Raw genomic sequence first — 57,671 nt, 5'->3', positions numbered from 1 at the left:
ATCTCTTCGCTCGTTACGCTGACTTCGACGCTGTGGTCTTCGAGCAGTTCGATCGGCGGGCGCTGGTACGACGATAGGTCGAGCGTCGGGTCGTACAGCGCGCTTTCGATCTCCTCGTCGCTGAGGCTTTCGTCTCCCGGCAGCCGTTCGACCGTCAGATCGCGTCGTTCCTCGATATCGAGCCCGTCCGGAACGGCCGCGACGAACGCGTCGTCTTTCGCCTCGGCGCCGGAAGTCTCGGGGGTCTCGGCGGTATATGCGGGAGCGGATTGGAACTGCTGCGTTTCCTGAGCCGGCGGGCAGGCGGTCTCCGTTGCCGAAACCGGCGGTTCGGGATACGTATAGGTATCCGTTCCGATGTCCGTTTTGCCGGTCGCGGGAGCGGGCGTTTCTTCGGCTTCATCCCCGCTGGCATACTGGATAACGAATCCGTCTTCGTCTTTTTCCGGCGGCGGTGGCGCCGTTTTGGCGTTCATGTCCGTGATGACGAACCCTGCGTCGTCCACTTCGACTTTCCCGGTGCGCGCCGGTCGGGGTTCTTCTTCCGGCAGAGCCGGCGCTCCGGAACGGTCGACGATCGTAAATCCGTTGTCGTCGATCAACTCGCCCGGATAGAGCGGGGGATCGTCGTCGGCCGAACGCACGATGAACGGATCGTCGTCGTCGATCTCTTTTTTCCCTTTTTTGCTTTTGGTTTCCGGTTTCGCGTCGTCGGTCTGTTTGGCTTCGTGGCTGAGGATGCCGGCCGCGGTCGTTGATACGGCTTCGCCGACTTTACGCCCGTTGTCGACGATCCCTTTGCCGACGCGGTTGATCATCGAGATGGTGTTGCGGTTGATGTAGATGGCATACAGAACGATCGACAACAACAACAACAACCCGGTTCCGATCGTTCCGATCACCGATACCAGCCATTCGGCGATCGAAATGCCGTGCCGTCCGCCCAGTCCGGTGCCGAACACTTCCCAATTGCCCCGGAAAAGGAATCCGAGCGTCAGCGACCCGAGGATCATCAGGATCAGCGTCAGCCGCACCGATTTACGCAGCATCGCCGGTCGGAACCGCATGATCCGCAGCGAAAAGATGATCAGCACGGCCGGAATGCACAGCCCGAACAGCCCGAATCCGTCCGCTACGACGGTTTTGGCCAGGACGGCTCCGAGTTTCCCGCCCCAGTTTTGCACCCGAGCTTCGTTGACGGTTTCTTTGGAAGACATGAATACATGGGTCCAGTCCGTTACCGACTGGTCGTCCTTCCAGAAAAAGAAGAACGACAGCACCGATACCGCCAGGAACAGCGCGAAAAACAGCAAGGCGAATCCGTAGATCCACCGCTTCGTGTCGCTCATGCCCTTGACTTCCGGTTGTTTTGCCGCGTTTTTTTTAACTGCCATAGTTGCAACCCGTTTTCAGGTTTTTATTATCCGCGCCGGATGCTCCGGCGTTTTTTAATCGATGTCCATCGTCCGTACCTGCTCGCTTTTGGCGATCAACCGCTGCCGGTACGTTTCGTCGGCGCTGGTCATAAAATCGTACTGCGGGGTATGCTCCGGCTCCGCCTGCAGGTCGAATCGCCGCAGCAGGGCCTCGGCCTGCCGTTCGATCGCCGCCGCCGGATTCACCAGGTCGACCCGCCGTTCCCCGATTACCCGGCGCATGGCCGCCGCCAGGAAAGGGTAGTGCGTGCAGCCGAGTACGATTTGGTCGGCTCCGGCATCGAGCATCGGGCGGAGCAGTTTGTCGACCCGTGCCAGCGCTTCGGGCGTTTGCTCGCGGTTGCTTTCGACCAGTTCGACGAAACCTTCCCCGACCTGCGTCAGGATTTTCACCCGGTCGGCATAGCGTTGCGACGTTTCGCGGAACAGACGGCCGTTCAGCGTCGCCGCCGTCGCCAGAATTCCGATCACTCCGCTGCGCGATGCCATCGCCGCCGGCTTTACGGCCGGTTCGAGCCCGACCAGCGGCAGCGCGTAGTTCCGCCTCAGGTGATCGATCGCCATCGCCGTCGCGGCGTTGCAGGCGACGACGATCAGTTTGACGCCTCGGTCGATCAGCCGCCTGACGGCCAGATCGACGTAAGCGGTCACCTCTTCGCGGTTTTTGTCTCCGTACGGACAGTTTTTCCCGTCGCCGTAGTAGATCAGCGATTCGTGCGGCAGTTTCCGGTAAAGCTCCCTCCACACGGTCAATCCGCCCAATCCCGAGTCGAAAACCCCGATCGGTGCGTTATTCATTGCGCGTCTCTCCTTTTTTACGTTCGATCCACCGGCGTGCGTTGACGAATGCCTCGATCCACGGCGTCACTTCGTCTTCGGTGCGCTCTTCCGGATAGTATGCCCAGTTCCACGGGCGTATCGCCCGTTCCAGGTGCGGCATGATCGCCAGGTGACGGCCGTCGACCGAACAGATGGCGGCCGCGTTGTAATCGCTGCCGTTCGGGTTGGCCGGATACTCGGGATAAAGGTAGCGCACCGGGATGTTGTAGCAGCTCTCTTCGTACGGCAGCCGGAATTTTCCTTCGCCGTGCGCTACCCAGATACCCAGCCGGCTACCCGACAGCGATTTCAGCATTACCGAGTCGTTCGGTTCGATCTGTACGCCGAGGAAGGCCGACTCGAACTTGTGCGAGTCGTTGTGCAGCATTTGGGGTTTTTCCTCGTGCGCCGGCGTGATCAGCCCCAGTTCGACCATCAACTGGCAGCCGTTGCAGACGCCGAGCGACAGTGTGTCGGGACGCGCGAAGAACTTGTCCAGCGCTTTTTTCGCCTTTTCGTTGTACAGGAACGCTCCGGCCCAGCCTTTGGCCGATCCGAGTACGTCCGAGTTCGAGAATCCGCCGGTAAATACGATCAGGTTCACGTCTTCGAGCGTTTCGCGCCCTGCGATCAAGTCGGTCATATGCACGTCTTTTACGTCCATACCGGCCAGGTGCATGCACCATGCCATTTCGCGGTCGCCGTTGATCCCTTTTTCGCGGATGATGGCGGCCCGGATGCCCGACGGTTTGCGGCGGCTCGCTTCGAGTTCCCACTGCGACAGTTTCCCGGTGAAGTTTTCCGGGAATTTATAGACGAGTTCCTGGTTCTTGTAGTTTGCAAAACGCTGCGCCGCTTTCTGCGGGCCGCTCTGACGGCGGTCGAGCAGGTACGAGGTCTTGAACCATGTGTCGCGCAGATCATTCACCAGCAGCGACATTTCCAGTCCGTCGTGCATGAACGCGAACCGGCGCTCCTGGTTGACGTCCCCGATTACATAGGCGTCGACGCCGGCGAATTTCAAGTCTTCGCAGACCTCCACGCCGTTTTCGACCTGCAGCACCAGCGCCGGTTTTTCGCTGAACAACAACCGTACGATGTCGCGTTCGCCGAGCGCCGCGAAACTCAGATCCATGCCGCTCGTGTTATCCGCAAAGGTCATTTCGAGCAGCGCCGTGATCAGACCGCCGGCCGATACGTCGTGTCCGGCCAGCACCTTGTCTTCGGCGATCAGACCTTGTACCGCCGCGAACGCTTTCGAGAAATAATCGGCGGACTGTACGGTCGGCACTTCCATGCCGACGCTGCCGAGCGTTTGCGCCAGGCTGCTGCCGCCCAGACCAAAAGCCGAGCGGCTCATATCGACATATACCAATTGGCTGCGTCGGTGTTTCAGCGCCGGCGATACCGCTTTTTTGACATCGGATACTTCGGCCGCCGACGTGATGATCACCGTACCGGGCGCGTATACCAGTTCGCCGTCGCGGTATTTCTGCGTCATCGACAGCGAATCCTTGCCGGTCGGAATGTTGATTCCGAGCGCCAGCGCGTAGTCGCTGGCCGCTTGTACGGCCGAATAGAGCCGCGCGTCCTCGCCCGGATTCTTGCACGGCCACATCCAGTTTGCGCTCAGCGATACCGACGACAGCCCGCCGTCGATCGGCGCGAACACGATGTTGGTCAGCGCTTCGGTGATCGCCAGCACCGATCCTTTCGGCGCATTGGCCAGCGCCGCCGCCGGAGCGTGCCCGAGCGCCGTGGCGATGCCGTGCGTTCCCTGGTAGTCGAGCGCTACTACCGCGCAGTCGTTCAGCGGAAGCTGGATGCTGCCGGCGGTCTGCTGCATCGCGATCCGGCCGGTCACCGACCGGTCGACCTTGTTGGTCAGCCAGTCCTTGCAGGCTACGGCTTCGAGCTGCAGCACGTTTTCGAGGTATTTCACCAGGTTGCCGGCCCGGTATGCCGGCTCTTCGAACGTTTCTTCGACCGTGCGGTCGTTCAGCACCGTGCGCGGCGCCTTGCCGAACATGTCTTCCAACTTCAGGTCGATCGGTTTTTCGCCGGTTTTATGGTTGACGAACGTGAACTGCATGTCGCCGGTCGCTTCGCCGATTACGTAGAACGGGGCGCGTTCGCGTTCCGCGATGCGGCGCAGTTTCCCGATGTGTTCTTCCTTCATCACGAGTCCCATGCGTTCCTGCGATTCGTTGCCGACGATCTCTTTGGCGCTGAGCGTGGGGTCGCCGATCGGCAGTTGATCCATGTCGATTCGGCCGCCGGTCGCTTCGACCAATTCGCTCAGGCAGTTCAGGTGGCCGCCCGCGCCGTGGTCGTGGATCGAGATGACCGGGTTCATCTCCTCTTCCGATACGGCCCGGATCGCATTGTAAACCCGTTTCTGCATCTCCGGGTTCGAACGCTGCACGGCGTTCAGCTCGATCGCTCCGGCGTATTCGCCGGTTGCCACCGACGAAACGGCTCCGCCGCCCATGCCGATGCGGTAGTTGTCGCCGCCGAGCAGCACGACCTTGTCGCCCGCGTGCGGTTCGTCCTTGATGCTGTCCTGTTTGCGGCCGTAGCCTACGCCGCCGGCCTGCATGATGACTTTGTCGAATCCGTATTTCTTGCCGTTCTCGAAGTGTTCGAATGTTTGCAGGCTGCCGCAGATCAGCGGCTGCCCGAATTTATTGCCGAAATCCGACGCGCCGTTCGACGCTTTGATCAGGATGTCTTCGGGGGTCTGGTACAGCCACTCGCGGGCTTCGGTCTGCTTTTCCCATTCGCGTCCGCCGTCCAGCCGCGGGTAAGCCGTCATGTAAACGGCCGTTCCGGCTACCGGGAACGCCCCCTTGCCGCCGGCGATCCGGTCGCGGATCTCGCCGCCGGTTCCGGTCGCCGCGCCGTTGAACGGCTCGACGGTCGTCGGGAAGTTGTGCGTTTCGGCCTTGATCGAAATGACGCTCTCGAACTCCTTGATCTCGAAATAGTCCGACGTGTCGTGGGTCGCAGGGGCGAACTGTTCGGCCTTCGGGCCTTGTAGGAAGGCGCAGTTGTCTTTGTAGGCCGAAACGACGCGGCCGGGGTGCTCGTTCGTGGTTTTGCGGATCAGCCCGAAAAGGGTCGTGTCCTTCTCCTCGCCGTCGATGACGAATTGTCCGTTGAAAATCTTGTGGCGACAGTGTTCCGAGTTGACCTGCGAGAAACCGAATACCTCGCTATCGGTCAGCTTACGCCCTACGCGCCGGCTGACGTCCTCCAGGTAGGCGATCTCTTCTTCGCTGAGCGCCAGCCCTTCCTGTTTGTTGTAAGCGGCGATGTCGTCGATGTAAACTACCGGATCGGGCTGCTTGCTGATCGTGAATACCTGCTGGTCGATCGTATGGTATTTCCGCTTCAGCATCGGGTCGAACGCGGCGTTTTCGTCCTGCGCTTCGTCGAATTCCTCAATCCGCAGGATGCCGTGCAGGCCCATGTTCTGCGTGATTTCGACGGCGTTGGTACTCCACGGCGTAATCATTTCGCGGCGCGGGCCGATGAAAATACCTTCGAGGCTTTCGGCCCCGAGGTGTTCGGCTCCGCCGAAAAGCCATTGCAGCCGGGATATCTCTTCCGCAGAAAATTCCGTCGTCGCCTGAACGGCATATACGGTATCGTCTTTCTTGAAAAACAGGATCATCGTTATAGGGTTTAATGTTTATTCGTTTTTATGTCGTCCGGCCGCGCGGTCGCTACCGGCGGGCGATCCGTTTCAACAGCGGCTCGGCCTGTTCGTACGGAATCCGGTATTCGATCGTTCCGATCGCGTAAGGAGCCACCTCGTACGGATTGTACAGCATGGTCACGCCGCTGCTGTCGATGCCCACATTTTCCGGCAAAGGTAATTGATCCGTTCCAACAAACAAAGCGTCTTCGCTCAGAGCTGCGTCCGAAAGGTGCTTCGCGAAATATTGCCGGTTCAGCCGTTGCAGTCCGGCGGTATCGGAAAACAGATCGGCTTTATCCAGCGGCTTTCCGCTTTCCGTATCGAAATTGAAAAACAGGTTGGTCAGCAAACCGTGCGCCCCGCCGGTCAGGGTATAGACGGTGCACCGCAACGACGTTACCTTACCGCATTGACGGATCTCTCCGTGGAAACGCAAGTCGTAAGGAAGACGGGCGGTCTGCGGATCGCGGTTTTTGCGCGCCAATAGCGAGTCGGTCGCCTGCTGCGGCGTCATTCGGGCGTATTCTTCGTCCGTCAGGCCGAAACCGGTTTTAATTCGGTCGGCGATTTTCCGATTGATCGAATCGGCGCTTCGCCCTCCCGCCGCAACCGGATAGCTCACTTCGACATAATCGCTGTCTGCGGTGAAAGTGCTGTGTCCGAAAGTCTCTTGTCGCCACGAAAGCTGCGAACCCGACGGGGAGCATCCCGTCACGGCGGCCAGAATCAGGAGGTAAAACAGGTTTTTCATCGGATTTACTGCTCTTTTTTCGTTTCGATGTATTCGGCGATGTGATGTGCGATGTAGTCGTCCCGGACTCCGTCGCAGTCGATGATCAGCTTTGCCTGCATGTAGTACTTTTCGCGTTTTGCGACATTTTCGCGGATAAAACCGATCAATTCTTCTTCGCTTTTGTCGCGCAGCAGCGGCCGTTTCGCCTTGCCGTGTTCGAGGCGCCCGGCCAGTTTCTCGGGACTCATTTTGAAATAGACCGTCAGTCCCGCGCGGTTCATCGTTTCCATGTTGTCGAAGAAACACGGCGCGCCGCCGCCGGTCGCCACGATGGCCTCCCGTTCGGAGGTCAGCTCGGCCAGCACTTCGCGTTCGGACTGCCGGAATCCGGTTTCGCCTGTTTCTGTGAAGATTTCGGCAACGCTTTTGCCGCAGCGCTGTTCGAGCAGCGTATCCATATCCAGAAACCGGACGCCGAGTTGTTTTGCCAGTGTCCGGCCGATCGTGCTTTTGCCGCAGCCCATGTATCCCACTAAAAATATCAGCATCTTTCGGATCGGTTTTACATTATTCTTCCCCGAACAGGTTCATCTGTTTGGTGTTCTGCTGCTGTTCTTCTTCGGCGGCGATGTCGAACTCGACGGTATCCCCCGCGACGTAATTTTTCGGGGGAGCGGTTTTGCCGGCACCGCCGGCGTCGGGCGCGCTGCTGCGTTCCGGCGCGGTCTTCCCGGTCTTTCCGGAAGTCTCTTCCGCTCCGTTTTCGTCGTCCGGACGTCCGGGCGTCTCCTCCGGCCGCGGTTCCTTGTCGAGCGGTTCGGCGAATACGATTTTATCCACGTCGAGCGTCGTGACTCGTTTCCCTTTCGCCCGGTGGCTCTTCACTCCGATGAACTCGTCGACGTCGATCGTGTCGTCGGGCCGCCCGGCGTTGTGTCCGCCGTAAACGACCTGCAACTGCGGATAGGTGTCGCTGTTGATCGCCACCATGTACGATCCGGCGGTGTCTTCGACGAAATTCTGCATTTTGTTGTCGCTCGATTCGGCATTGAACCGCTTGACGTAGTAGTAGTTCTGTTCTCCGTCGAAATAGACGACCGAATAGATCCGGTCGCTGTCGTATTTTTCGACGCGGATCGTGTCCTCCGGGAAATGCAGGCCCAGGTCGTAGTTCGCCGTGTAATAAAGCCCTTTGCCGGTCATTACGATCAACTTGTCGTCGCCGACGAATTCGCCGAGCAATTCGCCGCGCCCGTCGGTGTTCAGCCGACGGATTTCGTCGTCGTACCATACGTCCACGCCGCCGAGGGTCGATGCGCCGCGCTCCTTCAATACGATCTTATGGATCGCGTAGCGCGAGAACAGGTTGCCCTGCGATTGCCGCCCTTTGATCGCCAGTTCGCTGAAGTTCAGGTCGACGATCAGCTTTTTGAGCCTCGGCCTCGGTTTGAAGTAAACCTTCAGGATTTCGGCTTCGCCGTTCGGGTTGACGCTCATGTACAAGATATCGCTTTTCGGCGTTCCTTTGGTGATGTCGTATTCGCGGTCGCGCGTGATTCCTTTGATCGCGCAACGTTTCATCATCACCGGCCCGTTGCGCCCGTCGCGGTACAGCACGTTGTAGATCGTCCGTTCGTCGTTGCGCTTGAAGATACCTATATAATAAATGTTCTTCGCGAAGAACGCCTTGTCCGACACTTTCGTGATGATGTATTTGCCTTCCTTCGTGATGACGATCACGTCGTCGATGTCCGAGCAGTCGCAGACGAACTCGTCCTTACGCATCGCCGCTCCGATCCCGAAAAATCCCTCTTCGCGGTTGACATACAGCTTGGCGTTCGCCACGACCACTTTCGTCGCTTCGATCGAGTCGAAACTGCGCAGTTCGGTTTTCCGCTCGCAGTTTTTACCGTATTTATCGCGTATCCGCGTAAAGTAGGCGACCGCGTAGTCGATCAGGTGTGCCAGGTCGTGCTTCACCTGCTTGATCTCGTCCTCTACGTTGCGGATGTGTTCGTCGGCTTTGAACGCATCGTAGCGCGAAATGCGGATCATTCGCAGTTCGGTCAGTTTGACGATGTCGTCGAGCGTGATTTCGCGCCGTAGCAGGCGGGCGAACGGTTCGAGTCCCTTGCCGACGGCGGCGTAGGCCGCTTCCCGCGAGGTGCACTCTTCCATCAACTGGTAAATCCGGTTCTCGATGAAGATCTTTTCGAGCGACGACATGTGCCAATCTTGTTCGAGTTCTTCCATCCGGATCTCCAGCTCGCGTTTGAGCAGTTCTTTGGTATGGTCGGCGCAGCGTCGCAGGATTTCGCGGACGCCCATGAAGTGAGGTTTCTCGTCCATGATGACGCAGGCGTTCGGCGAGATCGACACTTCGCAGTCGGTGAACGCGTACAGCGCGTCGATCGTCCGGTCGGACGACTCGTCGTTGCTGACGTGAATTACGATCTCGACCTTGTCGGACGTATTGTCGTCGACCTTCTTGATTTTGATCTTGCCTTTGTCGTTCGCGCGGATGATCGAATCCTTGATCGACTCGGTGGTCGTGCCGAACGGAATTTCGGTGATCGCCAGCGTCCGTTTGTCGATCTTGTTGATCCGGGCGCGCACTTTGACCGCTCCGCCGCGCAGTCCGTCGTTATAGCGCGATACGTCGGCCAGCCCCCCGGTCGGAAAATCCGGGTAAATTTCGAAGTCGCCGCCCCGGAGGTAGGCGATGCTCGCGTCGATCAGTTCGTTGAAGTTATGTGGCAGGATTTTCGATGCCAGTCCGACCGCGATGCCCTCGACTCCCTGGGCCAACAACAGCGGGAATTTGACAGGCAGCGTTACCGGTTCCTGATTCCGCCCGTCGTACGACAGCATCCATTCGGTGACTTTCGGGTTGAACACCACGTCCAGCGCGAATTTCGACAGCCGCGCCTCGATGTAACGCGGGGCGGCGGCTCCGTCGCCGGTCAGCACGTTGCCCCAGTTTCCCTGGCAGTCGATCAGCAGGTCTTTCTGCCCGAGTTGCACCAGCGCGTCACCGATCGAGGCGTCGCCGTGCGGGTGGTATTGCATCGTCGACCCGATGATGTTCGCCACTTTGTTGTACCGGCCGTCGTCCAGTTTCTTCATCGCGTGCAGGATGCGCCGCTGCACCGGCTTCAGCCCGTCTTCGACATGCGGCACGGCGCGTTCGAGGATCACGTACGATGCGTAATCCAGAAACCAGTCCTGGTACATGCCGGTCAGTTTGCGCCGGTCGGGTTTGTCGTCGGTCAGACGTCCGTATTTTCCGGCGCGGGCGTTATTTCCTCCGTCCGTTTCCGCGCCGGCCGGGAGGTCGTCCCGGCGGTTGTTGATATTTTGTTCTTCGTTCATGTCTGGTGTTGTGTTCCTTGCCTGAAAATAGTCCGGATCGCGTTTAAATCAGGTTGTCCACGTAATCGGCCTCGATCCGCAGGTTGCCGATGATGAAGCCCTGGCGTTCCATGCTGTTCTTGCCCATGTAGAATTCGAGCAGATCGGCGACCGGGTCTTCCTTGGTCAGCCGCACTTTGTCGAGCCGCATGTTTTCGCCGATGAACTCTTTGAACTCGTCGGCCGAGATTTCGCCCAATCCTTTGAATCGCGTGATTTCGGGGTTCGGGCCCAGTTGGTCGACCGCCCGTTGCCGCTCTTCCTCGCTGTAACAGTAGCGCGTTTCCCGTCGGTTGCGGACGCGGAACAGCGGCGTCTGCAAAATGTACAGGTGTCCCGAACGGATCACTTCCGGAAAGAACTGTAGGAAGAAAGTCATCAGCAGCAAACGGATGTGCATCCCGTCGACGTCGGCATCGGTCGCCACGACGATCTTGTTGTAGCGCAGGTTGTCCATGTCCTCCTCGATGTTCAGCGCCGCCTGCAGCAGGTTGAATTCCTCGTTCTCGTAAACGATTTTTTTTGTTAGCCCGAAGCAGTTCAGCGGCTTGCCCCGGAGGCTGAACACGGCCTGCGTATTCACGTCGCGCGATTTGGTGATCGAGCCGCTGGCCGAATTACCCTCGGTGATGAAGATCATCGACTCTTCGGCGCGGTCGTTCTTGTCGGTCAGGTGGATGCGGCAGTCGCGCAGTTTCTTGTTGTTCAGGCTCACTTTTTTGGCCATCTCTCGGGCCTTTTTCTGAATGCCCGAGATCGCCTTGCGCTCTTTTTCGTTTTCCTGTATTTTTTTTTGCAGGATATCGGCCGTTTCCGGGTGTTTGTGCAGGAAATTGTCGAGTTCCGTTTTCAGAAAATCGACGATGAAGTTCCGCACCGTAGGCCCGTTCGGGCCCATCTCTTTCGAACCGAGTTTCGTTTTGGTCTGCGATTCGAACATCGGCTCCTCGACTTTGACGCTGATCGCCGCGATCACCGACGTGCGGACGTCTGCCGCATCGTAGTCCTTTTTGTAAAATTCCTTGATCGTCTTGGCGATCCCTTCGCGGAAAGCGGTCTGATGCGTTCCGCCCTGCGTCGTATGCTGACCGTTGACGAACGAGTAGTAGGTTTCGCCGTAGCCGTGCCCGTGCGTGATGACCACTTCGATGTCCTCCCCGCTGAGGTGAACGGGCGGGTAGAGCGGCTCTTCGCCGAGGTTTTCCTGCAGCAGGTCGAGCAGCCCGTTTTTCGAGACGAACGCCTGCCCGTTGACCCTGATCGTCAGCCCGGCGTTCAGGTAAGTGTAGTTGCGTACCATCGACTCCACGTATTCCATGTGAAAGTCGTAGCTGCCGAAAACGCTTTCGTCGGCATGGAACGACACCATCGTCCCGTTCTTTTCGCCGACGCCGCTTTCGGACACGTCCGCGATTTCGTTCCCCTTCTCGAACCGCACGCTGCGGGCTTCGCCGTCGCGCACGCTGCGGATCAGGAAAGCGTCCGACAGCGCGTTGACCGCCTTGATGCCGACGCCGTTCAGTCCGACCGATTTTTTAAACGCTTTCGAGTCGTATTTCGCGCCGGTGTTCATCTTCGACGCCACGTCCACCAGTTTGCCGAGCGGCACGCCGCGTCCGTAGTCGCGTACGGTGACGGTCTTGTCGTCCGCGATCGTGATGTCGATGCTCTTGCCGAAGCCCATCATGTATTCGTCTACGGAGTTGTCCAGCACCTCTTTGATCAGGATGTAGATCCCGTCGTCGGCGGACGTTCCGTCGCCGAGTTTCCCGATATACATACCCGGCCGCCGCCGGATGTGCTCTTTCCAATCCAGTGTCCGGATGTGTTCGTCCCCGTAATCTGCAACCATACCCATAGTCGATTCTCGTGCTCCTATCTCTTTTATTTTTCGTTTATTGTTGTTTTCCGGTCATTTGCAGGTGCGCCGTCCGCATCCGGTTTTCCATTTCGACGGCCAGTTCGCGGGCTTCCTTCGACGCTACGTATTCCGCAGGCAGCGCGTCGAGCACCTTTACCCGGAACGTATGCGGCATCCGCAGCCGCCAGCCGTCGTTCAGGCTCCACGTGCCGTCGATCACGACCGGTTGGATGCCCACGCCGGCATGCTTGGCCACCAAGAAAGCCCCGTCTTTGAACCGTCCGATCTCTCCCGTCTTGGTGCGCGTCCCTTCCGGGAAGACGATCACCGACGTTCCGCGCGACAACCGCTGCCGGCAGCGTTCGAGCATCTGTTTGGCGCTGCCCCGCGAGCCGCGTTCGACCGGAATGTCGCCGTGCATCCACAGCACCCAACCGAAAACGGGCATTTTCTGCACCTCTTTTTTCGATACCCATTTGAACGTCGTGGGCAGTACGTACATCAGCGGGATGTCGAGCATCGACTGATGGTTCGTGACGATCACCCACGGCCGACTGCGGTCGATTTTTTCGGCGCCTTCTATCCGTATGCGCCAACAGGGGCACAACCTGAAAATCCCGTACGACCACATCCGCGAGGCCCAGTGCAGCACCACCCGTTCCCGGTCGAAAAGCACCGTCAGCAAGAACAGGACTGCGAACGGGATGAAACAGAGTAACGTGAACACAACCAAAAGGATGTAGTACAATATAGATCTTACCATAAACGCAGATTTCCCCAAATTTTAGAACCATGCAAGTTTAGCATAAATTTTCGGTTTTTCCGCCGGATTTCCGGATCATTTATCAACAATTAATCACAACCGGTCCCTACGCAAAAGCCTGTCGGGACGCTTACGGGCTTCTCTTCTAATCTGTAAAACGGACTCGGGGCGGTTCGTGTTGTCTGCGCCGCGCCGCATCCGGTTTGTGTCGCATACGGTAAAAACTCCGATTAAATTTTGACGATTCGGAAAAATCTCGGATATTTGTAGTTCGATGAAAGAGACTCGGAAAATTACGCTCGAAGAGATACAGCTTCCCATAGCCGGAAAAATCCGCAGCTATGAGGAGTATATAGCTTCCATCCTTCACAGCGACAACCGCTACGTCGCTTCCATCACCGATTACATCCTGAGTAACCGGGGCAAGCAACTGCGTCCGTTGCTGGTGTTGCTGTCGGCGGCGTTGCACGGCGAAGTGGCCGATCGCAGCTACATGGGAGCCTCGCTCGTCGAGATGATCCATACGGCTTCGCTGATCCACGACGATGTGGTGGACGAGGCTTACGTGCGTCGCAGCGCTCCGTCGGTCAATGCGCTGTGGCATTCGCGCACGGCTGTGCTGATCGGCGATTATATTTTCGCCCGCACGTATCACGTGAGCTTGCAAAACGGGGGGTGGGACATGCTGACCGAGGTGACCCGTTCGATCCACGAAGTTTGCGAGGGGGAGCTGATCCAGACCGAACAGACCGAGAAACTGGCGATGACCGAAGCGATCTATTACGATATCATCTATAAGAAGACCGCTTCGCTGCTGGGAGCTTGCGCTGCGGTCGGGGCGATTTCGGTAGGTGCGCCTGCCGACCGCGTGGCGGCTCTCAGGCAGTTCGGCGATCACCTGGGCATCGCGTTTCAGATCAAGGACGATATTCTGGACTATTCGCCGATGGAGGTGACCGGCAAACCGGCCGGAGGCGATATGCGCGAACGCAAGATCACGCTGCCGCTGCTCCGTTTGCTGGACCAGAGTGCGCCCGAACGCCGCCGGAAGCTGGTCGCCAAACTCAGCGACGTGCGTAATTCGCCTAAAAACGTCGATTATCTGTGCAAGGCGGTGCTCGACAGCGACGGCATCGCGTATGCGCGGCAGTGCATGACCGAATACCGGAATCGGGCGCTGGCCTTCCTGGAAGGCTATCCGGAGTCCGACGTACTTCGTTCGCTGCATTTGTTCGCCGATTTCGTTCTTTCGCGCGATAAGTGATTTTGAAATCTTTTACGGGATCGAACGCTCGCCTTTTTTCCGAAAGGCCGCCTGTCCGACGGAACGGTTTGCGCGGCCGACTTGCCGCCGGATCGGGCAACGGGCGGAATTCATGACAAACAGAACATGGAACTCATTCTGAAATATTTTCCGGAACTTACGGCCGTACAGCGGGAACGGTTCGCCGCTCTCGGGGCGTTGTACCGCGAATGGAACGACCGGATCAACGTCGTTTCGCGTAAGGACATCGACCAGCTTTACCTGCGGCATGTGCTGCACGGGCTGGCCATCGCGAAGGTGTGTGCGTTCCACCCCGGTGCGCGGGTGCTGGACGTGGGGTGCGGAGGCGGTTTCCCGGGGATTCCGCTGGCCATCCTTTTCCCGGAGGTTCGTTTCACGCTGGTCGATTCGATCGGCAAGAAGATCCGGGTCGTGCGGGAGATTTCCCGTGCGGCGGGAATTTTGAACGTAGAAGGCGTTCACAGCCGCGTCGAGCAGATGCCCGGAAAATTCGATTTCGTCGTCAGCCGGGCCGTCACCGAAATGAAACCGTTCGTCGGTTGGGTGTGGAACAAGCTGGAACCGGTCGCCGAGGCCGGATCGCTGGCAGGGGGCATACTGTACCTCAAGGGCGGCGACCTGGACGCCGAATTGGATGCGGTGGGCAAACCGTACACGGTGTTCGATATTCCGGATTTCTTCGGCGAGCCGTTTTTCGAAACCAAAAAGGTGGTTTACTTTCCGAAATAGGGGACGGACGGCGCATTTCCCGTATCGGCTATTTCGCTGGTATGCTTATTTTTCTCAAAAAGTTTTTGTATAAATCAAAAATGTTTTACCTTTGCACTCCGTTGCGTGCGAATCGGACGCAGGACAAGAGAAACAAAAATAGATAAAAACATAAAACGCGATGAAAAGGACTTTTCAACCCTCTCAGAGAAAAAAGATCAACAAGCACGGTTTCCGTGAAAGAATGTCTACTGCCAACGGTCGCAAGGTGCTTGCCGCCCGTCGCGCGAAAGGACGCAAGAAGTTGACCGTTTCCGACGACACCCGTTGGAAATAATCGTTCCTGACAGAGAAATGAAGGGGCTGCTAAGCATTTGGCAGCCTTTTTTCGTACCGTAAATATTTTAGGAATCATGTTTGGGTTATCCGGAAAGTATGAGTCGCTGGTCGAAAAGGTCGACCGTTCGCAGCGCCTGAGCCGCGACGAAGCGTCGGTGTTGGCCGGTGCGCCGCTGGCGCTGCTGGGGTTGCTGGCCTCGCGGGTCAAGGAGCGTAAAAGCGGCCGCGAGGTCTATTATAACCGCAATTTCCACATTGAGCCGACCAATATCTGCGTTTTCAACTGCCGGTTCTGTTCGTACCGGCGACCGGCGGGAGCTTCCGACGCGTGGGATTATTCGGAAGAGGAGATCCTCGCGCAGGTGGAAGCGCACCGCGATAGCGGGGCTACCGAGATTCACATCGTCGGCGGAGTGCATCCGCAACACGACATCTATTATTATGCCGATCTGATCCGGAAGGTAAAGCGGATTCTGCCGCAGGCTTCGGTCAAGGCGTTCACGGCGATCGAACTGGCCTATATGATCGACAAGGCGGGACTGACCCCGCACGACGGCCTCGCATTGCTCAAGGAAGCCGGCATGGAGGCGATTCCCGGCGGCGGCGCCGAGATTTTCGACGAAGCGATCCGTGCGCGGATCTGCCCGGAGAAAGGGAGTTCCGAAACGTGGCTTGCGATGCACCGCGAAGCGCACCGGATCGGGATTTCGACCAATGCGACGATCCTGTACGGGCATGTCGAAAACTGGGAACACCGCATCGACCACCTCGACCGGCTCCGCACGCTGCAAGACGAAACGGGTGGCTTCAACGCGTTCATTCCGCTGAAGTACCGCAGCCGGCACAACTCCATGTCCGAAGTAGGCGAAGTGAGTGTCGTCGAAGATATGCGGATGACGGCCCTGGCGCGTGTTTACCTCGATAATTTTCCGCATATCAAAGCCTACTGGCCGATGTTCGGCAAGACGACGGCGCAGATCGCGCTGGCGTTCGGGGCCGACGATATGGACGGTACGATCGACGACAGCACGAAAATCTACTCGATGGCGGGAGCCGAGGACCAGTCTCCGGCCATGACCGCCGCCGATATGGAGCGGCTGATCCGCGATGCGGGATATCTGCCCGTCGAACGCGATACGTTTTACAATCCGGTTAAAAAGTAGTATATTTAACCCGGAATTGACCGGCCGAACCGGTCGTCTTAACCGTACGATATGGACTTTCTGAGAAAACTGGCCCGGAAGATCAACGGCAATCCGATTTCGCGCAATCTGGTGCTGGCTGCCTGTGCGATCATCGTGTTTATGTGCGTTGTGAATTTGCTGCTGAATCTTTTTACTCGCCACGGGCAAGTGCGCGACGTTCCCGATTTCAGCGGGATGACCGTCGAGGAGGCCGTCAAGGCCGGAAAGGGGGCTTCGCTGAAGATCGAGGTCAACGATTCGTTGTATGTCCCGGCCTATCCGGGCGGCGTGATCCTGGAACAGAACCCGTCGGCCGGGGCCCGGGTGAAATCCGGCCGTCATATTTTCGTGACGATCAATTCGTTCCATCAGAAGATGGTGACCGTTCCCTATGTGACCGGATTCTCGTTGCGTCAGGCGAAAAACAACCTGGAGATGGCCGGTCTGGAAATCAAGGAGCTGATCTATAAGAGCGACATTGCGACCAATTATGTGCTGGAAGAGCGTTGCGCCGGTAAGGTGGTGCAGCCGGGCAGCAAGTTGCAGACCGAAATGGGGTCGGGCGTTACGCTGGTCGTCGGCATGGGCGAAGGAGGAAACGTGCAGCAGATCCCGCAGCTAGTCGGGTTTACGGCACGGGAGGCGAAAAGCCGACTTTGGGAAGCCGGTTTCAACGTAGGCAAGATCACTCGCGACGAAGGGATTACGGCCCTGAACGAAGTGGACGCCCGGGTTCATGCGCAGTCGCCCGCCACGGGCAGCCGCCGGACGCTGGGTACGAAGGTGAATTTCTCGCTGACTCTCGACGATAAGAAGCTCGATGCAGGGCGCAAGCAGTCCGACCGGGATGCTCGAAAGGCCGTTCGGGAATTGGCCGACAGCCTGGCTGCGACGGAAAGCGAAGTCGAAGAATAAATATTCCAGTCCGGATGAACGAAGAGGATTTGCTGGGGGACGATCCCGAACTGACCGACGGGGCGGACCCGACGGAGGAGATGTACGAACACTACAGCGTGACGGTCGACAAAGGCCAGAACCTGTTGCGAATCGACAAGTTCCTGACCAACCGGATGGAAGGCGCTTCGCGGAACCGGATTCAGACGGCGGCGGACGCCGGCAATATCCTGGTGAACGGCGTGCCCGTCAAGTCGAGTTATAAAGTCAAACCGCTGGATCGGGTATCGATCGTGATGCCCTATCCGTTGCGGGAAGTGGAGATCATTCCTGAAAACATACCGTTGGACATCCGTTACGAAGACGACGACCTGATTATCGTCAACAAGCCGGCCGGCATGGTGGTGCATCCCGGTCACGGGAACTATTCGGGAACGCTGGTCAACGCGTTGACCTATCATCTGAAAGATCTGCCGCTGTTCCGCGACGGCGATATGCGGGCCGGTTTGGTGCACCGAATCGACAAGAATACGTCCGGTATCCTCGTCGTTGCCAAAAACGAACGGGCGCACGCGCGCCTGGCCAAACAGTTTTTCGATCATTCGATCCATCGGGTCTATCATGCGCTGGTGTGGGGCAATATGGAGGCCGACGAGGGCACGGTCGTCGGAAATATCGGCCGCAGCGTGCGCGACCGGCTGAAAATGGCTGTCTTCCCGGACGGCGACGGCGGCAAACACGCCGTAACCCATTACCGGGTGCTCGAACGGCTCGGTTACGTCAATCTGATCGAATGCCGGCTCGAAACCGGGCGTACGCACCAGATCCGGGTGCACATGGAATACATCGGTCATCCGTTGTTCAACGACGAACGTTACGGCGGCGATCGGATACTGAAAGGAACGACTTTCTCGAAATACAAACAGTTCGTCGAAAATTGTTTCCGGACGATGCCGCGCCACGGATTGCATGCCCGTAGTCTCGGGTTCATCCATCCGGCGACCGGGAAGGATGTTTTTTTCGAGAGCGAGATGCCGGACGATATGCGGACGGTGCTCGACCGGTGGCGGAATTACGTTTCGGCCCGCCCGGAGGAGGGCGGTTGTTGACGGCCGGTGAACAGGGCGAAATGAAACGGGCGGATTTTCTTAATCCGCCCGTTTCGTTTTTTATTCCGTGACGATCACCGGTATCTTGATGTTGGCCGCAATCGTAGGTTGCGGATCTAATGTTCTTGAATATAGCGTATTCAGGCTGATGTAGTACGATCCGATATCCTCCGTGTCCAGCGGCGCGAAAAAGATCAGTTGAAGGTACATGGCTTCCGGGGAGGTCGTACCTTTGTCGTCCTTGTATTTGAGACTCTGCCTGAAAAGGGTTCTGGCCGACGTTCCGTTTTCGTGCATGAACTGCTTGGTCAGGGTAAATCCGAGCGGCGGACGAACCTGCTGGAACAATTCCGAGGTGACGCCTACGGCGGCCATGATCTCGCCCATTTCGATGTCGAGGGTTTTGTTGGCTTCGGTAATCTCGGCGTAATCGGAAACCTTCAGGGTAATGGCAGGCGCGATGCACCGTGTCTGGTAAACTTTCACGAGAGCCGTTTTCAACACGTGGTTGGTCGTATCGTTCCGGTCCGTTAGGTAGATGTTTATATCGACCGGTACGAAGGCTTCGTCGGGTTTCGGGAAGTCGAGTCCGATCGGTTCCATCGTCCAGGTCGCGTTGTCTTTGTCGGTCAGGAAAAAATATCCGGCGAATTCGCCTCCGAGCTTGCAACTGTCGACGATCGCGTCCTCCATGTCGAATTTCGTAGCGCTGCCTTCCGAAATGGCGCACGGCAGCAATCGTACGGAAGTGGCGATCGGCGTGTTGTTCAGTTCGACGTAGGATACGGCCGGCGAAACGTCGATGTCTACCATGTCCCCGGTCAGTTTGATCCGCGTGTTCAGATTTCCGAAAGTCGCGGACGTCAGCGCCACGCGCCGGTTGTCCGCATCGGTATAATTTAGCACCAGCGTGAAGTCGATGTCGCCGTAGTAGGCGCCGTCGAGAATTTCGATCTCGGCGATCCACTGTCCTTCGCAGGTCTCTCCGGCCTGGTTTTTATAAGGCGTTACGCCGACCAGCGAACATTCGGGAATGGTCGTGACGTACGAGGCTTTGGTGATCTGCGAACGGATGGCGTCCAGTCGGAGGTCTTCCGCCTGGACGATATAATTCGATGGGTTGACCCGGAAGGGCACTTTCAGCGTCGATCCGTTCAGGACGGTGATTTCGGACTGTAGCAGCGTGATGCCGGTCGGGTAGGGCCGTTTCAGCGTATCGATGTCGTCTTTCATCTCCTTGCATCCCGGAAGAACGGCGGTCAGCAGGGCTATTCCGCAATATAACAAAGCTTTTTTCATAGTGGTCAAATGAATTACCTGATGCGATCCAGGGATCGTACCAGTTTGTCGTCTTTAACGATTCCCCGGCGAGCGAGCAGGGTCAGGATCGCAGCGACGAGGGGAAAGGCCGCGGTCACCGACAGCGCTACGGGGCCGAAGCCTTCTTCGCCGAACGACTTCAGGTAGAGCGCCGTCACGCCGGCCGTCAGCAACAACAGTACGATTTGCGCCGTGCACAAGCGCTTTTGGAGCCTGCGTTTTTTGTAGCGGAAAACGGTGATTATCTCCAGCACGATCGTTGCGCCCAGCAGCGTCGTGGCTGCGAGAGTCAGCGAGTTGACGATCGGACTGCTGCTGGCCGTCGGGTCGTCGTATCCCCAGACCATGATCCGGAAAACCGAGTTTTCCGGGCCGATCGCATGGGCCAGCGGCAGGAAGAACATCAGCCCCAGCAGCAGCGCCGACAGGAGCAGGTATACGGTTTGAATGCGTTGTATCATTGTGAAACGGATTTGTTTTGAAGTTTTTCATCGATCAGGTAGCGGTTCCTGTCCCCGGAATTCCGGCTGATCAGTTCCCCGATGAAACCCGCCAGGAACAGTTGTACGCCGATGACGACGGCCCCCATCGCTATATAGAACAGCGGTTGATCGGTCGCGCCGCGCACCGGAATCAGGTGCGCCTGTTTATACAGTTTTTCGGCGATGACCCATACGGTCGTCGCGCCGCCGACCAGGAACATCAGCGTGCCCAATCCGCCGAAGAAGTACATCGGACTTTTGCCGAAGCGGGTCATGAACAGGACGGTGATCAGGTCGAGATATCCCTTGATCATCCGTTCCCATCCGAATTTCGACACCCCGTACTTCCGGGCCCGGTGATGCACGACCTTTTCGCCGATTCGTTTGAAACCGGCTTGCTTGGCCAGGAACGGGATGAACCGGTGCATTTCGCCGTAAACCTCGATGCTTTTGACCACCTGGTTGCGGTAGGCTTTCAGGCCGCAGTTGAAGTCGTGCAGCTTGATTCCGGAAGCCAGTCGCGCCGTGCCGTTGAAGAATTTACTCGGCAGCGTCTTCCCGACCGGATCGAACCGGCGCTTTTTCCATCCGCTGACCAGGTCGTATCCCTCTTCGGTAACCATCCGGTACAGTTCCGGGATTTCGTCCGGCGAGTCCTGCAGATCGGCGTCCATCGTGATCACGACGTCGCCCCGGGCCGCTTCGAAGCCGCAGTAGAGTCCGGCCGATTTCCCGTAATTGCGCCTGAACCGGATGGCCCGGACGCACGGATTGGCGTCGTGCAGCGAGCGGATCACTTCCCACGAGCGGTCGTTGCTGCCGTCGTCCACGAAGATGACTTCGTACGAGAAGCGGTTCTCCGCCATCACCCGCTCGATCCATGCGAGCAATTCGGGCAACGATTCCTCCTCGTTGTACAGCGGGACGACTATCGAGATGTTCGGATTGTTTTCTAACATCGTGCTGTTGTTTTTATTCGGATTGCGGGGGCGTCGTGCCGTTTTGTCCGTTGTTCGCACCGGCGAACGGGTCGCCGTGGCGTTTGACGAACAACGATACGATCAGGCCGAGCAGTCCGCCGTAAATAATCATCGTACCCACGCCGCTGAACACGACGAAGAGCGGGTTCCCCATCATTCTCGCCGCGATCGTACCGGCCGACTCGACCGCTTTCTCGTCCCATCCGTTTTCCACGTAGGTCGCGATCGCCAGGTCCATCTGTTGCCGGAAAAATTCCGGGTCGATCCATTTGTAAAGCACGAACATGCCCAGTCCGCCGAGAATCCCGGCGAACAGCGACATCCGCAGGACGAAGGCCATGCTTTGGCCGAACGAAAAGCCGGCGGCTCCGCGCAGGGCCGCCATCCGGCTCGAATAGAAATAGAGAAATCCGGCGATCGAAAAGAAGCCCAGCGCGCCCGCCAGCGATGCGACGCCCGTATGCGAGCGCATCAGGTGACCGGCGATCGCAAGGATCGCATAGGTCAGGCCCATGTAGAACCCGCCGGTCGCCGCCTCCCTCCATGCAATGCTATTGAATGATTTTTCCATCGTAACGATTTTCTGATTGTCGGTTTAAACGAGGTTGCCGATGCCTTCGCGCAGGATCGAGATGTCGTCCGGGTCGGTGCAGTCGACCACCGTCGTCGGGACGTGGTTGCCGTATCCGCCGTCGATCACCGCATCCACCAGTGTTCCGTAACGCTCGTAGATCAGCGACGGGTCGGTCGTGTACTCCTCTTCCCGGCTGTCTTTGACCGAGGCCGTGACCATCGGATTGCCCAGCGCTTCGACCAGCGCGATCGGAATGCCGTTATCCGGAATACGTATCCCCACCGTTTTTTTCTTTTCCAGGAATTTGTCCGGAATTTTTCCCGATGCGTTGAGGATGAAGGTAAACGGGCCGGGCAGGTTGCGTTTCAGCAGTTTGAAGACCGTGTTGTCCACCTTGGCGTATGCCGCGACTACGCTCAGGTCGGGGCAGATGATCGAAAAGTCGGGGCCCGTTTTACCGGTGATCGCGCGGATCCGCTCGATGGCCTTGGTGCTTTTCAGCGAGCAGCCGAACGCGTAGACGCTGTCGGTCGGATAGATGATCACGCCGTCGCGCGCGAGGATGTCCGCCGCCTGCGCGACGGATTTCTCATTCGGGTTTTGCGGATAGATTTTGATGATCATAACCCTGTGTCGTTTTGTCGTGACGGTCGAAATAAAAAATGGGTAAGCTACTTATATCGCACCGCTACAACCGCCTACCCTTGCTGTCTTCCGACCCTGGGGGATTCAGCAGGAGCTGGTCGTATAAGACTTACCCAGGGACAAAATTAAACAATTTCGCTATATTTGCAAAAATATTTTTCCGGATGAAGCGAAAAGGAAAGTATTACCTGCTAGCCGCGTTTGCGACGCTTGCGGTAACGATTTGTGTCGGTGGTTATTCCGCATGGCAATACTTTTGGGGCGGAGCGGTGGCCCGCGACGCGGTCGTGTTGGTTCCTACCGGCAGCGATTTCGACCGGCTGACCGATTCGCTTCGGCGAAGCGGCGCGTTGCGCAATGTGCGCAAATTCGTGCGGATAGCGCGTATACGCGGTTTGGACGAGGGCGTGCGTCCGGGACGTTATAAGCTCGACGCGGGGATGACCTACGCTGCGCTGATCGACCGACTGAAACAGGGACTTCAGGCTCCGGTGCGGGTTACTTTCAACAATGTCCGGACGCTCGATCGGTTGGCCGGTAGCGTCGGCCGGAGGCTGGAAACCGATTCGGCGGCCCTTGCGCGGGCGCTGCTGAGCGATTCCATGGCCCGCGCATACGGATACGCTCCGCAGACCTTCATCGGGATGTTCATTCCGAATACTTACGAAATGTACTGGAACAGTTCGGCGGATGATTTTATTCGACGAATGAAGAAAGAGTCCGACCGGTTTTGGAAAAGCCGCGATGCGAAACTCGCCCGCACGGGTCTTTCCCGCGACGAGGCGACGACCCTCGCTTCGATCGTTTACGAAGAAACCAAACGTAAGGACGAAATGCCCGTCGTGGCGGGGGTTTACATCAACCGGCTGAAACGCGGCATGCCGTTGCAGGCCGATCCGACGGTTAAGTTCGCCGTCGGAGACTTCTCGATCAAGCGCGTCCTGTACGCTCACCTGGACGTCGATTCCCCGTACAATACCTATAAATATTCGGGCCTGCCGCCGGGGCCGATTTGTATGCCGTCGATCGCAGCGATTGACGCCGTGCTCGATTATGCCGATCACGACTATCTCTACTTCTGCGCTAAGGACGATCTTTCGGGTGCCCATAATTTTGCGAAAACCCTTGCCGATCACAACCGCAACGCGGCGGCCTATGCTCGGGCGCTGAACCGGTTGAAAATCAAATAGCGCGTTTCGTGGCCTCCGTCTTTCGGTGCGGGGCTAACGGAATTGCAGACTGCTGCGGCCCATGTCCCGCGACGTCGCTACGGCAATGCCGCGCCGATCGTGGCCGTTGACCGCGCAGTAGAAATGGTATACCACTCCTTTATATTTCACTACGAACGATTTGTGTGCGAAAAGGTTGTCGTAAGGTTCGGACGGAACGATCAGATCGTCGCCCGTCCAGTCCGTCCAGTGGACCAGATCGTACGAACAGGCGAAACGGTTGAAAGCCGCATACGGTTTTCCTTTCCAGAAAGCGCCGAAGTAGAACATGACGTACAGGTCGCCCATCTTCTGGATCTGCGCGTCGCCGGTGATCCCTTCGGGGTGCTCCAGCACCGGCCGGTCGGAGTAACGCCGCCAGGTTTTCAGGTCGTCCGACAGCGCGATCCCGATGCTTTCCTTGCCGTCCGCGCTTCCCTTGGCATTGTAATACATGACGAACGGGGCTCCGAGTAGTCGTTTCGGGGCCCGAATCACCGAACTTTTGTACAGCGTGTAGCACTCCCACGATCCGGCGTCCGGGTCTGCGGGCGTCATGACCGGAGCGTCGAAACCTTCCCATTCGTGAGGCCGAGCGATCTCTCCGCCGGTGCGGGCCATGCCTACGTTCAACATGCCGGCTTCGTATCCCTGCGAGGATCCGCCGATGTAGGACAGCCAGTAGCGGCCGTCGTATTTTCCGGCACGGTAGCTGCCTCCCCAGCGGTAATCCTGCAACGCGAGGTATCCTCCGCGCTGGGCCGAATCCCAGCTCCCCCCGGCAAACGACAGAATCGGTCCGAGCGTGTTCCATTTCAGTAGGTCGTCGCTTTCGGCCAGCCAAGTCTCGTACCCCGTGCTGTCGAACAACACGTAGGTCATGTACCACTTGCCTTTTTCACGGAACACGGTCGGGGAGTCCACCATGTCTTCGTCCCGTTCCGGAACCAGGACGAGTCCGTATTTGTAAGGCGTCTTTACCGTTTCGTAAACTTTTTTCATCGTTTCCTGCGGAACGCTTTGCTGCGCCGTCGCGGGTTGCAGGAACGACAGGGCGGCCGCTAATGCCAGCCCGGCGGGGATACGTCGTTTCATAGGTCGTAATATGGATGGATTTGCCGGTTTATCAAGTGCGGTACGGGGCAAGCCGTGTTCCGGTTCCGTAAAGTTAGCATAATTTTTATACCCTAGATTAAATAAAAAGGACAGCTCGGCGCCGTTCTTTTATTTTTTCTTTGAAGTCTTATCGGGAATATCCTGATTGGCTATATTGTCAAAAAAATCCGGGATGTTTTGCTGCCTATCTGTCAGCGTTTTATGGGCAAAAATTATTGTCATTCGAATGTCGGACTTTATTTTGATGAAAATCAAAGTATTAATCGCGCGTCGAAAGTCGTCGGACAATAAAAATGTTTGGCCATTACATGAATAATTGTTATGTTTGCGCTGATAAAATACCGTTTCGTACGTTGAAAGCGGGTTTTTCGGGGTTTACGGCATTCGCACCTGGGTCAGGCGCAGAGCCGCGTTCCGGAATATCAAATCGATATTAAGCGGACAAAACTTATCTGACTGCGTGTAAAGACGATTTTCTGGCACGGGGGAATGGAAGGAATGTCCTTTTGTGAAACGGATGACAAGCGAAACCGCTTCGGAGCATTGGTACGCGCTCAAAGTTTTCTACAATAAAGTATTCGAGATCGAAGCTTATCTGAAAGATAAGGCTTTCGAAAGTTATATCCCCCTCAAAACGGTCGAGATGATGTGGCGCGGAGAGAAAAAAATCTGCCGCAAACCGGCCGTTTCTTCCCTGATGTTCGTTCGCGCGACGGAACATGCCGCGATCGGATTGCAGCGGCAGTTGAATAACCGCATTATCGTATACTGCGACCGGGATACGAAGCGCCCTGCCGCGATTCCGGAACGCGAAATGAATATCTTTAGGTTGGTGACCTCTTCGGGCGATCGGGAACTGGAGTATTTCGGCGGCGAAGATACGGTTTACCATACCGGCGACCGGGTACGCGTAACCGAAGGCATCTTCAAGGGCGCGGAAGGTTATATCCGGAGAATCAAAGGGAACAGGCGGCTGGTGGTCTCGATAGAGGGCATCGTAGCCGTTGCCACCTCCTATATTCCGGGGTGTTTTTTAGAAAAGATCTAACGCCGGATCGCCTTTTGCCGTATATTTTATCGCGTTCACTCATCGCATCACAGGTGCGGAACCATTGTTTTAACCGCACAAAAGAACCTTCCGGCCTGAATAAGAATTCGGCGGAGAACTTCTCTCTTTTTGGTAAAATACGTTTTACGGATGCAGCCTGGCAATAGAGTCATTTTAAATACAGCTATTTTATACGCTAAAATGGTTGTTTCCATTTTAGTGGGGTTGATTTCGACCCGGTTGGTTCTTAAGGCGTTAGGAGTAGAAAATTATGGTATTTATAATCTGGTGGCAGGCGTAGTGTCTATGCTGGCGTTTTTAAATACTTCATTGGCGGCGTCTACTCAACGTTTTTTATCTTTTTCTTTGGGAAAACAGGATGTTCGGCATCTTAAAAAAATATTTTACTATAGTTTAATTCTCCATATCGGCATCGGCGTATGTGTTATTTTATTAATAGAGACTGTCGGCATATACGGGATTAAACATGTCCTGACAATCGCGCCGGATAAAATAAGCAATACGCTGTCTATATTGCATTTACTGAGTTGTAGCGTTTTTTTTTCCATCGTAGCCGTTCCGTATATAGCCGTTCTCATCAGCCGGGAGAACATGCTGTTGTTATCTCTGATCGAAATTGCGGAAACCGTTCTCAAATTGCTGGGAGCGGTATATCTATTGACATATCCGGGCAACAGGCTGATCATGTACTCTGCCATCATCGTTGCCGTCATGATCATTTCGCTATTGTTGAAAATGATTATCTGTAGGATGAAATACCCCGAAACTCGTATCGTATTTCAATCATTGAACGACAGAACGCTGTTGCGCGAGTTGACTTCGTTTGCCGGCTGGTATACTTTTGCATCGGTCGGCAGTATGGGGCGGGGGCAGGGAATCCCGATGATATTGAATGTGTTTTTCGGAGTGGTTGTGAATGCTGCGTACGGAATTGCCAATCAGGTCAACGGGTTGATGCAGTTTTTTGCTACGGCCATTCTGCAATCCATCAGACCGCAGATCATCAAAAGCGAAGGGGCTCAGGATCGGATCAGGGTAAAGAAATTATCGCTTGTCGCATGTCGTTACATGTTTTTTCTCTGCGCCTTGTTTTCCATTCCGCTAATTATAGAAATGCCTTACGTTCTCCACTTGTGGCTCGGAAACCCGCCTGAGTACACGGTCGGTTTCTGTCGGTTGGTATTGCTGTCCACTTTGCTGTTTATGATTACATGCGGCTTGGGAACTGCCATCGACGCTACCGGCAACATTAAATGGATGTATATTTGGATGGGAAGTTTGCATTTTCTGAATTTGCCGGTAGGTTATTTCTTGCTTAAGGCCGGGATGTCCGCTTACAGCGTATTATGGGTCGTCGTCGGCGAAGAACTCATCTGTATGTGGGTGCGGATCTACTTGGCGAACCGTATTGTCGGGATATCCGTGCGCAAATTCGTCCGACGGGTTATCGTTCCGATTACGATCGTTACGGGGGCGACGGTTCTGGCCGGCATCGTAGCTATTTTTTATATGCATACCGGATTTTTGAGATTGGTCGTCACGTCGATGCTCTGTACCTGTACTTTTTTGATAACGGGTTGGTTTTGCGGAATCGAAAACGAAGAAAAAAGCCGGTTTAAAAATATCATGCACAATATCACCGCACAATTTAAATTGGTCAAACGATGAATGCAGCCCGTCTTGTTAACGGCATTTTATGGCGCATGGAAAAATTCTTTTCCCGTACGCGTATCCGGTGGTTCAAAACTTTGTATATCAATTTTAGAACTCTTCCGTTCAGTCAGGCAATCCGATTGCCTATATACATTTACGGACATGTAAAATTCTATTGTTTATCCGGTAAAATCGTAATTTTCGGACCCATTTCAAGAGGGATGATTAAATTCGGATACCAACAAGGTTCGTTTTCCGCACCGACGAGAAGTGCTATGATTTTGTTGGATCAGGGAACCGAATTGATTTTTAACGGGCCTTGTATGTTCGATTTCGACTATGCTGTCAGATTGACGGGGAAAAGCAATGTAAATATCGGGGCTCATGTAGTATTCGGTCATGATGTGAAAATTTACAGTGAAGAATCGATCACCATAGGGGATTATTGCCGGGTCGCTTTTGGAAGTTGTTTTATAGATACCAATTATCACTATTCTATCGAATTGTCTAATGGCGCTGTCCGTAAAAAGAGCGCTCCTATCGAGATCGGTCGTTATAACTGGATCGGAAACACGTCTACGATCATGAAAGGTACAAGAACCCCGGAGGGAACTATTATCGCATCAAAAGGTTTCTTGAATAAAAATTATGTAAAGCTCGGAGAGGGTGGGACAAATATCGTTTTAGCGGGAAGTCCGGCTAATATTGTACAAAAAGGGTATGCTAGGATACTGTGTCTGGAAATGGAAAAAAATATTAATGAATGGTTTGCGACTCATCCCGGCGAGAAAGAATGTTTGGCGGGCGACTTATCGCATGATTATCGGGTCAATGACGCGTATCGCGATTTATTCAACCGAATATAATGAATAAAAAGATTCGAATCATATTGAGTCGTATCAAATGGGGGCTCGTCAAATGGTATATCGGTCGGAAATACCATGTCTCTTTCGGCCGAAGAGTTGAGGCGTACGATTGCATCTATGAAGGATATCATTCCATCGGAACCGCCAGCTTCATTAGCAGGTCGTATTTAGGATCAGGAACTTACGTTTCGGGGCATTGTGTAATTGGAGATTCGTATATCGGACGGTACTGCAGCATTGCCGACGATGTCGCGATTGGACTTGCGAGTCATCCCTCTGCCGTTTGGGTGACTACTTATCCCGCCTTTTATATGAATTTTAATCGTTGCGTGAATTTTACCTTCCATGCCGGGCCGGAGAAGTATCATCCGTTCAAAAAAGCGTCCGGGCGGTACAACTGCAAGATCGGACACGACGTCTGGATTGGCCGGGGGGCAACAATCGTATCGGGAGTGACGGTCGGCGACGGCGCTATTATCGGAGCGGGCGCTGTCGTATTGAAAGATGTGGCTCCGTATGAAATCGTCGCAGGCGTGCCCGCGCGACATATTCGCTATCGATTTACGGATACTCAGATCAAGGCGCTGTTGCGGATCGAATGGTGGAATAAAGATATGGAATGGCTCAGGGAGCACTATGCGGATTTTGAAAACATAGATATATTTATTGAAAGTTATGCGGACGGCACGTTCTCTCAGAGGTAAAAGACGCTGTCGATTGAAATCTTTTTTACGATTTTTCCCGGAAAAAGTGGCGTCGAACGAACGCCGCAGGGGATTTTATCGAATCGCACGGATGATTCATCGTGTCGCTTAACGATCTGGATAAACAGGCGGATCCCGAGCATACGGACGGCCTGATACGCTGCCGGCAGGAGGCGTAAGGTCGTTGCATATTTTCCGACAATAATCCATACATCATGAAAAACATACTTATTACCGGAGGCGCAGGCTTTATCGGTTCGAATCTCGCGCTCAAACTTTTAAAACGCGGCTATCAAGTCACGGTGCTCGATAGCCTCGCTGCTCAGATTCACGGGGACGATCCGGACAGATCTCCCCTTTACGGCAGTATTAAAAATAAGGTCAGATTCGTTCACGGGGACGTGACCGTCAGGGAAGATTGGGAAAAAGCCTTGAAGGATCAGGATGCGATCGTCCATTTGGCGGCGGAAACCGGGACGGGACAAAGTATGTACGAAATTCAGAAATATACCGAGACCAATATCGGCGGGACCTCGTTGATGTTGGATATATTGACCAATTCGAAACATCGGGTACGAAAAGTGGTCGTCGCTTCGTCGCGCGCCATTTACGGGGAGGGCAGATACCTCAGCCGAACCTACGGTTATGTTTACCCGCTGTCCCGTACGGAGGAATACATGTCGCAGGGCGATTTCGAATGTAAATATCCCGGTGAACCGGCCCCGTTGACCTTGGTCGGAACTACCGAAGATTCGCTGATACATCCGACGTCCGTGTACGGAATCACCAAACATGTCCAGGAACAACTGGTAATGACCGTATGTCCGACGCTCGGCATCGCGCCCGTCGCTTTCCGGTATCAGAACGTTTATGGGCCGGGGCAGTCGCTCAGCAACCCGTACACGGGGATTCTCTCTATTTTTTCGACCCGGATTAAAAACAAAAACGGAATCAATGTTTTCGAGGACGGAAAAGAGAGCCGGGACTTCGTGTACATAGAAGATGTCGTAGACGCAACGATAGCGGGACTCGAAAAGGAACAGGCCGACGGAGAATCCTTCAACGTAGGTACGGGCGTCGCGACGGACGTGCTGACCGTCGCCGAGACGCTGATCGAAAAATACGGGATCGAAGTCCCTGTGACGGTCAGCGGGAACTATCGTCTCGGGGATATCCGCCACAATTACGCCGATCTGACGAAAATCAAAACGAAACTCGGTTTCGAACCCCGGTGGAGTTTCGACAGGGGGATTCGGCAATTTACCGATTGGGTGAATACCCAGGATATCCAGAAAGACCGGTACGAAGACTCCATCGAAGAGATGAAAACGAAAGGACTTTATAAATAGGCGGAACGATGACTCCCAGAATTGGCATAGTGACTGTTTTGTACAACAGCGCCGGCGTATTGCCCGAGTTTTTCGAGACGCTGGGGACGCAGAGATACACCAATTTTATCCTGTATATCGTCGATAATAAATCCCCGGACGATTCGCTTGCCGTCGCGCGGAAACTTTGTGCCTCCGCCCGGTTCGAAACCGTCGTGATCGAGAATGAAGAGAATTACGGAGTAGCCAAAGGAAACAATATCGGCATTAAAGCCGCATTGAGGGACGGCTGCGATAGGGTGTTGTTGTCCAACAACGATATCGTGTTGGTTCCGGATACCATAGAGTGTCTGGTGCGTGCGATGGAGAGCGGGAAGGCATGGATGGCGGTACCCAAAATTCATTTTCACGGGACGAATAAAATTTGGTATGCCGGAGGGTGTTACACTTATTTCGCCTGTTCGTCGCTTCATTACGGCATTTACCAGGAAGATAAAGGACAGTTCGACAAAAGCAGGTTCGTAGACTATGCGCCTACCTGTTTTATGCTTATCCGCAAAGAATTATTCGAAGAGATCGGATATATGGACGAGGCTTACTTCGTTTACTACGACGATACGGATTTCGTGTATAGGGCCCTTCGGCGCGGACACAACGTATTGTATGTGCCGGAGTCTTTCCTTCAACATAAGGAAAGCACTTCTACGGGCGGAAAGAAAAGCGATTTTACGCTCTATTACGACACGCGTAACAGGATCTACTTCACGCTTAAGCATTATACCGGGATACATTTTTTTCTGAGTAAATTGTATTATTTACTCATACCTTGCATCAAATCCGTTTACCGTTCCACGCCCCACGAAAAAGAAATAAAACGAAAAGCGATCAGAGACGGTTATCGACTGTACGATGCGGTCCGGCCCGAAAGATCATAGAACGACCGTCCGGCTTACTCCCCGAGAATGCTTTACAGCTATACTTATTCCGTTCCGTACCTTCTCTTGTTGTCGTTGTTTATTCTACTGACAGTCGTAGAGTATAACTATGACAATAACCGGAAGATTCGACAATGTGTTCGGATCTGTTGTTGCGCGCTGTTCGTTCTGTTTTTCGGTTTCAGGGGATTCGTCGGTTGGGATTGGGTGAATTATTATCCGGCGTACCAGGAAATCGTTCCTCTTTTTAGCAGGGGCTATCTGAATAATTACGATATCGGGACATTCGAGGGCGGGTTTGTAACGTTCATGTCCGTCGTAAAACTCATATCGTCGAATTATCATTTTTTTATACTCGTATGCGTTGTCATAGACGTCTCCATTTTACATGTTTTTTTCAAACGGCATTCCTCGAATTACGCATTCAGTTTCTTGATTTTTATTGCTTTGTATTTAGGGGCGGAGTTGGATATTTTGAGAAATATGAAAAGTATCGGGCTTTTCCTGCTTTCCGTAAAGTACATTCAGCAAAGGCGGTTTCTCCCTTATTTGCTTTTAATGACGCTGGCTTTCATGTTCCATTCCAGCACCCTGTTCTTGTTCCCGCTGTATTTTGTGCCCCGGACATTGCCCCGGCAGTGTTTCATCGTCGTATTTGTCGTCGGCAATCTCCTTTACCTTTCGCAGATCGCTTACATGGCCCCTTTGATTTCGGAAGGCGGGAGGTTTCTCGGGGGAAAATACGCGGCGTTGACCGGGGCTTATCTCAATTCGGATTTGTACGCGCAGGCAAGAGGCATTTCGATCGGTTACCTCGAGAGGACGCTGACCTTCGTACTGGTCGTTCTTTTTTATAAAAAACTCAATACCCGCGAACATGCCGTTTTCTTGAACATGTTCCTGGTTTATTTGTTTATAAACTTATGGATGAGCGAAATAACGATCCTCGTGGATCGGATAGGTCTCTTGTTTTTACTCTCCTACCTGGTGCTGTGGCCGGCCGTTGCGCGGTGTTTTACATTAAAATCGAACAGGATGCTGTTCGTCGGAGGAATCATGATCTACTCTTTGATCCGGGTATCGATCTGTTCGAACAATATTTTGTATCGATACGACAATGTCCTTCTGACGGGAAGCAATTATCCGGAACGCATGTATATAATGGATAGATACAAAGACCAACTCCTAAATTCAAATTGATGAACGGGAAAAAATGCTTATTGATCAGTCCGGTGGCAGAAAATAACTTCGGAGGCGGAATCGGTTTGAATAAGAGCCGGATTCTTTTGACCGAATTATTCCGGGATAACTTGTACTGTGTAGATTTCCGAATGGGTGTCCTGTCCAATGTGCAGAAATTGCGCTGGACATTGCAAGGTTATACCGTAGGGTTGACCCGGTCCGTGAAAACGGAAGCTTTGGCCGTAATGGCACGCGAAGCCCCCGATTACGTTTTTATAAATAGCTCGAATTACGGATTGCTGGCCAAAGCTATTAAAAAGCGTTATCCCGGTTGCAAAATCGTTACTTTTTTTCATAACGTCGAAATCAAATACAGTTACGACGTGGTGCGCCGGCTGAAAAAAATAGGAAACGTACTCTCTTTTTTCGCATTTGCCTACAACGAATGGATGGCGATTCGATACAGCGATACGATTATCGCCCTGAGCGAAAGGGACAGCGCCCTGTTGCATAAGATATATAAACGATCCGCCGATTTTTTGGTGCCGGTGACATTCGATGACAAGCTGGATTACAACAAACTTACCGAACGCCGGGATCAAAAGCCTCGCGGAATTTTTGCCGGCAGTCTTTTTTTCCCGAATGAGTACGGTGTCCGGTGGTTCGTTCAGCATGTCGCTCCTCATGTAAACGCAGAGATCTTGATTATAGGCAAAGGGTTCGAAACGCTGAAAAACGATTTGGAATGCGATAACGTCAAAGTGATAGGAACCGTGGAAGATGTTTCCGAATATTTTTATCGCGCGGATTTCGTAATCGCCCCCATTTTCGAAGGTTCGGGGATGAAACTCAAAACGGCGGAGGCGCTGATGTACGGGAAAACGATCTTCGGCACCACCGAAGCCTTTTCCGGATACGCGTTGGATTTCGATCGGGTGGGAGGGCTGTGCAATACGGCTCGGGAATTCATCGATAAGATCAACGGTTATCCGTATCCGCAGAGGCGGTTCAACGAGGAAAGCCGAAAAATCTACGAACAAAATTACAGCATGGAACATTCGAGGCATTTATTCAGAATGATCTTTGAGAAAATATGAAAAAAATCTTGCTGATTTCCGCATTTGTTCCCAGCCGCAAGACCGCGGGCCAGAATTATACGCGGCAATTAATCGAGGATTTGAGTGGTCGGTACGAGGTCGATCTGATCTGTTTCAAGAACAGAAGCGAGGCGGAGGGGATAGCCGTTCCCGATACGAATATGCTGAAGTGTATCGTTGTCGACAAAAAGGATAAGTTGTTCAATGCTTTAAAATTACCATTTCTGCATCCGATCTTTACGGCTCGTTTTCAATGGTCGGTCGTCCGTTACATCCGTAAAAACAAGCATCGGTACGACGCGTTGATTTTCAATTTCGGACAGGTATTCGCCTATGCGCTATTTGCCGGACACTCTCGAAAAATAGTCATTACGCACGACGTGATGATCCAGAAATTTTCCAGGCAGAAAAACATATTCGGTTATCTTGAGAATAGGTTCGTAAAATTCAGCGAGAGACTATTATACAAAACCGCGACGCTGATATTTTGCCATAGCCCCAAGGACGAAACGCTCATTCGGAATATTTACAGCGTGAAGGCGCATCACATATCGTTGTATTTCGACGAATTGTTGCTGCGCACCGATTACAAGACGATCGTTCCCAAGGACTATTTTGTAATGTACGGCGCCTGGGGCCGAAAAGAAAACACAGAGGGGCTGACGTGGTTTCTCGACGAGGTGTTTCCCCGTACGCCCCGCCTGAATATAAAAATTATCGGCGGCAACATGCCTTCCGACGTCAGGCGAAAAATAGACGAAACCGACCGGGTCGAATATTTGGGGTTCGTAGAGAATCCGTACGGATATATCGCTGAAGCGCAAGGGCTGATCGCGCCTTTGTTTCACGGAGCCGGCATCAAAGTCAAAGTGGTCGAAGCGTTGGCGCTCGGCACTCCCGTATTGGGAAGCGCGGTCGCATGGGAGGGGATCGATCTCTACCTGCCGCTCGGGGAACATACCCGCATCGTCGACACGCCGGAAGGGTACGTGCGGATTTTAGAAAACCGGCGTCCGGTGACGATTGCCGACAAAATACGTTTAGCACAATCGTTTCGTGCCAAATATCAGACGAAATCCATTTTAAATTATCTGTAACCTAATTAAGGTTTCCTATGATCATTCGAAGTAAAGCGCCTCTGCGGTTGGGTTTAGCCGGCGGCGGCAGCGACGTATCGCCGTATAGCGATCTCTACGGAGGATTGATTCTTAACGCGACGATCAATCTTTATGCTCATTGTACGATCGAAGAGACGCAGAACGGCAAAATCGAGATTATTGCAACCGACATCGGGCAGGCGGCAATTTTCGAATCTTTGCCGGTACTTCCCGTCGACGGAACGCTGAACCTGCATAAGGGGGTCTATAACCGAATTGTGAAAGATTTCCGCGTTCCGGCGCCGTCGTGCCGTATCACTACTTATTCGGATGCGCCTCCCGGAAGCGGACTCGGTTCTTCGTCCACAATGGTAGTCGCCATTGTCAAAGCTTTTGTCGAGTGGCTCAATCTACCCCTGGGCGATTATGAAATAGCCCGGTTGGCCTATGAGATCGAACGGAAAGATCTTGCATTGAGCGGAGGAAAACAGGATCAATATGCTGCTACCTTCGGAGGTTTTAACTTTATGGAGTTTCTCAAAGACGACCACGTTATCGTGAATCCGTTACGCATCAAGAAATGGATCGTCGATGAACTGGAAGCCAGTATATTGCTCTATTATACCGGAGCTTCCCGCAGTTCCGCGGAGATTATCGACGAACAGAAAAAAAACACGTCGCAAGGTAATAATCGGGCTGTCGAAGCCATGCACCGCATTAAACAAAATGCCATAAACATGAAGGAAGCATTGCTTAAGGGGGACATCTCTTCCTTCGCCAGAATCCTCGGACAAGGCTGGGAAGACAAAAAAGCAATGGCGTCGGCCATCAGTAATCCGGTCATCGAAGAGGCGATGGAGCGGGCCGTTCAAGCGGGAGCCATTACCGGTAAAGTCTCGGGCGCCGGCGGCGGCGGATTTATAATCTTTGCGGTGGAACCTACAAAAAGGTTGCAGGTGAAACGGGCATTGAATCAGCTCGATGGCAATATCGTCGAGTTTCAATTCAGCGAAGGGGGAACGCACGGGTGGAAAATTTTTCATTGATAAATAGCGGATTATGAATGTTGAACAGTGTATTGCGGATCAGATTCGGGCGTCGATATCGACCAAGCAGGCCATTTTATCGGACAAGGGGCTGATGCGGAACATTGCGGCCGCTGCCCAAATGATCGTGGATGCGTACGAACAAGGGAAAAAAACGCTCTTGGCCGGTAACGGCGGAAGCGCCGCCGATGCACAGCATATCGCAGGAGAGTTTGTCAGCAAATTCTATTTTGACCGGCCCGGTATTGCTTCCATTGCGTTGACGACCGACACGTCGATCATCACCGCCATCGGGAACGATTACGGCTACGATAAATTATTCTCCCGTCAAATACAGGCCCAGGGATCTGCCGGAGACGTGTTCATCGGCATTTCGACATCCGGAAATTCGGCAAATCTCGTGGAGGCTCTGCGCATGTGCGGGCAAAAAGGAATAAAAACGATAGGACTTACGGGATTTACGGGCGGCGAAATGGATTCGATGTGCGATTTATGTATAAAAGTGCCGTCCGGCGAGACTCCCCGGATACAGGAATCGCATATTCTTATCGGACATATCATCTGTTGTATCGTCGAAGAAAAACTTTTCGGCGACTTAAAGCCGAATCAATGATGCTTACCGCTTCGGTTGTCACATACCATACCTCGCTTCCGGAGGCGGGAGCCGTGCTGGATTGCGTCCTTCGTAGTTCTATCGATAAACTTTACATTATCGACAACTCCCGCAACGATGCCCTGCGCATTTTGGAAAAACGGTCTTCGAAAATCCGGTATATCCACAACGCCAATATCGGTTACGGCGGAGCTCACAATCTCGCTATCCGGGAAGCGATGGAACTCGGTGCGAAATACCACGTCGTTCTGAATCCGGACATTCGGTTTGCGCCGGAAACAATCGAATCCCTCGCCTGCTATATGGATGCTCACGAAGACGTGGGACAAATCATGCCCAAGGTTTTCTATCCGGACGGACGGTTGCAATATCTTTGCAAACTGTTGCCTACCCCGGCCGATCTGATATTCCGCAGATTTTTGCCGACCGGTTGGGCTAAAAAGAGTCGGGAACGTTTCGAATTACGTTTCTCCGATTACGATAAAGAGAAGAATATTCCTTTTCTGTCCGGTTGTTTTATGTTTTTGCGCGTAGAAGCGCTCTGCAAAGTCGGGTTGTTCGATGAACGTTTTTTTATGTATGGCGAGGATATCGATTTGTCGCGCAGGATGCACCTTCAGTACCGTACGATGTATTACCCCGGAGCATCCATCGTGCATCTGCATGAAGCGGCTTCGTATAAAAACCGGAGAATGCTGCTCATTCACATACGTAATATAATCCGGTATTTCAACAAATGGGGGTGGTTTTTCGATGCCCAGCGTAGAAAGATCAATAGACGGTTGTTGAAAGATCTGAATTATAATCGCTGATATTATATCGGTTGACGGTACGTACCTTGTAATACCCGATTGCCGGAACTGTTTTCAGAACGTGCGATTCATAGCGAGGACGAACGGTCCGGTCGTTCTTTTCGGTGATACGGAAGGCGCTGGCATATTCGCTGCCGATGTCCTTTCTTTTATCGCGATGCGGGCGTCGGCGGTGTAATTGGCTCGAAGCGAGGGGGCAGGAGGCGGTGCGATCGCTCTTACCGGCCTTGTCGTTGTTTATAGGTTGAATAACAAAAAATCCGGATGGAAACCATCCGGATTTTTTATTGGCATTGCCGGAGAAGCAAATGACTGGCGGAGCAGACCCTTCGACGGGGGAATAACGTATGCTGGCAGAAATAGCAATATCCCGCGTCTATCATGTGATTCCTCGGGGATGAGTGTCTGATAATTAGGGTTTGATGTCTGTATAACAGCAAGGGTAATAGTTGTTTAAAAGCCGTTCCTGATTTGGGACGGATAGGGTCGTAGGAAGGTTATGCGCCCCTGCTTTTTACCGTTTTTCCTTTCAGGGCCTAAAAAGAAAAAATCCTTACATATCATGGATGCATAAGGATTTTTCTATCTTTTTCAGCCTCTTTATCAGGGCTTTAAGAGCGGAAAACGAGACTCGAACTCGCGACCCCAACCTTGGCAAGGTTGTGCTCTACCAACTGAGCTATTTCCGCAAAATAATAAAACGAACTCTTCTCCTTTCTATCTCTGCAAATCTCTTTCTTCGTGCTCCCTCTTCCCCTTTCTCTGCTGGTGAAGCGCTTCGTTTTGGTGATGCAAAAGTACGATTAAAATTTAATTTTACAAATTATTACGAAAAAAAAATTGCGGTTTTTACCGATTTTATGCCGAAAATTTTTGAGGGATGAAATGAAAGGCAGGGTTTTGTGCCCTGCCTTCGCGCATTCGGTCGTCGTGCGGAAATCCGCCGGCGTTCGTCTTCGGTTCGAAAATTATTTTTTCTCTCCGCAGCCGCAGTTTTTCAACGGAATCTTATCGATACGAGCCTGATGGCGGCCTCCTTCGAATTCGGTGTTCAGGAAAATATCGACGATTTCGCGGGCCGTGTCGGTGCTGATGAACCGCGCCGGCATGGTGCAGACGTTGGCGTTGTTGTGGCGGCGTGCCAACGATGCGATTTCGGGTTCCCAGCAAAGGGCGGCTCGGATTCCCTGATGTTTGTTCAGCGTCATCGTGATGCCGTTGGCGCTACCGCACATCGCGATACCGCGCGGCAGTTCCCCTTTTTCGATGGCCTCGGCCAGCGGGTGGGCATAGTCCGGATAATCGCAGCTCTCTTCCGAGTTGGTGCCGAAATCGTACACGTCGTAGCCTTTCGAGTCGAGGTAACCGATTACGAATTCTTTGAGTTGGTAGCCGGCATGGTCGCTGGCTATTCCGATTTTTTTATTGTCCATAGTTTTAGTTTTAGCGTTTCGGTTTGTAAAGATAATGAAAAGCCCCGCATTTTCTATGCCTACTTGTGTCGTTCGGCCAGTTCTTCTTCCAGGTCGGCGATCGACAGGCCTTGGTTTTCGAGCAGTACGAGCAGGTGGTAGATCAGGTCGGATGCTTCGTAAACCACGTCCGTATTGTTGTTCGCTACTGCCTCGATGACGGTTTCGACCGCTTCTTCGCCTACTTTCTGTGCGATCTTCTTAACGCCTTTGGTGAACAGTTTCGTGGTGTACGAACCTTCCGGCATTTCGCGGTGGCGCTGCTGGATTACGCTTTGCAGCTCGCCGATGAATCCTTCGTTTTCGCGTCCGCCGAAACAGGTTTTCGTTCCCTTGTGACAAACCGGGCCGACCGGTACGACGCGGATCAACAGCGTGTCGTCGTCGCAGTCTTTGACGATGCTTTTGACGTTCAGGAAGTTACCGCTGGTTTCGCCTTTCGTCCACAGACGGTTTTTCGCGCGACTGAAAAAGGTCACGCGACCTTCGGCCACGGTTTTGTCGTAGGCTTCCTCATTCATGTAGCCCAGCATCAGGACTTGGCGCGTATTGTCGTCCTGGATGATTGCGGGAACCAGTCCCTCACAACGCTTGGTTGTGTTCAATTCACTGAATTTTATCATAATCTGACAGGTATATGCAATTTGTTCAACTCCTGTTTCAGGCGGGGGATCGGGATCTCCCCATAATGGAAAATACTGGCGGCAAGGGCGGCGTCGGCACGCCCTTCGGTCAATACGTCGGCGATGTGCTGCGCGGTTCCGGCTCCGCCCGAAGCGATCACCGGGATCGACAGCATTTGTGATAGCCGAGCGTAGGTTTCGCACGGGTAGCCGTTTTTCGTGCCGTCGTGATCCATTGACGTGAATAAAATCTCGCCGGCTCCGCGCCGCTGCGCTTCGGCGGCCCACGAAAACAGTTCCTTGTCCGACAGCCGGTGTCCGCCGTGCGTGGTCACGCGCCACCGGCCGTCGATCTGTTTGGCGTCGATCGCCACGACGACGAACTGGTTGCCGTACTTCGACGCGATATCGCTGATCAGGTCGGGGTTATTGACGGCCGCGCTGTTGACGGTCACTTTGTCGGCCCCGGCGGTCAGCAGCCGTCCGGCGTCTTCGACCGATGCGATGCCGCCGCCGACCGTGAACGGGATGTTGATGTTCGCGGCGATGCGCGTCACCAGTTCGGCAAAAGTCCTGCGCCCTTCCATCGACGCGCTGATGTCGAGGTAAACCAGTTCGTCGGCTCCCTCTTCGGCATACCTGCGTCCCAGTTCGACCGGGTCGCCGACGCCGCGCAGTTCGAGGAAATTGATTCCCTTGACCGTCTGCCCGTCCTTGATATCCAAGCAGGGGATGATTCTCTTCGCTAACACCGTTGTTGGTTTTTGTCGGTTCGTACTGTAAGCATGTATTTTTCGAGCTGTTCGAAACGGATCCGTCCTTCATAGATCGCCTTGCCGACGACGACGCTGCGCAGTCCGTTTCGATCGAGTTCCTCGATGTCTTCCCATGAGCTGATGCCGCCGCTGACCGTAATGTCGATCTCCGGAAACGTTTTTTGGAGTTGCAGATACAGCGGGACGGACGGGCCCGAAAGCATCCCGTCTTTGGCGATATCGGTGCAGATCACCTGCGACAGTCCTGCGCCGCGGAACGATCCGATCAGTTCTTCGACTCCCACCGTAGCGGCTTCGAGCCAGCCGTTGATCGCGATCCGTCCGTCGCGGGTATCTGCGCCGAGGATCATTTTCGCGGAGCCGAATTCGGCCAGCCACTCGCGGAACGCATCGGGCTGCGTGACGGCGATGCTGCCGCAGATCGCGCGACTCGCTCCGCTGCCGAACACATCGCGCAGGGCTTCGGCATTTTTGATGCCGCCGCCGTACTGCACTTGCAGCGAGGTCGAAGCGGTGATCCGTTCGAGCACGTTCAGGTTGACCGGGTGCGCGGCCTTGGCTCCGTCCAGATCGACCAGGTGCAGCCGCCGGATGCCGCAGTCCTCGTAACGTCGCGCCGCGTCGAGCGGGTCTTTGTAATAGGTGGTACGGCGGTCGTAGTCGCCCTGCGTCAGCCGGACGCACTGGCCGCCGATCAGGTCTATTGCCGGGATAATCTCAATCATAGCGTTAAAAAGTTTTGTAGGATGCGTTCGCCGACCGAGGCGCTTTTTTCCGGATGAAACTGCGTCCCGAAGAAGTTGCCGCGGTTGATCGCGCCGCTGAACGTTTCGCCGTAAACGGTCGTGGCGATCGTGTCGCCGTTGACGGTCGGGGCGTACGAGTGCACGTAGTAGACGTACGAACCTTCGGCGATACCGTCCAGCAGCGGCGAACGCAGGTTCCCGATGCTGTTCCATCCCATGTGCGGTACTTTGAGCCCTTCGGCCGTGAATTTACGCACTTCGTTGTCGAAAATTCCGATGCACTCGGCGTCGCCCTCCTCGCTGTGGCGGCACAGCAACTGTACGCCGATGCAGATACCCAGTACGGGCTGCGTGAGCGAACGGATCGTTTCGACCAGTCCGCGTTCGCGCAGTTTTTCCATCGCGGTCGAAGCTTCGCCGACGCCGGGCAGCAATACCCGTTCGGCCGAACGGATCTCGTCCGGCGACGCGGTGATCCGGTATTCGGCTCCCAGTCGTCCGAGCGCGTTGGCGACGGAACGCAGGTTGCCGGTGTCGTAGTCGATTACTGCTATCATAATACTCCTTTACTGCTTGGCAATTCAAATTTGAAGCCGTTGCGGGCGATGGCCATCCGCAGCGCGCGAGAGAAGGCCTTGAACACGCCCTCGATTTTGTGGTGCTCGTTTTCGCCTTCGGCCGCGATGTGCAGGTTGCAGCGCGCGGCGTCGGCGAAGCTCTTGAAGAAATGGCGGAACATTTCGGTCGGCACGTCGCCGATGCGCTCGCGGCGGAACGGGACGTTCCAGTCGAAGTCGATCCGGCCACCGAAGTCGATCAGCACGCTGGCCCGGCATTCGTCCATCGGCAGGCAGAAACCGTAGCGTTCGATGCCGAGTTTCGATCCGAGCGCCTGGTAAACCGCTTCGCCGAGCACGATGGCCGTATCTTCGATCGTATGGTGTTCGTCCACTTCAAGGTCGCCTTTGACCTCGACGATCAGCGATACTCCGGCATGGTGCACGATCTGTTCGAGCATGTGGTCGAAAAATTTCAGTCCGGTGTCGATGTGCGACGACCCGCTGCCGTCCAGGTCGATCGCCACGCGGATATCCGTCTCGCGCGTCTTACGGGCGATTTCGGCGGTGCGTTCGCCGGCGCGCAGGAATTGCCAGACGCGGTTCCAGTCGTCGGTGATCAGCACGCAGTGTTCCGCAAGGCCCCTTTCGGCCAATATCGCGCGTCCCGCTTCGACGGGCTGCAACAAGATTCCCTTTGCGCCGAGATTTCGGGCCAATTCGATGTCGGTCGTGCGGTCGCCGATGACCAGCGAATTTTTCAGGTCGTAGTCTCCGCCGAGATATTTGCCGAACATCCCGGTCAGCGGTTTGCGCGTCGGGGCGTTGTCGGCGGGCATCGAACGGTCGATCAGGATGTCGTCGAAGCGAACGCCCTCGCCTTCGAACGTTTTGAGCATCAGGTTGTGCGCCGGCCAGAACGTCGCTTCGGGGAAACTCGCCGTTCCCAATCCGTCTTGGTTCGTGGCCATCGCCAGCTCGTAACCGAGCGTAGCGATGCGGCTCATGGCCGTGATCGCCCCGGGCATAAATTCCAGTTTTTCGAACGAATCGACCTGGTAATCGACCGGCGGTTCCTTGATCAGGGTTCCGTCGCGGTCTATGAAAAGTACGCGTTTCATCGTTACAGTTTTTTCAGGGTTTCGAGCAGCCGGTCGTTCTCTTCCGGCGTGCCGATCGTGATCCGCAGGCAGCCTTCGCATCCTTTGATCCGCGAGCGGTCGCGAACGATGATGCCCGCTCCGATCAGGCGGTCGTATATTGTGCGCGGTTCGTCCACTTCGACCAGTACGAAGTTGGCGTCCGTCGGGTGGATTTTCCGGATGACGGGGTTTTTCGCGAGTCCTTCCAGCACGCGTCCGCGTTCCGAAACGATTTCGGCGATCTGCGCGTCGGGGGATCTTCGCAACTGTTCGAGGACGATTTTTTGCGTCACGACGTTGATGTTGTACGGATATTTCACGCGGCTCAGCGTATCGACGATCAGCGGTTGTGCGAAAGCCAACCCGAGCCGGAGGCCCGCCATGCCCCATGCTTTCGACAGCGTTTGCAGGATGACGAGGTTCGGGTATTCGTCCAGTTCGGACAGGAAGCCCGGCTGGCCGGCGAAGTCGATATACGCTTCGTCGAGGATCACGATGCCGTTGAAACGGCGGATGACCTTTTCGATCTCTTTTTTCGGAAAACAGTTGCCCGACGGGTTGTTCGGCGAGCAGAGGAACAGCAGCCGGGTGTTCTCGTCGGTCGCCGCCAACAGCTTTTCCGCATCCAGCGTGAAACCGGGCTCCAACTGCACCTCGCGCATCTGCACGTCGTTGATCGCCGCCGCCACCTTGTACATGCCGTAAGTCGGGGCGATCGACACCGCATTGTGCCGCCGGGGTTCGCAGAACAACCGGAACACCAGGTCGATCGGTTCGTCCGAACCGTTGCCGATGAAGATCTTTTCGACCGGCACGCCCTTGATTTCCGCCAGCCTCCGTTTCAGGTTTTTCTGATGCGGGTCGGGGTAGCGGTTGTAGTTGTTGTCGTACGGGTTTTCGTTGGCGTCGAGGTAGATGCCCAATTCGCCCTGGTATTCGTCCCGCGCGGTCGAGTAGGGGGCCAGCGTGCGTATGTTTTCTCTGAGTAGTTCGCGGATATCCATCGTTTGTGTCTTTGTCTTGTTTTCGCTACTGTATTTCGGCAGGCGTTTCCGCAACCGGTCGCGGCCTGCCGGGCGTTTTTCGCGGCGTCGTTTACCCGAGGCTTTTCAGCCGGATCGTCACCGCATTTTTGTGCGCGTCGAGCCCTTCGGCCCCCGCCATCGTTTCGATGACGTTCCCTATGCCGCGGAGTCCGTCGGTCGTGATCTCCTGGTAGGTGATCTTGCGTAGGAAGCTGTCGAGGTTCACGCCGCTGTAAGCGTGCGCCCAGCCGTAGGTCGGCAGCGTATGGTTTGTGCCCGATGCGTAGTCGCCCGCGCTTTCGGGAGTATAGTTTCCGATGAAGACGCTTCCGGCTGCGGTGATTCTTTCGGCGATTTCCCACGGATTTTCCATCGAGATGATCAGGTGTTCCGGGCCGTAGGCGTTGCTGAATGCGATCAGGTCGTCCTCGCTGTCCATCACGACGATGCGGCTGTTGTCCAGCGCCCGGGTCGCGATGTCGCGGCGCGGCAGTTCGGCCAGTTGTCGTTCCACTTCGCGGACCACCTGTTCGGCAAAACCGCGCGACGGCGTCAGTAGAATCGCCTGCGAGTCGCTCCCGTGCTCGGCCTGCGACAGCAGATCGGAAGCCACGAAAGCGGGCACGGCGCCCGAATCGGCCATTACCAGCACTTCGGACGGGCCGGCCGGCATGTCGATCGCCACGGTCGAGGTGCTGACCTGCTGTTTGGCGACGGTGACGTACTGGTTGCCCGGGCCGAAGATCTTATCCGTTTTCGGGATGCTTTCGGTGCCGTAAGCCATCGCCGCGATCGCCTGCGCCCCCCCCGCTTTGAAAATACGGTCTACGCCGGCCAGCGAGGCGGCATAGAGGATCGCCGGGGCGATGTCGCCGTTTTTATCGGGCGGGGTGCAGAGAACGATTTCTTTGCAGCCGGCTACGCGCGCCGGGATCGCCAGCATCAATACGGTCGAGAATAACGGGGCGGAACCTCCGGGGATATAGAGCCCGACGCGCTGGATCGGCACGGCGCGCTGTATGCACTTGACGCCCGGCATCGTTTCCAGTTCGACCGGTTGCGGACGCTGCGCCGCGTGGAACGCTTCGATGTTGCGGGCGGCAGTCGCGATGGCGGCTTTCAGTTCCGGAGAAACGTTCTCCGTTGCCTGTCCGATCTCGTCCGGCGTGACGATGACCGATTTCAGTTCGATCCCGTCGATCTGCCGCGTCAGTTCGAACAGCGCTTTGTCGCCTCCGGCTTTCACCGAGGCGAGGATATCGGCTACCCGCTGTCCGATCACCGAACGGTCGATCTGCGGGCGGCTGAGCAGCGGCCCCCATTCGCGCGGGTCGGGATTTACCAGGATTTCCATTACAAGATCATTTTTTCGAGTGAGAGAACGAGGATGTCTTCTGCGCCGATCGTCTTGAGCTGTTCGATTTTGCTCCACAACTCGCGTTCGTTAATCACGACATGGATCGAACTCCAGCCCTCCTGAGCCAGCGGAAGGATCGTCGGACTCTTCATGCCCGGCAGGATGCGGATCGCCTCGTCGATTTTTTCGTGCGGCAGGTTCAGCAGCACGTACTTCATGCCGCGGCTGCGCTCGACCGATTCGATGCGGAACAGCAATTGCGACAGGATTTGACGTTTCTCTTCCGACAACGATTGGTTGGAGATCATCACCGCTTCCGAGAAGAGCACTTTTTCGACCTCCTTCAGCCCGTTGGTTACCAGCGTGCCGCCGGAGCTGACGATATCGAAGATGGCGTCGGCCATCCCGACCGACGGAGCGATCTCGACCGAGCCGGCGATCTCGTGGATCTCCGCGTTGATCCCGTTTCCCTTGAAAAAACGCGACAGGATGACGGGGTAGGACGTCGCCACCCGTTTGCCGTTGAAATAGCCGATCCCGTCGTACGCGTCGGCTTTCGGGATGGCGAGCGAAATGCGGCATTTGCCGAATCCGAGCTTGTGGGCGATTTTTACGTCGAACCCTTTCTCTTCCACTTCGTTGAGACCGACGATCCCGACGTCGGCGACGCCCATCGAAACGGCCTGCGGAATGTCGTCGTCGCGCAGGTACAGCACTTCGAGCGGAAAATCGTCGCAGCGCGTCAGCAGCTTGCGTTTGCTTTCTTCGATCGATACGCCCGCTTCGGCGAGCAGTTCCACGCTCTCTTCGTTGAGTCGGCCTTTGGCCTGAATGGCAATTCGTAACATATTTTCGTTTTTTAGTTGTTTCGTACCGGATTGAACGATATAAAAAAGAGGCTTCCGTAATCGGGTAAGCCTCTTTCGTGTGATTGAATATCGGTTTCAGTTCATACAAACACGCTGCTGCCTACCGTGACGGACGTAGGTGATGATGATGCACGTGAATGTGGTTAAACTGTGACATATTCCGTTCTTTTATGCCGCAAAGTTAGCTTAAAATTTTAAGAAACAAAACATTTTTCGAAGATTTCGCTGTCGGCAAAGCTCTATTTTTCCGCAGGGCCGTATTTCAGCAGCAGCGATCCCGGCGCTTCGCCGATTTCGAGCGTCAGTCCGTCGGCGAGTTCCTTTCCTGTTTTTTCGGCGATTTTGCCGTCGTTGCCGTTCTGCACGCTGTAAACCTGTTGCGGATCGAGTCCCCTCAGTTTCACGACAGTCGAATCTTGCGGGTTGTCTTTGCGCCGGAACGCAACGACGATGCCCGTGCCGTCCGACGGTTTGTTCAGTTGATAGGCCAGCCATACGTCGTCGCCGGTCAGGTCGCCGAGTCCGGTCAGCGGATAATAATCTTCGTAGAAGTAGGGACGCAGTTCCTTGTATTCGGCGATCACCCGCTGCATGTCGGGAATCGAACCGCGGATGCTGGTGATCTCCCAGTTGATCACCATCGTGCTGCTGAGGCTCGACCGGAAATTGTAGTCGTCGGTGCCGTAAATGCCGGTGCCGTGCAGCGGCAGGAAGAAGTTCAGCCCGTAAGTGTGGCACTGGTAGCCGTTTACCTCGCCGTACCGGTAGTCGGTGCGCCACAGCGGCGCGCTGCGGCTCATCGTTTCGAGGTCGAGCCGCCGGCCGCCGGCCGCGCAGTTGTCGATCATCAGGCGGGGGAAGCGGTCAAGCAGGTAATCCCAGAATTTATAAAGCCCTTCGACGTGACGGATCTCCTTCATACCGGTGCGGCCCGGTTCGTCGTTGGCTTCCCAGTATGGGCTGATGCCCATGTTGAAGTCCTGCCGGTAGTAGTCGATCCCGTTCTGTTCGAGCAGGTCGCCGATGTATTTGCTCAGCCAGGCGCAGGCTTCCGCATTGCCGAGGTCGAACAATTGCACCGGATTTTTATCGGAGGACGAGAGCATCCATTCGGGGTGCGTCTTTGCGAGCCAACTGTTGACGATCGCGCGTTCCGGTTCGAACCAGACCATGAACTTCGCCCCGACCCGGTGCGCCGCGTCGGACAGCGGTTTGAGTCCGCGCGGGAAACGGGTGCTGTCGATAATCCAGTTGCCGACGCAGGTCGACCAGTTGCCGCCGGAGAAATCCGGCCCGCCGGAACCTTCGTACCAGCCCGCATCGAGCCAGAACACTTCCGGCACGATGCCGAACTGTTTGTAGCGGTTGATCAGCGCGACGGCGAACTCTTCGGTCAGGCAGCCGTACTCGTTGCACGGGGCCGGATCGCCCCAATCGAATCCCGCCGAAAGCGGGTATTCGGCGAATTTGCCGTCGATTTTGCGGGTGTGGTGCGCCAGCATGAAGCGGCGGAAGCGGTTGTTGCCGTCCATCGGGTCGTTTCCTTGCCAGAACAGCATACAGATCCGCGGCGTGCGGATCGATTCGCCGGGGCGGAGGTATAGCTTCATTTTTTCCATACCGGAGTTCAGCGTGGCGGCTTTGCCGCTTCGCGACAGGGTAGCGTACCAGCCGCCCGTCCAGCCGATGCCGACGACCACCCCTTTTTTATCCGGCGATTCGAGGTTGAAGAACGGAAAGGCGGTGCGGTCGGAAGACCGGCCGTTTTCCGGAGCCATTCGAATCGAATCTCCTGCGCCGAGTTCGGTCAGGATCGGGCGGAAGTCGGCCCGCGATCCGTAGCTTCCTTCTGCATACAGCAGTTTGAAGTCGCCTTCGTCGGCCGTTTCCATCGTGTAGTCCGCGACGCGTACCAGCTCCAGCGTATCGCTGTTTTCGGAGGACGTATTCGTGAAATTCATCACCCATTCCACGGTATTGAATTCCCGGAATCCGGTCGCATGGCAGTCGGCACGCAGTCCGGTCGCCGGGTCGAGGTACGAGATCCGGTATTTGACCACCTGCGGATCGTCGCTTTGCTCTTTTTGCATCGTATGCTTCCATTTGCGGATGAATTCGGCCGACGGTTTTCCTCCGTAAACGAACGAGAACGGCGGAACTTTTCCTTTGGCAAACGCAGTCGTAATCCACCGGCCGGCGTCTTCCGGAACGGCGATCCGTTGTTTGACCTGCGCCTGTATGCAAGGAGGCGTTGCCAGTAGTACGGCTGTCAAAGCCGGTAGCAGGACGGCGGTCCTAATCAGCGTAGAGATAGTCATGTTTTATCGTTTGAAGTTAGAGTGCGGCGTTCGCAGCGCAAAAATAGGAAAAAACGGCGGTTTTTACCTGTTTTCTCTTTCCGGAATGCGGTTTCCGAAACAATAGATCATAAAAAGGGTTTCATTCGAACAGTCTTGCAATGTGACGCCGTATTCCCGGATCGTTCCCCGCAGCGTACCGTAGACCGGATCGACAGCGTCGATCCGGATGTCCCGTAAGAAGTCGGTTTCGGGGATTCGGGCCCATTTGTAAAGCGTTTCTTTGGCGCACCAGATTTTACCCGGCAGGTCGCCCTCCGTGCCGAACCGTTGCCGTTCGTCCGGGGAAAGGTATTTCGGAGCGGCTTTCAAAAAGTTCCGGTTACGCAGTTCGATGTCTACCGCGCAGGGAGTCTTTGCGATGATGACCGCAGCGTAACCTTTCGTGTGACTTACGCCGATGTATTCTCCGCTTTTCAGCACCGGCGCTCCGTTCGGATCGTAGCCGGTTTCGGCCTGAGGCGTCGTTTCGTGCAGCAGCGCGTGCCATGCCAGCCACTCTTTGCGACGGTTCCCGGTCGTGAGGCGCTCGGAGGCGTAAATGCGCTCTTGCGGGGTGCACAGCGATCTCAATTCGGTTTCGCTTTCGTCGATTTTCCACAGCACGATCAGCCCGTTCGGCAATTCGGATCGGTAAATCAGAGGCATGGGCGGACGGTTATTCGGGTTCGACGGTGAACAGGTCGCAAAAACCGGCCGGAACGGAAATTTCCCTGCCGCCCTCGATCTCCAGTCCGGAGAACAGGCCGTGCGCGCGGCCTTCGAAGCCGAGCGAAACGGGGCGGGCTTCCGCGCCGGGATTGCGTAGGGCGATGAAATTCAGACGATCCCGTTCGTATAGCGCATCGGCGCGAACGCCTCCCCGGGCGCCCAGCGTCGGCGCGGCATTTCCGGTGCGCAGCACTTCGCCGAGCAGCGCGTCGAAAGCCGCCTTGTTTTTGAAACTGCCTTCGCCGACGTTGGTTCCGCAGTAATACAGGGTTCCGTCGCCGATCTTTTTGCGGACGATGCAGGCCGTTCCGGGGCGGAAAGCCCCGAGCGTGTCGGCATCCGGAGCGTCCAGTTCGGCATAGCGCAGCGCGCCCCAGAGGATGTCCCCGTTTCGCATCGCGACGGGGACGTAGGGCCCTCCCGATACGCCGAAGTCGCGCAATGCTTTGGCGGCGTCTTCGCTCAGGCGGACGTTGACCCCTTCCTGCGTGTCGAGCTTGAGCCGGAACGTGGAGGTGGTATTTTTTTCGCGCAGGTTCCATTTGTCGTCCAGCCCCAGGCCGGGCAGCGTGCGGCTGTGTCGGCCCGTGTCGTCGTTATAGCCTCCTGCGTGCGCTTCGACCAGTAGCGTGCCCCCTTTTCGCACCCAGGCGTCGATGGCTTCGGCTTCGCGTTGGGAAAGGTAGTAGCAGTCGGGGAGGATCAGCACGCGGATGCCGTCCAGTCGTTCCAGTCCTTCCGAATTGACGAAGCGGTAACCGTAACTGTTGCGATAGCAGTATTCCGCATAGGCGTTTACGCCGGCGGCCAGCCCGTCGAAATTGCGGAACATGCAGTAGTGGAAAATTTCGTTGCCGGCGCTTTTCCAGATGCCTATTTGCGGGGCTTGCGGGAAAGAGCGCATCAGTTTATCGGAGACGGGGGCCAGTGTCCGGACGAACCGCGAAGCGGCTCGGGTGATCTCGCGGTCGGTTCCGTCGAGCTGCGTGAGACCCCACGCCGGCGCTTCGATGCCCAGCACCTCGGGTCGGTACTGCCAGAAGAGGAATCCTTTGATGCCCAGTCCGATTTGCGGAATGAAGTCGTGCAGCAAATCGTCCATGCCCAGCATGGCCTGATGCGTCGTAATTCCCCCGCCGTTGATATGGCTTTCGACGTTGTAACAGATCTTACCCCGGCCGGCCGACAGCACCTGCGGCGTGAAAAACGGCCCGTTGTTCATCGTGGCGGCGAAAACGTCGCACATTTCGGCTACTGCGAAATCGTCCGTGCAGGTGCTTACCGCATTAAACGGTTGCATCGTGTTGGGGACTACGTGCAGGTAGGCCGCTTGTTCGGGCGCAAGCTCGCGCACCATTTCCAACCGCCATTGAGCTTCGCGGGTCATCGTGTAGCTGTGGAAAAGCCGCCAGTCGATGAAGTCCTTGATCGTTTCCGTGTTGCGGGGCAGTTCGACTTCTTCCCAGTCGTTGTAGCAACGGCCCCAGATCCGGTTGAGGGTTTCGATGTCGCGGTATTTCCGTTGCAGCCAGCCGATGAATTCCGCCCGGCAGTGGTCGCAGTAGCAGACCAGGCGGTCGAGCTGCGCGTCGCGCTGCGGGAACGAAAGTTCCGGTTCGTTCCAGACGTCCCAGAAACGGACTCCTTTGCGGTCGCGGAAATGCAGGATCGCCTGCCGCATGAACGCTTTGCGGGCTTCGAGCGCTCCGGGATGGTTGTAACAGGGGCCCGGGTGGCCGCCGCCCTGACGATGCCCCACCGTATAGGGTTCGATCCTCCGTCCGTCGTTGGCGAGCTGTTTCGCGTCGGGGTATTTTTCATAAAGCCAGACGGGGGCCACGTCGAAAATGGTGTTGAACGTTACTCGCAGTCCGTTTTTTTCGGCGAGGTCTGTCAGACGATCCAGGTCGCCGAAATCGTATTCGTTTTCTCTGCGGTTGTTCCAGCGCCATTGCACCCAGAATTTAACGTCGGTGAATCCCAGTTCTTTCATGCGACTCAGATCCGTTTCCCAGCACTCCGTTTCGGGCGTCGGGGCGCGGTAGTATTGGGCCCCGAACAGGAACGGGTAGCCGTCCGGTACGGTCGCAGCGTTCGGGTGCGAGCGGGCGGACAACGCGCCGGTAAAAAGGTGTGGCAAAAGTAGTAAAAGTGCGAATAGCGGGCGCATGGTTTTTCGGGTTTAGGGTAGGAACACAAAAATAAGTAAAAACGCCGGAATTACAATTGTTCCGGCGTTTGGAGAGGTATTCCGGAAAGTTCCCGGCTAATATTCGTTCCAGCTTTTGATCCGCACGTCTTCTTTGCTCAGCCGGCAGAACGCATTGATGAATGCGCTGGCGAGCCGGGCGTTGGTAATCAGCGGAATGTTGAAGTCGATCGCGCTACGCCGGATCGTGTAGTCGTTGTTCAGTTCGTCCTTCGACAGATTTTTCGGGATATTGACCACCAGATCGATCTTCTTTTCCTTGATATAAGTAAGCGTGTTGGGCTGTTCGTCCTGATCGGGCCAGTGCAGCACCGTGGCGTGTACGCCGTTCGTTTCGAGGAAGACGGCCGTTCCGCGCGTAGCGAAAATGTCGTATCCTTTGGCTTGTAGTGCCTTGGCTGCCGACAGCATGTCCATTTTCGACCGCGAATCGCCGGTCGACAGGAGGATGTTTTTTTTCGGAATCGTATAGCCGACCGACAGCATCGCTTTGAGGATCGCCTCGTGGAAATCTTCGCCGAGGCAGCCCACCTCGCCGGTCGACGCCATCTCGACGCCGAGCACCGGGTCGGCTTTCTGCAACCGCGAGAACGAGAACTGCGGCGCCTTGATACCGACGTAGTCGAGTTCGAACGCCGATTTATGCGGCACTTCGGGATCGACGCCGAGCATCACTTTGGTCGCGATATCGATGAAATTCACCTTCAGCACCTTCGATACGAACGGGAAGCTCCGCGATGCGCGCAGATTGCATTCGATCACCTTGATCTCGTTGTCCTTGGCCATCAACTGCATGTTGAACGGCCCGGATATGTTCAGCATCCGCGCCACTTCGCGGGCGATCTTCTTGATCCGCCGCATCGTTTCGACGTACATTTTCTGCGGCGGGAAAACCATCGTCGCGTCGCCCGAATGCACGCCGGCGAATTCGACGTGCTCGGAGATCGCGTAGATCAGCATTTCGCCGTTTTTCGCCACCGCGTCGATTTCGATTTCCTTGGCATGTTCGATGAATTCGGTCACCACCACCGGGTATTGTTTCGACACGTTGGTCGCCAGGGTCAAAAAGTGTTCGAGTTCTTCGCGGTTCGACACGACGTTCATCGCGGCGCCGGAGAGCACGTAGCTCGGCCGGATCAGCACCGGGAAGCCCACTTCGTCGACGAAACGGTAGATGTCGTCCATCGTGGTCAGTTCCCTCCATCGCGGCTGGTCGACGCCGATCCTGTCGAGCATCGCCGAAAATTTGTGGCGGTCTTCGGCGTGGTCGATGTCTTCGGCCGAAGTGCCGAGGATCGGGACGTGCTCATTCTGCAACCGCAGGGCCAGGTTGTTCGGGATCTGTCCGCCGGTCGAGACGATCACGCCTTTGGGCGTTTCGAGGTCGGTGATGTCGAGCACCCGTTCGAGCGTCAGCTCGTCGAAGTAGAGGCGGTCGCAGGTATCGTAGTCGGTCGAAACGGTTTCGGGATTGTAGTTGATCATTACCGAACGCAGCCCCTGCCGGCGGATCGTGTTCAGCGCATTGACGCTACACCAGTCGAATTCCACCGAGCTGCCGATCCGGTAGGCCCCCGATCCGAGCACGATCACCGAACGCTTGTCGTGCGCGAATTCGATGTCGTGCGACGTGCCGTTGTACGTGACGTACAGGTAGTTGGTCATCGCCGGGTATTCGGCCGCCAGCGTGTCGATCTGCTTGACGTACGGCGTGATGCCGCGCATTTTCCTGTATTTGCGGATCGTCAGCATATCGGCCTCGATGTTTTTTGCGGTACTTTTGCTCACCATGCGCGCTAACTGAAAGTCCGAAAAACCGCGCTGCTTAGCCTCCAGCAACAGGTCGTCCGGCACGTTGGCGATGTTATTGTGCTGCTCCAGTTCGTTTTCGATCCGGATGATGTTTTCGAGTTTTTCGAGAAACCAGCGGTCGATCCGGGTCAGTTCGTGGATGCGTTCGACGGTGTATCCCTTTTTCAGCGCATGAGCGATCACGAAGATCCGTTTGTCGGTCGGATGGCTCAGCGCGGCGTCGATGTCGTTCACTTCGAACTCTTTGTTCGCGACGAAACCGTGCATACCTTGTCCGATCATCCGCAACCCTTTCTGGATTACTTCTTCGAAGTTGCGGCCGATGGCCATCACTTCGCCGACCGATTTCATGCTCGAACCCAACTCGCGCGAAACGCCTTTGAACTTGCCGAGGTCCCAGCGCGGGATTTTGCAAACGATGTAGTCGAGCGCCGGTTCGAAGCAGGCGGTCGTGCTCTTGGTGACGTTGTTTTTCAGCTCGTGCAGGCCGTATCCGAGGCCCAGTTTCGCCGCGATGAAGGCCAGCGGATAACCGGTCGCTTTGGACGCCAGCGCCGACGAACGGCTCAGCCGGGCGTTCACCTCGATCACGCGGTAGTCTTCCGAGTGCGGGTCGAGGGCGTATTGCACATTGCATTCGCCGACGATCCCGATGTGCCGGATGATTTGGATCGCCAGTTTTCGCAGTTTATGGTATTCCGCATTGGAAAGCGTCTGCGACGGGGCCACAACGATGCTCTCGCCGGTATGGATGCCCAGCGGGTCGAAGTTTTCCATATTGCAGACCGTGATGCAGTTGTCGTAGCGGTCGCGCACGACCTCGTATTCGACCTCTTTCCAGCCTTTCAGCGACTTTTCGACCAGAATCTGCGGCGAGTACGAAAACGCTTTGTTCGCCAACGCGTCCAGTTCCTCGTCGTTGTCGCAGAAGCCCGATCCGAGGCCGCCGAGCGTATAGGCCGCGCGGATAATCACCGGATAACCCAACTCGTGCGCCACCCGTTTGGCTTCGGAAACGGATGTTACCGCTTCGCTTTTGATCGTCCGGACGTCGATTTCGTCGAGTTTTTCGACGAATTTCTCGCGGTCTTCGGTGTCGATGATCGCCTGCACGGGAGTGCCCAGCACGCGTACGCCGTATTTTTCCAATACGCCGCTTTGGTAGAGCTTGACGCCGCAGTTCAGCGCCGTCTGGCCGCCGAAGGCGAGCAGGATGCCCTGCGGCCGCTCCTTTTTGATAACCTCTTCGACGTATTCGGGCGTCACCGGTAGCAAGTACACCTTGTCGGCGATGTTTTCCGACGTCTGGATCGTCGCGATGTTCGGGTTGATCAGCACCGTGTAAACTCCCTCCTCTTTGAGCGCTTTGAGCGCCTGCGAACCCGAATAGTCGAACTCTCCGGCTTCTCCGATCTTGAGTGCTCCCGAACCCAGCAGGATCACTTTTTCCACTTTATCTATCGTTTGCATTTTTCGATGTTTTGGATGAACTGGTCGAACAGAAATTCGGTGTCTACTGGCCCTCCGGAGGCTTCCGGATGGAACTGTACCGAGAAGAACGGCTTGCTTTTGTGGCGGATGCCTTCGCTGGTGCCGTCGTTGAGGTTTACGAAATAGGGTTCCCATTCGGGATCGAGCGTGGCGGTGTCCACGGCGTAACCGTGGTTCTGCGACGTGATGACGGCACGGTTCGTACCGACCATCAGCGCCGGCTGGTTATGGCTGCGGTGTCCGTATTTCAGTTTGAAGGTGGTCGCTCCGGCGGCGATCGACAGCAGTTGGTTGCCCAGGCAGATGCCGAAGATCGGCTTGCCGAGCGCAATCGCCTTTTTGATGTTGGCGACCGTGGCCCCGCATTGCTGCGGGTCTCCGGGGCCGTTCGACAGCATCACCCCGTCGTATTCGAGTTGCGTGAAATCGTAGTCCCACGGTACGCGGATCACCGTCGCGTCGCGGTCGCACAGGCAGCGGATGATGTTGTACTTGCAACCGCAGTCGACCAGTACGATCCGGTGCCGACCGTTACCGTAAGTCTGCGCCTGTTTCGTGCTGACCTGCGCGACGAGATTTTCGCGGTTCGGATCGACGAACTGCTCCGGCTCGGGCGTTCCTTCTACGAGCACCTTGCCGAGCATCACGCCGCGTTCGCGGATGATCTTGGTGATCTGCCGCGTATCGACGCCGCAAATGGCCGGAACGTCGTTGTCGGCGAGCCATTTGCCGAGGCTTTCGACCGCGTTCCAATGGCTGTACTCGAACGAGTAGTCGGAGATGACCAGACCCCGGATGTGGATACGGTTCGATTCGAAGAATCGGAGCATCCCGTTTTCTTCGGTAAACTGCGGAACGCCGTAATTGCCCACCAGCGGGTAGGTAATCACCAGAATCTGGCCGCTGTACGAAGGATCTGTTAAACTTTCGGGATATCCGGTCATCGCGGTATTGAAAACGACTTCTCCGGGAACGGAGGTTGCGGCGCCGAACGAGTACCCTTTGAATAGGGTTCCGTCTTCCAGAACGAGACGGGCGGTTTTTTTGTCAGACATTCTATATCAGTAAGTTATGAATTTTCGTAAACTTGCTGAAACGGTCTTCTCTTCAGAATAGTTTCTGAACTGCAAAAGTACGGATAGATTTTCGATTGTGCAAACCGATGCGGAAAAAGTTTTTCGGGAAGAGGTCGTTTTTTTGTCGTGCCGGATTTTTTATCGTGACCGGGGTATTCCGGAGCGAGTATGAAACGTTTCGGTGCAATCCGGTAAAATAATCGTATCTTTGCAGACGCGTTCCGAAGTCCGAAAATGTAAATTCAATCGCCGTAAGATGTTGACCAAAGCCGAAATCGCTTTTATTCGTTCGCTGTCTTCACGCAGGGAGCGCGCCGCCTCGGGGCTGTTCGTGGCCGAAGGGGAGAAATCGGTGCGCGAAATGCTCGCCTCTTCTTTTCCGGTGCGTCGGGTTCTTGCCGTCGGGGACGGTGCGGAATGGTTGCCGTTGCGGGCCGATACCGAACTGGTGCGGGTCTCCCCGAAAGAGATGGAGCGTATCAGTATGCTGAAAACGCCTGCCGGCGTGCTCGCCCTGGTCGAAATTCCGCATTACGCGCAGCCGGAACGTTTCGGGGACGGTGCGCTCGTGCTGGCTCTGGACGACGTGCAGGATCCGGGTAATATGGGGACGATCGTCCGGCTGGCCGACTGGTTCGGTATCCGAGATATCGTCTGTTCGGAAGCGACGGCCGATTGTTTCAATCCGAAGGTAGTGCAGGCGACGATGGGCGCGATTACGCGCGTGCGGGTGCATTACCTGCCGCTGTCCGGTCTGCTGGAGAAGGCGCTGTCGGACGGCATTCCGGTCTACGGCACTTTCCTGGACGGGGACGACATCTACGGCGCGGAGCTCTCTGCGGACGGGATTCTGGTGATGGGAAACGAGGGGAAAGGAATCGGCCCGGATGTGGAAAAATGCGTGTCCCGCCGCCTGTACATTCCGTCTTATCCCGGCGGAACGGCTACTTCCGAGTCGTTGAACGTCGCCGTGGCTACGGCCGTGGCCTGCGCCGAATTCCGCCGCAGGTTGCGTTGATCAGAGCAGTCCGATCCTGTTCAGGAACAGGATGGCGATCACGACCGGAATTACGAATTTTATCAGGAAACGGATCAGCGGAAAAATCTTTACGCCGTATTGCAGGTTGCTGGTAAATTCGTTCCTGAATTTTACGGGGGAAAATACCCAGCCGGTGAACAGGACGATCAGCAGGCCGCCCAGCGGCATCAGCACGTTCGACGACAGTTGGTCGCATAGATCGAAAAGATTCATGCCCGCGACCGAGAGTTTCGAACCGGGCATCATCGACAGCGCGCACAGCGATCCGGTGACCGTGATGGCCGATGCGGTGTAGAAAATAGCCCGCTTGCGGCTGAGGCGCAACTCTTCGGTCATGTATAGCACGATGACTTCCAACAGCGAAATCGACGAGGTGATGGCTGCGACGAACAACAGGAAAAAGAAGACGACGGAGATGATATAGCCGCCGGTCATCTGGGCGAAGACGTTCGGCAGCGTCAGGAAAACCAGCTCCGGTCCGGAAGTGGGGCTGATGCCGAACGAGAAGACGGCCGGGAAGATGGCCAGTCCCGACAGGATCGCCACCGTGATATCCGAAAAGGCCACCATGGCTCCCACGCGGGGCATATTCTCATTTTTGCGTAGGTACGATCCGTAGGTGATCATCGCGCCCATGCCGAGGCTCATCGAGAAAAACGACTGTCCGAGCGCCTGTAAGACGGTCGTGCCGGTGATTTTCGAAAAGTCGGGCTTCAGCAGGAATTCGATGCCGGCCTGCGCGCCGTCGAGGGTCAGCGAGTTGACGGCCATGCCGAGCAGCAGTACGAACAGCATCGGCATCAGGATTTTCGTATAGCGTTCGATCCCTTTTTCGACTCCGGACAGAACGATTCCCGCCGATGCGACCGTAAACAGAAAAGTCCAGATCACCGGCTTCCATCCGCTGGCGACGAATCCGTTGAAGCTGTCGCGGATTTGGTCGGCGCTCCGCCCGTTGAATTGGTTGAAAACGGATTCCTTCAGGAATTCGAACGCCCAGCCGGCGATTACGCAGTAGAACGACAGGATCACGAAGGCCGTGAGGATTCCCATGTAACCGACCAGTTTCCATTTCGATCCGGGAGCCAGTTTGTTGAAAGCCCGCATCGGGTTGCGGCGGGTCGAACGGCCGATGCTGAATTCGGACAGCATGATCGGAATCGAGATTAGAAAGCTGGTTGCCAGGTAGATCAGAATGAATGCGGCGCCGCCGTTCTCGCCGGCCACATACGGGAATCGCCAGATGTTTCCGAGCCCGATGACCGAACCTCCGACCGCTGCGACGGTTCCGAACCTGCTGCCGAATGATCCTCTTTTTGCCATGCCGAATAGTTGTCGTTTTGAAAATAATTAAACAAAGTTATTATTTTTAACGGAATTATAATCGGCAAAACGAAAATTCCATCTGACTTTCCGGATATTTCAAAGGATAATCTT

Annotated in this window: 49 protein-coding genes, 1 tRNA gene, 1 other RNA gene and 1 pseudogene (1 of these 52 running past the window's edge); 21 read left to right on the top strand and 31 right to left on the bottom strand. The window is 55.4% G+C overall.

Features of this window, described 5'->3' with window-relative positions; translation table 11 throughout:
• The 8 genes in view from PGR91_RS00260 to PGR91_RS00225 are tightly spaced (at most 54 nt apart) and all read right to left on the bottom strand, a layout consistent with a single transcriptional unit that may run on beyond the window.
• Nucleotides 1-1,394: the 5' portion of an FtsK/SpoIIIE family DNA translocase gene (locus PGR91_RS00260; protein ID WP_101571443.1), read on the bottom strand. The gene continues 1,423 nt to the left of window position 1, outside the view; 1,394 of the gene's 2,817 nt are visible here — the first part of the coding sequence; it begins with the start codon at nucleotides 1,392-1,394; its stop codon lies off the left edge, out of view.
• Nucleotides 1,395-1,448: 54 nt separating this feature from the next.
• Nucleotides 1,449-2,234 (bottom strand): glutamate racemase, encoded by a 786-nt coding sequence (murI, locus tag PGR91_RS00255; RefSeq protein WP_118657104.1) that lies wholly within the window; start codon nucleotides 2,232-2,234, stop codon nucleotides 1,449-1,451.
• Nucleotides 2,227-5,931 (bottom strand): phosphoribosylformylglycinamidine synthase, encoded by a 3,705-nt coding sequence (purL, locus tag PGR91_RS00250; protein WP_118657106.1) that lies wholly within the window; start codon nucleotides 5,929-5,931, stop codon nucleotides 2,227-2,229. The genes murI and purL overlap by 8 nt, the downstream gene beginning before the upstream one ends.
• Before the next feature lie 52 nt (nucleotides 5,932-5,983).
• The gene (locus tag PGR91_RS00245; RefSeq protein WP_101571439.1) at nucleotides 5,984-6,709 is read right to left on the bottom strand and encodes a DUF3298 and DUF4163 domain-containing protein; all 726 of its coding nucleotides are present in this window, start codon (nucleotides 6,707-6,709) and stop codon (nucleotides 5,984-5,986) included.
• Nucleotides 6,710-6,714: 5 nt separating this feature from the next.
• On the bottom strand, nucleotides 6,715-7,239 hold the full coding sequence (locus PGR91_RS00240; protein ID WP_055202182.1) for a shikimate kinase: 525 nt from the start codon (nucleotides 7,237-7,239) through the stop codon (nucleotides 6,715-6,717).
• Nucleotides 7,240-7,258: 19 nt separating this feature from the next.
• A complete protein-coding gene (locus PGR91_RS00235) occupies nucleotides 7,259-10,063 on the bottom strand; it encodes a DNA gyrase/topoisomerase IV subunit A (RefSeq protein WP_118657107.1) in 2,805 nt (934 codons plus the stop codon).
• A gap of 43 nt (nucleotides 10,064-10,106) precedes the next feature.
• Nucleotides 10,107-11,960: a DNA topoisomerase IV subunit B gene (locus tag PGR91_RS00230; protein WP_118657109.1), complete on the bottom strand. Its 1,854-nt coding sequence runs from the start codon at nucleotides 11,958-11,960 to the stop codon at nucleotides 10,107-10,109.
• 37 nt (nucleotides 11,961-11,997) lie between these two features.
• Nucleotides 11,998-12,726 carry a lysophospholipid acyltransferase family protein gene (locus PGR91_RS00225; protein WP_055203475.1) on the bottom strand — a complete coding sequence of 243 codons (729 nt, stop codon included), beginning with the start codon at nucleotides 12,724-12,726 and terminating at the stop codon, nucleotides 11,998-12,000.
• Between the two features lie 274 nt (nucleotides 12,727-13,000).
• Between PGR91_RS00225 and PGR91_RS00220 the strand changes: the two genes are divergently transcribed.
• The 6 genes from PGR91_RS00220 to PGR91_RS00195 all read left to right on the top strand — a co-directional run bounded on the left by PGR91_RS00220 (nucleotide 13,001) and on the right by PGR91_RS00195 (nucleotide 18,245).
• Nucleotides 13,001-13,990 (top strand): polyprenyl synthetase family protein, encoded by a 990-nt coding sequence (locus PGR91_RS00220; RefSeq protein WP_055202178.1) that lies wholly within the window; start codon nucleotides 13,001-13,003, stop codon nucleotides 13,988-13,990.
• A 126-nt stretch (nucleotides 13,991-14,116) separates the two neighbouring features.
• Nucleotides 14,117-14,740, top strand: coding sequence for a 16S rRNA (guanine(527)-N(7))-methyltransferase RsmG (gene rsmG / locus PGR91_RS00215; RefSeq protein WP_118657111.1), 624 nt, complete (start codon nucleotides 14,117-14,119; stop codon nucleotides 14,738-14,740).
• 160 nt (nucleotides 14,741-14,900) lie between these two features.
• Entirely contained in the window at nucleotides 14,901-15,056 is a 156-nt protein-coding gene (gene rpmH, locus PGR91_RS00210) for a 50S ribosomal protein L34 (protein ID WP_055202174.1), read from the top strand.
• Between the two features lie 76 nt (nucleotides 15,057-15,132).
• On the top strand, nucleotides 15,133-16,221 hold the full coding sequence (locus PGR91_RS00205) for a CofH family radical SAM protein (RefSeq protein ID WP_118657113.1): 1,089 nt from the start codon (nucleotides 15,133-15,135) through the stop codon (nucleotides 16,219-16,221).
• A gap of 51 nt (nucleotides 16,222-16,272) precedes the next feature.
• Entirely contained in the window at nucleotides 16,273-17,157 is an 885-nt protein-coding gene (locus PGR91_RS00200; protein WP_118657115.1) for a PASTA domain-containing protein, read from the top strand.
• 14 nt (nucleotides 17,158-17,171) lie between these two features.
• The gene (locus PGR91_RS00195; protein ID WP_118657117.1) at nucleotides 17,172-18,245 is read left to right on the top strand and encodes an RluA family pseudouridine synthase; all 1,074 of its coding nucleotides are present in this window, start codon (nucleotides 17,172-17,174) and stop codon (nucleotides 18,243-18,245) included.
• Between the two features lie 60 nt (nucleotides 18,246-18,305).
• On the opposite strand, the gene PGR91_RS00190 is transcribed toward PGR91_RS00195, so the two are convergent.
• The 6 genes from PGR91_RS00190 to ffs form a co-directional block, all read right to left on the bottom strand.
• A complete protein-coding gene (locus tag PGR91_RS00190; protein ID WP_118657119.1) occupies nucleotides 18,306-19,544 on the bottom strand; it encodes a hypothetical protein in 1,239 nt (412 codons plus the stop codon).
• 14 nt (nucleotides 19,545-19,558) lie between these two features.
• Complete coding sequence (locus PGR91_RS00185) at nucleotides 19,559-20,026, bottom strand: DUF4293 domain-containing protein (RefSeq protein ID WP_118457710.1); 468 nt, start codon at nucleotides 20,024-20,026, stop codon at nucleotides 19,559-19,561.
• Nucleotides 20,023-21,006: a glycosyltransferase family 2 protein gene (locus tag PGR91_RS00180; RefSeq protein WP_118657121.1), complete on the bottom strand. Its 984-nt coding sequence runs from the start codon at nucleotides 21,004-21,006 to the stop codon at nucleotides 20,023-20,025. Before PGR91_RS00180 ends, PGR91_RS00185 begins: the two co-directional genes overlap by 4 nt.
• 13 nt (nucleotides 21,007-21,019) lie before the next feature.
• Nucleotides 21,020-21,598: a DUF4199 domain-containing protein gene (locus PGR91_RS00175; protein WP_055202160.1), complete on the bottom strand. Its 579-nt coding sequence runs from the start codon at nucleotides 21,596-21,598 to the stop codon at nucleotides 21,020-21,022.
• Nucleotides 21,599-21,622: 24 nt separating this feature from the next.
• Nucleotides 21,623-22,225, bottom strand: a complete 603-nt coding sequence (locus tag PGR91_RS00170; protein ID WP_055202158.1) for an L-threonylcarbamoyladenylate synthase — start codon at nucleotides 22,223-22,225, stop codon at nucleotides 21,623-21,625.
• A 37-nt stretch (nucleotides 22,226-22,262) separates the two neighbouring features.
• An RNA gene (ffs, locus tag PGR91_RS00165) (signal recognition particle sRNA small type) lies at nucleotides 22,263-22,361 on the bottom strand.
• A 49-nt stretch (nucleotides 22,362-22,410) separates the two neighbouring features.
• Here ffs and mltG point away from each other — a divergent pair.
• Nucleotides 22,411-23,436 carry an endolytic transglycosylase MltG gene (gene mltG, locus PGR91_RS00160; protein ID WP_118657123.1) on the top strand — a complete coding sequence of 342 codons (1,026 nt, stop codon included), beginning with the start codon at nucleotides 22,411-22,413 and terminating at the stop codon, nucleotides 23,434-23,436.
• Between the two features lie 33 nt (nucleotides 23,437-23,469).
• Here mltG and PGR91_RS00155 read toward each other — a convergent pair whose 3' ends face one another.
• Entirely contained in the window at nucleotides 23,470-24,549 is a 1,080-nt protein-coding gene (locus PGR91_RS00155; RefSeq protein WP_118657125.1) for a glycosylase, read from the bottom strand.
• A gap of 538 nt (nucleotides 24,550-25,087) precedes the next feature.
• On the opposite strand from PGR91_RS00155, the gene PGR91_RS00150 reads away from it, so the two are divergent.
• The 12 genes from PGR91_RS00150 (at nucleotide 25,088) to PGR91_RS00095 (ending at nucleotide 36,972) form a co-directional block, all read left to right on the top strand.
• Nucleotides 25,088-25,618, top strand: a complete 531-nt coding sequence (locus tag PGR91_RS00150) for a UpxY family transcription antiterminator (RefSeq protein WP_055202152.1) — start codon at nucleotides 25,088-25,090, stop codon at nucleotides 25,616-25,618.
• A 150-nt stretch (nucleotides 25,619-25,768) separates the two neighbouring features.
• Nucleotides 25,769-27,307: a hypothetical protein gene (locus PGR91_RS00145; RefSeq protein ID WP_147387415.1), complete on the top strand. Its 1,539-nt coding sequence runs from the start codon at nucleotides 25,769-25,771 to the stop codon at nucleotides 27,305-27,307.
• A complete protein-coding gene (locus PGR91_RS00140) occupies nucleotides 27,304-28,158 on the top strand; it encodes an acyltransferase (protein WP_055202148.1) in 855 nt (284 codons plus the stop codon). The genes PGR91_RS00145 and PGR91_RS00140 overlap by 4 nt, the downstream gene beginning before the upstream one ends.
• Nucleotides 28,158-28,862, top strand: a complete 705-nt coding sequence (locus PGR91_RS00135; RefSeq protein WP_118457705.1) for a CatB-related O-acetyltransferase — start codon at nucleotides 28,158-28,160, stop codon at nucleotides 28,860-28,862. Before PGR91_RS00140 ends, PGR91_RS00135 begins: the two co-directional genes overlap by 1 nt.
• Nucleotides 28,863-29,077: 215 nt before the next feature.
• Nucleotides 29,078-30,211, top strand: coding sequence for an NAD-dependent epimerase/dehydratase family protein (locus PGR91_RS00130; protein WP_055202144.1), 1,134 nt, complete (start codon nucleotides 29,078-29,080; stop codon nucleotides 30,209-30,211).
• Nucleotides 30,212-30,219: 8 nt separating this feature from the next.
• Complete coding sequence (locus tag PGR91_RS00125; RefSeq protein ID WP_055202142.1) at nucleotides 30,220-31,125, top strand: glycosyltransferase family 2 protein; 906 nt, start codon at nucleotides 30,220-30,222, stop codon at nucleotides 31,123-31,125.
• 27 nt (nucleotides 31,126-31,152) lie between these two features.
• Entirely contained in the window at nucleotides 31,153-32,325 is a 1,173-nt protein-coding gene (locus PGR91_RS00120; protein ID WP_118657130.1) for an EpsG family protein, read from the top strand.
• A gap of 227 nt (nucleotides 32,326-32,552) precedes the next feature.
• Nucleotides 32,553-33,404, top strand: a complete 852-nt coding sequence (locus PGR91_RS00115) for a glycosyltransferase (protein WP_180951513.1) — start codon at nucleotides 32,553-32,555, stop codon at nucleotides 33,402-33,404.
• Entirely contained in the window at nucleotides 33,401-34,501 is a 1,101-nt protein-coding gene (locus tag PGR91_RS00110) for a glycosyltransferase (protein ID WP_118657131.1), read from the top strand. The genes PGR91_RS00115 and PGR91_RS00110 overlap by 4 nt, the downstream gene beginning before the upstream one ends.
• A gap of 17 nt (nucleotides 34,502-34,518) precedes the next feature.
• On the top strand, nucleotides 34,519-35,547 hold the full coding sequence (locus PGR91_RS00105; RefSeq protein WP_055202135.1) for a dehydrogenase: 1,029 nt from the start codon (nucleotides 34,519-34,521) through the stop codon (nucleotides 35,545-35,547).
• A gap of 13 nt (nucleotides 35,548-35,560) precedes the next feature.
• A complete protein-coding gene (locus PGR91_RS00100) occupies nucleotides 35,561-36,160 on the top strand; it encodes a D-sedoheptulose-7-phosphate isomerase (protein ID WP_101571405.1) in 600 nt (199 codons plus the stop codon).
• A complete protein-coding gene (locus PGR91_RS00095; protein WP_101571641.1) occupies nucleotides 36,160-36,972 on the top strand; it encodes a glycosyltransferase family 2 protein in 813 nt (270 codons plus the stop codon). Before PGR91_RS00100 ends, PGR91_RS00095 begins: the two co-directional genes overlap by 1 nt.
• 616 nt (nucleotides 36,973-37,588) lie before the next feature.
• Here the strand turns inward: PGR91_RS00095 and PGR91_RS00090 are convergent.
• Nucleotides 37,589-37,661: transfer RNA gene (locus tag PGR91_RS00090), tRNA-Gly, on the bottom strand.
• On the opposite strand from PGR91_RS00090, the gene PGR91_RS00085 reads away from it, so the two are divergent.
• Nucleotides 37,635-37,856 (top strand): hypothetical protein, encoded by a 222-nt coding sequence (locus PGR91_RS00085; protein ID WP_145996507.1) that lies wholly within the window; start codon nucleotides 37,635-37,637, stop codon nucleotides 37,854-37,856. The two genes, PGR91_RS00090 and PGR91_RS00085, sit on opposite strands and share 27 nt — an antisense overlap.
• An 84-nt stretch (nucleotides 37,857-37,940) precedes the next feature.
• Here PGR91_RS00085 and rpiB read toward each other — a convergent pair whose 3' ends face one another.
• From rpiB to carA, 14 genes and pseudogenes are all read right to left on the bottom strand, one after another.
• Entirely contained in the window at nucleotides 37,941-38,405 is a 465-nt protein-coding gene (gene rpiB, locus PGR91_RS00080; RefSeq protein WP_101571382.1) for a ribose 5-phosphate isomerase B, read from the bottom strand.
• A gap of 59 nt (nucleotides 38,406-38,464) precedes the next feature.
• Nucleotides 38,465-39,067, bottom strand: coding sequence for a bifunctional phosphoribosyl-AMP cyclohydrolase/phosphoribosyl-ATP diphosphatase HisIE (hisIE, locus tag PGR91_RS00075; RefSeq protein WP_118457664.1), 603 nt, complete (start codon nucleotides 39,065-39,067; stop codon nucleotides 38,465-38,467).
• Nucleotides 39,064-39,819, bottom strand: coding sequence for an imidazole glycerol phosphate synthase subunit HisF (gene hisF, locus PGR91_RS00070; RefSeq protein ID WP_055202127.1), 756 nt, complete (start codon nucleotides 39,817-39,819; stop codon nucleotides 39,064-39,066). Before hisF ends, hisIE begins: the two co-directional genes overlap by 4 nt.
• A complete protein-coding gene (hisA, locus tag PGR91_RS00065) occupies nucleotides 39,813-40,568 on the bottom strand; it encodes a 1-(5-phosphoribosyl)-5-[(5-phosphoribosylamino)methylideneamino]imidazole-4-carboxamide isomerase (RefSeq protein ID WP_118657132.1) in 756 nt (251 codons plus the stop codon). Before hisA ends, hisF begins: the two co-directional genes overlap by 7 nt.
• A complete protein-coding gene (gene hisH, locus PGR91_RS00060; RefSeq protein WP_118657133.1) occupies nucleotides 40,565-41,146 on the bottom strand; it encodes an imidazole glycerol phosphate synthase subunit HisH in 582 nt (193 codons plus the stop codon). The genes hisA and hisH overlap by 4 nt, the downstream gene beginning before the upstream one ends.
• Nucleotides 41,143-42,267 (bottom strand): bifunctional histidinol-phosphatase/imidazoleglycerol-phosphate dehydratase HisB, encoded by a 1,125-nt coding sequence (hisB, locus tag PGR91_RS00055; protein WP_055202121.1) that lies wholly within the window; start codon nucleotides 42,265-42,267, stop codon nucleotides 41,143-41,145. Before hisB ends, hisH begins: the two co-directional genes overlap by 4 nt.
• A 2-nt stretch (nucleotides 42,268-42,269) precedes the next feature.
• A complete protein-coding gene (gene hisC, locus PGR91_RS00050) occupies nucleotides 42,270-43,292 on the bottom strand; it encodes a histidinol-phosphate transaminase (protein WP_118657134.1) in 1,023 nt (340 codons plus the stop codon).
• A 91-nt stretch (nucleotides 43,293-43,383) separates the two neighbouring features.
• On the bottom strand, nucleotides 43,384-44,667 hold the full coding sequence (gene hisD, locus PGR91_RS00045; protein ID WP_055202119.1) for a histidinol dehydrogenase: 1,284 nt from the start codon (nucleotides 44,665-44,667) through the stop codon (nucleotides 43,384-43,386).
• Nucleotides 44,667-45,518 (bottom strand): ATP phosphoribosyltransferase, encoded by an 852-nt coding sequence (hisG, locus tag PGR91_RS00040; protein WP_118657135.1) that lies wholly within the window; start codon nucleotides 45,516-45,518, stop codon nucleotides 44,667-44,669. Before hisG ends, hisD begins: the two co-directional genes overlap by 1 nt.
• A gap of 260 nt (nucleotides 45,519-45,778) precedes the next feature.
• On the bottom strand, nucleotides 45,779-47,857 hold the full coding sequence (locus PGR91_RS00035; RefSeq protein ID WP_118657136.1) for a glycoside hydrolase family 36 protein: 2,079 nt from the start codon (nucleotides 47,855-47,857) through the stop codon (nucleotides 45,779-45,781).
• A 63-nt stretch (nucleotides 47,858-47,920) separates the two neighbouring features.
• Nucleotides 47,921-48,544 carry a 4'-phosphopantetheinyl transferase family protein gene (locus tag PGR91_RS00030; RefSeq protein ID WP_118657137.1) on the bottom strand — a complete coding sequence of 208 codons (624 nt, stop codon included), beginning with the start codon at nucleotides 48,542-48,544 and terminating at the stop codon, nucleotides 47,921-47,923.
• A 1,309-nt stretch (nucleotides 48,545-49,853) separates the two neighbouring features.
• Nucleotides 49,854-50,777: pseudogene (locus tag PGR91_RS13550) on the bottom strand (beta-galactosidase); the annotation flags it as partial.
• A 96-nt stretch (nucleotides 50,778-50,873) separates the two neighbouring features.
• Nucleotides 50,874-54,098, bottom strand: coding sequence for a carbamoyl-phosphate synthase (glutamine-hydrolyzing) large subunit (gene carB, locus PGR91_RS00020; protein WP_101571369.1), 3,225 nt, complete (start codon nucleotides 54,096-54,098; stop codon nucleotides 50,874-50,876).
• Nucleotides 54,086-55,174, bottom strand: coding sequence for a glutamine-hydrolyzing carbamoyl-phosphate synthase small subunit (carA, locus tag PGR91_RS00015; RefSeq protein WP_118657139.1), 1,089 nt, complete (start codon nucleotides 55,172-55,174; stop codon nucleotides 54,086-54,088). The genes carB and carA overlap by 13 nt, the downstream gene beginning before the upstream one ends.
• Nucleotides 55,175-55,451: 277 nt before the next feature.
• On the opposite strand from carA, the gene PGR91_RS00010 reads away from it, so the two are divergent.
• The gene (locus tag PGR91_RS00010; protein ID WP_172970744.1) at nucleotides 55,452-56,213 is read left to right on the top strand and encodes a TrmH family RNA methyltransferase; all 762 of its coding nucleotides are present in this window, start codon (nucleotides 55,452-55,454) and stop codon (nucleotides 56,211-56,213) included.
• Here the strand turns inward: PGR91_RS00010 and PGR91_RS00005 are convergent, their stop codons facing one another.
• Nucleotides 56,214-57,557: a sodium-dependent transporter gene (locus tag PGR91_RS00005; RefSeq protein ID WP_055202105.1), complete on the bottom strand. Its 1,344-nt coding sequence runs from the start codon at nucleotides 57,555-57,557 to the stop codon at nucleotides 56,214-56,216.
• Nucleotides 57,558-57,671: the final 114 nt, after the last annotated feature.

It is taken from the genome of Candidatus Alistipes pullistercoris (assembly GCF_027665465.1).
Taxonomy (GTDB): Bacteria; Bacteroidota; Bacteroidia; order Bacteroidales; family Rikenellaceae; genus Alistipes_A; species Alistipes_A hominis.
This window is presented reverse-complemented; position numbering and strand designations above follow the sequence as displayed.

Excerpts from the sequence above, each read along its gene's own strand:
- hisH (WP_118657133.1), bottom strand. The coding sequence starts at position 41,146 with ATGATAGCAGTAATCGACTACGACACCGGCAACCTGCGTTCCGTCGCC.
- hisG (WP_118657135.1), bottom strand. The coding sequence starts at position 45,518 with ATGTTACGAATTGCCATTCAGGCCAAAGGCCGACTCAACGAAGAGAGC.
- purL (WP_118657106.1), bottom strand. The coding sequence starts at position 5,931 with ATGATCCTGTTTTTCAAGAAAGACGATACCGTATATGCCGTTCAGGCG.
- murI (WP_118657104.1), bottom strand. The coding sequence starts at position 2,234 with ATGAATAACGCACCGATCGGGGTTTTCGACTCGGGATTGGGCGGATTG.
- PGR91_RS00115 (WP_180951513.1), top strand. The coding sequence starts at position 32,553 with ATGGCACGCGAAGCCCCCGATTACGTTTTTATAAATAGCTCGAATTAC.
- hisA (WP_118657132.1), bottom strand. The coding sequence starts at position 40,568 with ATGATTGAGATTATCCCGGCAATAGACCTGATCGGCGGCCAGTGCGTC.
- hisC (WP_118657134.1), bottom strand. The coding sequence starts at position 43,292 with ATGGATATCCGCGAACTACTCAGAGAAAACATACGCACGCTGGCCCCC.
- rpiB (WP_101571382.1), bottom strand. The coding sequence starts at position 38,405 with ATGGACAATAAAAAAATCGGAATAGCCAGCGACCATGCCGGCTACCAA.
- PGR91_RS00130 (WP_055202144.1), top strand. The coding sequence starts at position 29,078 with ATGAAAAACATACTTATTACCGGAGGCGCAGGCTTTATCGGTTCGAAT.
- PGR91_RS00030 (WP_118657137.1), bottom strand. The coding sequence starts at position 48,544 with ATGCCTCTGATTTACCGATCCGAATTGCCGAACGGGCTGATCGTGCTG.
- PGR91_RS00175 (WP_055202160.1), bottom strand. The coding sequence starts at position 21,598 with ATGGAAAAATCATTCAATAGCATTGCATGGAGGGAGGCGGCGACCGGC.
- PGR91_RS00155 (WP_118657125.1), bottom strand. The coding sequence starts at position 24,549 with ATGAAACGACGTATCCCCGCCGGGCTGGCATTAGCGGCCGCCCTGTCG.
- carA (WP_118657139.1), bottom strand. The coding sequence starts at position 55,174 with ATGTCTGACAAAAAAACCGCCCGTCTCGTTCTGGAAGACGGAACCCTA.
- PGR91_RS00245 (WP_101571439.1), bottom strand. The coding sequence starts at position 6,709 with ATGAAAAACCTGTTTTACCTCCTGATTCTGGCCGCCGTGACGGGATGC.
- PGR91_RS00120 (WP_118657130.1), top strand. The coding sequence starts at position 31,153 with ATGCTTTACAGCTATACTTATTCCGTTCCGTACCTTCTCTTGTTGTCG.
- PGR91_RS00145 (WP_147387415.1), top strand. The coding sequence starts at position 25,769 with ATGCAGCCTGGCAATAGAGTCATTTTAAATACAGCTATTTTATACGCT.
- PGR91_RS00140 (WP_055202148.1), top strand. The coding sequence starts at position 27,304 with ATGAATGCAGCCCGTCTTGTTAACGGCATTTTATGGCGCATGGAAAAA.
- PGR91_RS00195 (WP_118657117.1), top strand. The coding sequence starts at position 17,172 with ATGAACGAAGAGGATTTGCTGGGGGACGATCCCGAACTGACCGACGGG.
- hisIE (WP_118457664.1), bottom strand. The coding sequence starts at position 39,067 with ATGATAAAATTCAGTGAATTGAACACAACCAAGCGTTGTGAGGGACTG.
- hisB (WP_055202121.1), bottom strand. The coding sequence starts at position 42,267 with ATGAAACGCGTACTTTTCATAGACCGCGACGGAACCCTGATCAAGGAA.
- PGR91_RS00205 (WP_118657113.1), top strand. The coding sequence starts at position 15,133 with ATGTTTGGGTTATCCGGAAAGTATGAGTCGCTGGTCGAAAAGGTCGAC.
- mltG (WP_118657123.1), top strand. The coding sequence starts at position 22,411 with ATGAAGCGAAAAGGAAAGTATTACCTGCTAGCCGCGTTTGCGACGCTT.
- PGR91_RS00100 (WP_101571405.1), top strand. The coding sequence starts at position 35,561 with ATGAATGTTGAACAGTGTATTGCGGATCAGATTCGGGCGTCGATATCG.
- PGR91_RS00185 (WP_118457710.1), bottom strand. The coding sequence starts at position 20,026 with ATGATACAACGCATTCAAACCGTATACCTGCTCCTGTCGGCGCTGCTG.
- PGR91_RS00230 (WP_118657109.1), bottom strand. The coding sequence starts at position 11,960 with ATGGGTATGGTTGCAGATTACGGGGACGAACACATCCGGACACTGGAT.
- PGR91_RS00225 (WP_055203475.1), bottom strand. The coding sequence starts at position 12,726 with ATGGTAAGATCTATATTGTACTACATCCTTTTGGTTGTGTTCACGTTA.
- PGR91_RS00105 (WP_055202135.1), top strand. The coding sequence starts at position 34,519 with ATGATCATTCGAAGTAAAGCGCCTCTGCGGTTGGGTTTAGCCGGCGGC.
- PGR91_RS00125 (WP_055202142.1), top strand. The coding sequence starts at position 30,220 with ATGACTCCCAGAATTGGCATAGTGACTGTTTTGTACAACAGCGCCGGC.
- PGR91_RS00010 (WP_172970744.1), top strand. The coding sequence starts at position 55,452 with ATGTTGACCAAAGCCGAAATCGCTTTTATTCGTTCGCTGTCTTCACGC.
- PGR91_RS00220 (WP_055202178.1), top strand. The coding sequence starts at position 13,001 with ATGAAAGAGACTCGGAAAATTACGCTCGAAGAGATACAGCTTCCCATA.
- PGR91_RS00135 (WP_118457705.1), top strand. The coding sequence starts at position 28,158 with ATGAATAAAAAGATTCGAATCATATTGAGTCGTATCAAATGGGGGCTC.
- PGR91_RS00170 (WP_055202158.1), bottom strand. The coding sequence starts at position 22,225 with ATGATCATCAAAATCTATCCGCAAAACCCGAATGAGAAATCCGTCGCG.
- PGR91_RS00150 (WP_055202152.1), top strand. The coding sequence starts at position 25,088 with ATGACAAGCGAAACCGCTTCGGAGCATTGGTACGCGCTCAAAGTTTTC.
- PGR91_RS00240 (WP_055202182.1), bottom strand. The coding sequence starts at position 7,239 with ATGCTGATATTTTTAGTGGGATACATGGGCTGCGGCAAAAGCACGATC.
- PGR91_RS00190 (WP_118657119.1), bottom strand. The coding sequence starts at position 19,544 with ATGAAAAAAGCTTTGTTATATTGCGGAATAGCCCTGCTGACCGCCGTT.
- rsmG (WP_118657111.1), top strand. The coding sequence starts at position 14,117 with ATGGAACTCATTCTGAAATATTTTCCGGAACTTACGGCCGTACAGCGG.
- PGR91_RS00180 (WP_118657121.1), bottom strand. The coding sequence starts at position 21,006 with ATGTTAGAAAACAATCCGAACATCTCGATAGTCGTCCCGCTGTACAAC.
- PGR91_RS00235 (WP_118657107.1), bottom strand. The coding sequence starts at position 10,063 with ATGAACGAAGAACAAAATATCAACAACCGCCGGGACGACCTCCCGGCC.
- carB (WP_101571369.1), bottom strand. The coding sequence starts at position 54,098 with ATGCAAACGATAGATAAAGTGGAAAAAGTGATCCTGCTGGGTTCGGGA.
- PGR91_RS00035 (WP_118657136.1), bottom strand. The coding sequence starts at position 47,857 with ATGACTATCTCTACGCTGATTAGGACCGCCGTCCTGCTACCGGCTTTG.
- PGR91_RS00110 (WP_118657131.1), top strand. The coding sequence starts at position 33,401 with ATGAAAAAAATCTTGCTGATTTCCGCATTTGTTCCCAGCCGCAAGACC.
- PGR91_RS00200 (WP_118657115.1), top strand. The coding sequence starts at position 16,273 with ATGGACTTTCTGAGAAAACTGGCCCGGAAGATCAACGGCAATCCGATT.
- hisD (WP_055202119.1), bottom strand. The coding sequence starts at position 44,667 with ATGGAAATCCTGGTAAATCCCGACCCGCGCGAATGGGGGCCGCTGCTC.
- rpmH (WP_055202174.1), top strand. The coding sequence starts at position 14,901 with ATGAAAAGGACTTTTCAACCCTCTCAGAGAAAAAAGATCAACAAGCAC.
- PGR91_RS00095 (WP_101571641.1), top strand. The coding sequence starts at position 36,160 with ATGCTTACCGCTTCGGTTGTCACATACCATACCTCGCTTCCGGAGGCG.
- PGR91_RS00005 (WP_055202105.1), bottom strand. The coding sequence starts at position 57,557 with ATGGCAAAAAGAGGATCATTCGGCAGCAGGTTCGGAACCGTCGCAGCG.